The 57,330-nt window shown below is 68.6% G+C and carries 51 protein-coding genes, 4 tRNA genes and 1 other RNA gene (2 of these 56 cut by a window edge); 20 read left to right on the top strand and 36 right to left on the bottom strand.

Going from position 1 to position 57,330, the window contains the following annotated elements; genetic code table 11:
* Positions 1-149, top strand: partial view of a hypothetical protein gene (locus tag BM150_RS07660; RefSeq protein ID WP_139219470.1) — the final stretch only. 508 nt of this gene lie to the left of the window's left edge; 149 of the gene's 657 nt are visible here — the last part of the coding sequence; its start codon lies beyond the left edge, outside the window; the stop codon is at positions 147-149.
* A gap of 189 nt (positions 150-338) precedes the next feature.
* Here BM150_RS07660 and BM150_RS07655 read toward each other — a convergent pair whose 3' ends face one another.
* From BM150_RS07655 to BM150_RS07645, 3 genes are all read right to left on the bottom strand, one after another.
* Positions 339-542, bottom strand: coding sequence for a DUF1059 domain-containing protein (locus tag BM150_RS07655; protein WP_092925476.1), 204 nt, complete (start codon positions 540-542; stop codon positions 339-341).
* A gap of 28 nt (positions 543-570) precedes the next feature.
* Positions 571-1,056 carry a Dps family protein gene (locus BM150_RS07650; protein ID WP_092925474.1) on the bottom strand — a complete coding sequence of 162 codons (486 nt, stop codon included), beginning with the start codon at positions 1,054-1,056 and terminating at the stop codon, positions 571-573.
* 150 nt (positions 1,057-1,206) lie between these two features.
* Positions 1,207-1,761, bottom strand: coding sequence for an NADPH-dependent FMN reductase (locus tag BM150_RS07645; RefSeq protein WP_092925472.1), 555 nt, complete (start codon positions 1,759-1,761; stop codon positions 1,207-1,209).
* A gap of 257 nt (positions 1,762-2,018) precedes the next feature.
* Between BM150_RS07645 and BM150_RS07640 the strand changes: the two genes are divergently transcribed.
* Positions 2,019-3,101, top strand: a complete 1,083-nt coding sequence (locus tag BM150_RS07640) for an alpha/beta hydrolase (RefSeq protein WP_175496727.1) — start codon at positions 2,019-2,021, stop codon at positions 3,099-3,101.
* A gap of 515 nt (positions 3,102-3,616) precedes the next feature.
* Here the strand turns inward: BM150_RS07640 and BM150_RS07635 are convergent.
* Positions 3,617-6,187 (bottom strand): helix-turn-helix transcriptional regulator, encoded by a 2,571-nt coding sequence (locus tag BM150_RS07635; RefSeq protein ID WP_245755338.1) that lies wholly within the window; start codon positions 6,185-6,187, stop codon positions 3,617-3,619.
* A 78-nt stretch (positions 6,188-6,265) separates the two neighbouring features.
* Entirely contained in the window at positions 6,266-7,738 is a 1,473-nt protein-coding gene (locus BM150_RS07630; protein ID WP_139219469.1) for an Hsp70 family protein, read from the bottom strand.
* 315 nt (positions 7,739-8,053) lie between these two features.
* On the opposite strand from BM150_RS07630, the gene BM150_RS07625 reads away from it, so the two are divergent.
* The 3 genes from BM150_RS07625 to BM150_RS07615 all read left to right on the top strand — a co-directional run bounded on the left by BM150_RS07625 (position 8,054) and on the right by BM150_RS07615 (position 12,562).
* A complete protein-coding gene (locus BM150_RS07625) occupies positions 8,054-9,025 on the top strand; it encodes an IniB N-terminal domain-containing protein (RefSeq protein WP_092925468.1) in 972 nt (323 codons plus the stop codon).
* Positions 9,026-9,269: 244 nt separating this feature from the next.
* Positions 9,270-11,081 (top strand): dynamin family protein, encoded by a 1,812-nt coding sequence (locus tag BM150_RS07620; RefSeq protein WP_092925708.1) that lies wholly within the window; start codon positions 9,270-9,272, stop codon positions 11,079-11,081.
* Complete coding sequence (locus BM150_RS07615) at positions 11,078-12,562, top strand: dynamin family protein (protein WP_092925466.1); 1,485 nt, start codon at positions 11,078-11,080, stop codon at positions 12,560-12,562. Before BM150_RS07620 ends, BM150_RS07615 begins: the two co-directional genes overlap by 4 nt.
* A 79-nt stretch (positions 12,563-12,641) precedes the next feature.
* On the opposite strand, the gene BM150_RS07610 is transcribed toward BM150_RS07615, so the two are convergent.
* From BM150_RS07610 to BM150_RS07575, 8 genes are all read right to left on the bottom strand, one after another.
* The gene (locus tag BM150_RS07610) at positions 12,642-13,859 is read right to left on the bottom strand and encodes a glycosyltransferase family 87 protein (protein WP_245755337.1); all 1,218 of its coding nucleotides are present in this window, start codon (positions 13,857-13,859) and stop codon (positions 12,642-12,644) included.
* 297 nt (positions 13,860-14,156) lie between these two features.
* The gene (locus tag BM150_RS07605; protein WP_092925464.1) at positions 14,157-15,602 is read right to left on the bottom strand and encodes a catalase; all 1,446 of its coding nucleotides are present in this window, start codon (positions 15,600-15,602) and stop codon (positions 14,157-14,159) included.
* Between the two features lie 39 nt (positions 15,603-15,641).
* Positions 15,642-16,094, bottom strand: a complete 453-nt coding sequence (locus BM150_RS07600) for a Fur family transcriptional regulator (protein WP_092925462.1) — start codon at positions 16,092-16,094, stop codon at positions 15,642-15,644.
* 542 nt (positions 16,095-16,636) lie between these two features.
* On the bottom strand, positions 16,637-18,046 hold the full coding sequence (locus BM150_RS07595; RefSeq protein WP_092925460.1) for a GntP family permease: 1,410 nt from the start codon (positions 18,044-18,046) through the stop codon (positions 16,637-16,639).
* 361 nt (positions 18,047-18,407) lie between these two features.
* Positions 18,408-19,901 carry a gluconokinase gene (locus tag BM150_RS07590; protein ID WP_092925458.1) on the bottom strand — a complete coding sequence of 498 codons (1,494 nt, stop codon included), beginning with the start codon at positions 19,899-19,901 and terminating at the stop codon, positions 18,408-18,410.
* A 178-nt stretch (positions 19,902-20,079) separates the two neighbouring features.
* On the bottom strand, positions 20,080-20,658 hold the full coding sequence (locus BM150_RS07585; RefSeq protein ID WP_092925456.1) for a Uma2 family endonuclease: 579 nt from the start codon (positions 20,656-20,658) through the stop codon (positions 20,080-20,082).
* Between the two features lie 123 nt (positions 20,659-20,781).
* Positions 20,782-21,858: an aspartate-semialdehyde dehydrogenase gene (locus BM150_RS07580; RefSeq protein WP_092925454.1), complete on the bottom strand. Its 1,077-nt coding sequence runs from the start codon at positions 21,856-21,858 to the stop codon at positions 20,782-20,784.
* Complete coding sequence (locus BM150_RS07575; RefSeq protein WP_092925452.1) at positions 21,859-23,124, bottom strand: aspartate kinase; 1,266 nt, start codon at positions 23,122-23,124, stop codon at positions 21,859-21,861.
* Positions 23,125-23,614: 490 nt separating this feature from the next.
* On the opposite strand from BM150_RS07575, the gene BM150_RS07570 reads away from it, so the two are divergent.
* The 3 genes from BM150_RS07570 to BM150_RS07555 all read left to right on the top strand — a co-directional run bounded on the left by BM150_RS07570 (position 23,615) and on the right by BM150_RS07555 (position 26,966).
* Entirely contained in the window at positions 23,615-24,703 is a 1,089-nt protein-coding gene (locus BM150_RS07570) for a hypothetical protein (RefSeq protein WP_092925450.1), read from the top strand.
* 512 nt (positions 24,704-25,215) lie between these two features.
* Positions 25,216-25,803, top strand: coding sequence for a nitroreductase family protein (locus BM150_RS07560; RefSeq protein ID WP_092925446.1), 588 nt, complete (start codon positions 25,216-25,218; stop codon positions 25,801-25,803).
* Between the two features lie 197 nt (positions 25,804-26,000).
* Positions 26,001-26,966, top strand: a complete 966-nt coding sequence (locus BM150_RS07555; protein ID WP_092925444.1) for a LysR family transcriptional regulator — start codon at positions 26,001-26,003, stop codon at positions 26,964-26,966.
* Between the two features lie 75 nt (positions 26,967-27,041).
* On the opposite strand, the gene BM150_RS07550 is transcribed toward BM150_RS07555, so the two are convergent.
* Positions 27,042-27,422, bottom strand: a complete 381-nt coding sequence (locus tag BM150_RS07550; RefSeq protein WP_092925442.1) for a hypothetical protein — start codon at positions 27,420-27,422, stop codon at positions 27,042-27,044.
* A 156-nt stretch (positions 27,423-27,578) separates the two neighbouring features.
* Entirely contained in the window at positions 27,579-27,866 is a 288-nt protein-coding gene (locus BM150_RS07545) for a hypothetical protein (RefSeq protein ID WP_092925440.1), read from the bottom strand.
* A gap of 354 nt (positions 27,867-28,220) precedes the next feature.
* Between BM150_RS07545 and leuA the strand changes: the two genes are divergently transcribed.
* The gene (leuA, locus tag BM150_RS07540; RefSeq protein WP_092925438.1) at positions 28,221-30,050 is read left to right on the top strand and encodes a 2-isopropylmalate synthase; all 1,830 of its coding nucleotides are present in this window, start codon (positions 28,221-28,223) and stop codon (positions 30,048-30,050) included.
* Positions 30,051-30,149: 99 nt separating this feature from the next.
* Here the strand turns inward: leuA and BM150_RS07535 are convergent, their stop codons facing one another.
* The 11 genes from BM150_RS07535 to ffs all read right to left on the bottom strand — a co-directional run bounded on the left by BM150_RS07535 (position 30,150) and on the right by ffs (position 41,432).
* Positions 30,150-30,368 (bottom strand): hypothetical protein, encoded by a 219-nt coding sequence (locus tag BM150_RS07535; RefSeq protein WP_092925436.1) that lies wholly within the window; start codon positions 30,366-30,368, stop codon positions 30,150-30,152.
* 436 nt (positions 30,369-30,804) lie between these two features.
* Complete coding sequence (locus BM150_RS07530) at positions 30,805-31,896, bottom strand: ABC transporter ATP-binding protein (protein ID WP_092925435.1); 1,092 nt, start codon at positions 31,894-31,896, stop codon at positions 30,805-30,807.
* A complete protein-coding gene (locus BM150_RS07525) occupies positions 31,889-32,884 on the bottom strand; it encodes an ABC transporter ATP-binding protein (protein WP_092925704.1) in 996 nt (331 codons plus the stop codon). Before BM150_RS07525 ends, BM150_RS07530 begins: the two co-directional genes overlap by 8 nt.
* Before the next feature lie 8 nt (positions 32,885-32,892).
* The gene (locus BM150_RS07520) at positions 32,893-33,828 is read right to left on the bottom strand and encodes an ABC transporter permease (protein WP_175496725.1); all 936 of its coding nucleotides are present in this window, start codon (positions 33,826-33,828) and stop codon (positions 32,893-32,895) included.
* A 67-nt stretch (positions 33,829-33,895) separates the two neighbouring features.
* Entirely contained in the window at positions 33,896-34,906 is a 1,011-nt protein-coding gene (locus BM150_RS07515) for an ABC transporter permease (RefSeq protein WP_092925433.1), read from the bottom strand.
* Positions 34,907-34,955: 49 nt separating this feature from the next.
* Positions 34,956-36,641 (bottom strand): ABC transporter substrate-binding protein, encoded by a 1,686-nt coding sequence (locus BM150_RS07510; RefSeq protein ID WP_092925431.1) that lies wholly within the window; start codon positions 36,639-36,641, stop codon positions 34,956-34,958.
* A gap of 227 nt (positions 36,642-36,868) precedes the next feature.
* Positions 36,869-37,408 carry a uridine kinase family protein gene (locus BM150_RS07505; protein WP_175496735.1) on the bottom strand — a complete coding sequence of 180 codons (540 nt, stop codon included), beginning with the start codon at positions 37,406-37,408 and terminating at the stop codon, positions 36,869-36,871.
* Between the two features lie 190 nt (positions 37,409-37,598).
* Entirely contained in the window at positions 37,599-38,195 is a 597-nt protein-coding gene (gene recR / locus BM150_RS07500; RefSeq protein ID WP_092925429.1) for a recombination mediator RecR, read from the bottom strand.
* 10 nt (positions 38,196-38,205) lie between these two features.
* Positions 38,206-38,538: a YbaB/EbfC family nucleoid-associated protein gene (locus BM150_RS07495; protein ID WP_092925427.1), complete on the bottom strand. Its 333-nt coding sequence runs from the start codon at positions 38,536-38,538 to the stop codon at positions 38,206-38,208.
* Positions 38,539-38,684: 146 nt separating this feature from the next.
* Positions 38,685-41,225, bottom strand: coding sequence for a DNA polymerase III subunit gamma and tau (locus tag BM150_RS07490; RefSeq protein ID WP_092925698.1), 2,541 nt, complete (start codon positions 41,223-41,225; stop codon positions 38,685-38,687).
* Between the two features lie 113 nt (positions 41,226-41,338).
* An RNA gene (ffs, locus tag BM150_RS07485) (signal recognition particle sRNA small type) lies at positions 41,339-41,432 on the bottom strand.
* 215 nt (positions 41,433-41,647) lie between these two features.
* Between ffs and BM150_RS07480 the strand changes: the two genes are divergently transcribed.
* The 3 genes from BM150_RS07480 (at position 41,648) to BM150_RS07470 (ending at position 43,318) form a co-directional block, all read left to right on the top strand.
* A tRNA-Ser gene (locus BM150_RS07480) sits at positions 41,648-41,733 on the top strand.
* A gap of 474 nt (positions 41,734-42,207) precedes the next feature.
* Positions 42,208-42,711, top strand: coding sequence for a hypothetical protein (locus BM150_RS07475; RefSeq protein WP_245755334.1), 504 nt, complete (start codon positions 42,208-42,210; stop codon positions 42,709-42,711).
* 13 nt (positions 42,712-42,724) lie between these two features.
* Entirely contained in the window at positions 42,725-43,318 is a 594-nt protein-coding gene (locus BM150_RS07470) for a hypothetical protein (RefSeq protein WP_217641440.1), read from the top strand.
* 101 nt (positions 43,319-43,419) lie between these two features.
* On the opposite strand, the gene BM150_RS07465 is transcribed toward BM150_RS07470, so the two are convergent.
* From BM150_RS07465 to BM150_RS07450, 4 genes are all read right to left on the bottom strand, one after another.
* Positions 43,420-43,504, bottom strand: a tRNA-Ser gene (locus tag BM150_RS07465).
* A 184-nt stretch (positions 43,505-43,688) separates the two neighbouring features.
* Positions 43,689-43,958, bottom strand: a complete 270-nt coding sequence (locus tag BM150_RS07460) for a CsbD family protein (protein ID WP_092925425.1) — start codon at positions 43,956-43,958, stop codon at positions 43,689-43,691.
* Between the two features lie 73 nt (positions 43,959-44,031).
* Complete coding sequence (locus BM150_RS07455; RefSeq protein WP_092925423.1) at positions 44,032-44,499, bottom strand: nucleoside deaminase; 468 nt, start codon at positions 44,497-44,499, stop codon at positions 44,032-44,034.
* A gap of 97 nt (positions 44,500-44,596) precedes the next feature.
* On the bottom strand, positions 44,597-45,079 hold the full coding sequence (locus tag BM150_RS07450) for a tRNA adenosine deaminase-associated protein (protein WP_092925421.1): 483 nt from the start codon (positions 45,077-45,079) through the stop codon (positions 44,597-44,599).
* Positions 45,080-45,220: 141 nt separating this feature from the next.
* On the opposite strand from BM150_RS07450, the gene BM150_RS07445 reads away from it, so the two are divergent.
* The 4 genes from BM150_RS07445 to BM150_RS07430 all read left to right on the top strand — a co-directional run bounded on the left by BM150_RS07445 (position 45,221) and on the right by BM150_RS07430 (position 50,163).
* Positions 45,221-46,231, top strand: coding sequence for a prephenate dehydrogenase (locus tag BM150_RS07445; RefSeq protein ID WP_092925692.1), 1,011 nt, complete (start codon positions 45,221-45,223; stop codon positions 46,229-46,231).
* An 89-nt stretch (positions 46,232-46,320) separates the two neighbouring features.
* Positions 46,321-47,532, top strand: a complete 1,212-nt coding sequence (locus tag BM150_RS07440; protein WP_092925419.1) for a thiolase family protein — start codon at positions 46,321-46,323, stop codon at positions 47,530-47,532.
* A 260-nt stretch (positions 47,533-47,792) separates the two neighbouring features.
* A complete protein-coding gene (locus BM150_RS07435) occupies positions 47,793-48,011 on the top strand; it encodes a hypothetical protein (RefSeq protein WP_139219468.1) in 219 nt (72 codons plus the stop codon).
* A gap of 562 nt (positions 48,012-48,573) precedes the next feature.
* Positions 48,574-50,163 carry a GMC oxidoreductase gene (locus BM150_RS07430; protein ID WP_092925415.1) on the top strand — a complete coding sequence of 530 codons (1,590 nt, stop codon included), beginning with the start codon at positions 48,574-48,576 and terminating at the stop codon, positions 50,161-50,163.
* Positions 50,164-50,300: 137 nt separating this feature from the next.
* Here BM150_RS07430 and BM150_RS07425 read toward each other — a convergent pair whose 3' ends face one another.
* Positions 50,301-50,585, bottom strand: coding sequence for a DUF1540 domain-containing protein (locus BM150_RS07425; RefSeq protein ID WP_092925690.1), 285 nt, complete (start codon positions 50,583-50,585; stop codon positions 50,301-50,303).
* Between the two features lie 205 nt (positions 50,586-50,790).
* Complete coding sequence (locus tag BM150_RS07420) at positions 50,791-51,990, bottom strand: helix-turn-helix domain-containing protein (protein WP_175496724.1); 1,200 nt, start codon at positions 51,988-51,990, stop codon at positions 50,791-50,793.
* Between the two features lie 76 nt (positions 51,991-52,066).
* Between BM150_RS07420 and BM150_RS07415 the strand changes: the two genes are divergently transcribed.
* The 3 genes from BM150_RS07415 to BM150_RS07405 are packed head-to-tail and all read left to right on the top strand — an operon-like array spanning position 52,067 to position 52,744.
* Complete coding sequence (locus tag BM150_RS07415; protein WP_139219467.1) at positions 52,067-52,273, top strand: hypothetical protein; 207 nt, start codon at positions 52,067-52,069, stop codon at positions 52,271-52,273.
* Between the two features lie 37 nt (positions 52,274-52,310).
* On the top strand, positions 52,311-52,502 hold the full coding sequence (locus tag BM150_RS07410) for a hypothetical protein (RefSeq protein WP_139219466.1): 192 nt from the start codon (positions 52,311-52,313) through the stop codon (positions 52,500-52,502).
* Positions 52,499-52,744: a hypothetical protein gene (locus BM150_RS07405; RefSeq protein ID WP_092925409.1), complete on the top strand. Its 246-nt coding sequence runs from the start codon at positions 52,499-52,501 to the stop codon at positions 52,742-52,744. Before BM150_RS07410 ends, BM150_RS07405 begins: the two co-directional genes overlap by 4 nt.
* Before the next feature lie 390 nt (positions 52,745-53,134).
* Here BM150_RS07405 and BM150_RS07400 read toward each other — a convergent pair.
* From BM150_RS07400 to BM150_RS07385, 4 genes are all read right to left on the bottom strand, one after another.
* Positions 53,135-53,207: transfer RNA gene (locus tag BM150_RS07400), tRNA-Arg, on the bottom strand.
* A 36-nt stretch (positions 53,208-53,243) separates the two neighbouring features.
* Positions 53,244-53,336: transfer RNA gene (locus BM150_RS07395), tRNA-Ser, on the bottom strand.
* A 122-nt stretch (positions 53,337-53,458) separates the two neighbouring features.
* Positions 53,459-55,432, bottom strand: coding sequence for an acetoacetate--CoA ligase (locus tag BM150_RS07390; protein ID WP_092925407.1), 1,974 nt, complete (start codon positions 55,430-55,432; stop codon positions 53,459-53,461).
* A 110-nt stretch (positions 55,433-55,542) separates the two neighbouring features.
* The gene (locus BM150_RS07385; RefSeq protein WP_092925405.1) at positions 55,543-56,247 is read right to left on the bottom strand and encodes a dienelactone hydrolase family protein; all 705 of its coding nucleotides are present in this window, start codon (positions 56,245-56,247) and stop codon (positions 55,543-55,545) included.
* Between the two features lie 221 nt (positions 56,248-56,468).
* Between BM150_RS07385 and hisC the strand changes: the two genes are divergently transcribed.
* Positions 56,469-57,330: the 5' portion of a histidinol-phosphate transaminase gene (gene hisC, locus BM150_RS07380; RefSeq protein ID WP_092925403.1), read on the top strand. Its footprint extends 191 nt past the window's final position; the window shows 862 of its 1,053 coding nt (coding positions 1-862); the start codon lies at positions 56,469-56,471; its stop codon lies off the right edge, out of view.

The following is a 57,330-nucleotide window of genomic DNA, read 5'->3' as shown; positions in this document are numbered from 1 at the left end:
AACCATATCTTCCCCTGGCGATGTACCCGGCGCAGCACGGAAAGTGGGTTCCCGCCCTGTGTCTGGTGCCCACCGCGTTGGCTGTGCACTTCGTAACTCGAGGACTCAGCTCCTGGGCATACCGGCTCGAACGCAACAGCGGAACGTGAGCGGGCATCAGGAACAGCCGACGGGAAGGTACCGGACCGTTTCCTCCGCTCTCGAAATCGAGAACTGGGCGGTGGCGTCGCGTGTACGGGAGCTCCGCACAGCGACGCCACCGCCCGTCCCCTACCGGATCCGTGCGGGATTCCGGCCCCTCCCCAGGGGTGTTCGCGGGCTCGGCGCCGCTCCGGACGTCAGCCGGTGGCGGTGGAGCTCCGTTCGTCCTTGAGCGAACCGCGAATCATCTCGCGGAGGTCCTCGCTGTCCTCGTGGCCGTGCACCGAGACCGCGTGCTCGGCCGCGGCCCGCACCACCTCGTTCTCCTCACCGGTGATCGTCAGCGTGCAGTTCATGACGCTGGGGGTTTCCCTGCAATCGGCGATCTTTCGCACCGTCATCGCCTCCACACTCGATGTGTGACGGAAATCAGCTACCCGAGAGCTTGGCCTGCCACATCCAGTGCGCCTCCTCCAACTTGGCGGCGACCGAGATCAGCAGGTCCTGCGTTACCAGGTCGGTCTTGTCGGTCTCGTCGATCCGCGCGCGCAACCGCCTGATCAACTTCCCGAGGATCTCGACGATCGCCGCGATCACTTCGTGGTCCTGGCGCCAACCCGAGTCGAACTCCGGCACGCCCGAGCTCTCGGCCACGGTGCCCGCCCGCGCGTCGGGTGGGACGCCGATCGTCGCCGCACGTTCGGCGACGCTGTCGGCGAACTCCCTGGCGTTGCTGACCAGCTCGTCCAGCTGCAGATGAACACTGCGGAAATCGCCGCCCACCACGTTCCAATGCGCCTGTTTGGCAACCAGATGCAGGTCGACGAGGTCAACCAGGGTGGCCTGGAGAGACTTGGCGGTGATATCGCGCTCGGCTTCGGCCAACGGACTGGTGATCGGACCCTTCTCGGCCATTTCGTCGTACCTCCTCGTAGCCCCCGGTGCGACATTGGATATGGGGGGCTGCACGAGGCGTACCCGGAGGTTCCCGTACCGAAACGGTTCGTGGAGCTTTTCGTCGGGATCGACGAACGACAGCGAAACGGCGCGACGGGAAGAACCGCGTCAGTTTCCGAGAGCGAACTCCGCCACCTGCTCCCCGATGGTGTGCAGTGTCGAGGCGACCTTGGCATCGGCACACTCGCCGCCGGGACCGAGCCCGGTCTCGGCCGAGTTCACGGCCGCACCCAACGGGGTCGGCCACCCCCGCAGCGCGTGGGCCACCGAACGTAACGCCTGCAACGTGGTCACGGTCGCCTGCCAGCCGTACGCGATACCGACGCAGCCGACGGCACGTCCCTGCAGATACGGGCGCTCGTCCTCGCGCAGGTCCTCCGCGTAGTCGAGGGCGTTCTTCACCAGTCCGGAAACGGTGCCGTGGTAACCGGGCGAGGCGAGCACCACCCCGTCAGCACCGCGGAGAGCTCGCACCAGTGCCCGGGCGTTGGGGGTCCGCTCGGACACCGACGTGTCGAAGAACGGCATGATCAGCTCGTCACCGGTTATGGCCTGCACCTTGGCGCCGCTGTCCCTGGCGCCCGCCAACACGGCCTGCAGCGCACGTTCGGATTGCGAGTCGGCCCGGACCGAACCACCGATCCCCACTACGGTCACAGCCATCGACACAATCCTTCCTCACCCGCACGGGTGCACAGCCCGCCCCCGTGAACCACGCGATCGATTACCTGATGTCACCACATCGGCAAGCACCCTTACACGATCGGTCGCCCTCCCGGGAGCGACCAGCCCCGCAACGGTAAAAGTTGAAGTGCAGTCGAGGTCAATTGTCCACCGCGTGTCTCGCACCACGCACTACCCATCGGTAGCCTCCGCGTAGTGCACATCACACAGTAACTGTTCCGTGGAAAGGTCCAGCCGTGTCCAAGGTTCTCGATGCCATCCCCGCCTCGGTACAACAACGTGCCCAGTCAGCCGTACTGCTGAGCCTGCTCCGGCTCCCACGCCCGCTGCTGCGGCGTATCGCCGGACCGCCCACGCGGGTCGACGGCCAGGAGCTGGCGCTGGAAGTACAAGCACTGCTGCGGTTGCAGGCACTGGCAGGCCAGGAACGCATGGCCGCCGACACCCCGGAGAGGGCCCGCGCGGGCATGGCGCAGGGCATCGAGGTCGTCCGCGGTTCGGGAGTTTCCGGGGTCCAGGTGAGCAAGCGCACCGTGTCCGCGGGCTCGGGCGAACTGCCCGCCAGGCTGTATCGCCCGGAGGGACGCACCGAACCGAGCACGTTGCTCGTCTTCTACCACGGCGGTGGTTGGGTCGTGGGGGACCTCGACACCCACGACGAGCTGTGCCGGTTCCTCGCCAAGCACGCCGACATCAGGGTGCTCTCGGTGGACTACCGACTGGCGCCCGAGCACCCGTTCCCCGCGGCGGCCGAGGACGCGGTCGACGCGTACCAGTACGTGCTGGAGAACGCCGAGGACCTCGGTTCCAGCGCCGACTCGATCGCGGTGGGCGGGGACAGCGCGGGAGGCAACCTGGCGGCCGTGGTCTCGCAGCACGCCACCGCCAACGGGCTCAAGAGCCCCGTGCTGCAACTGCTGCTGTATCCGGCCACGGACGCCGGTACCCGGCGCCGCTCCCGTGAGCTGTTCGGGAACGGCTTCCTGCTCACCGACGGGGACATGGACTGGTTCATGGACATGTACCAGCCCGAGGTCTCCGCGCGGAACGACCAGCGGCTCTCGGTACTGCGCAACGAGGACCTCACCGGGCTGGCCCCCACGGTGCTGATCACGGCGGGCTTCGACCCGCTGCGGGACGAGGGCGAGGAGTACGGCAGGCGGCTGTCCGAGGCCGGTGTGCCGGTCATCTCCCGCAGGTTCCCCGACCTCATCCACGGTTTCGCGAACCTGTTCGGAGCCAGCCCCAGGCTGCGGGAGGCGATGTTCGAGATCGTCGGAGAACTGCGAGCCGGACTCTCCCTCCACTCCGGAGGTTAGAGCTCCCGGGCGCGGCGTGCGTAGCTGGTCGCTCGGCGGAACCTCTCGTACGGCTCTCGCTGCGTTACTGGTTCGGCCGCTCTGGCGCGGTGGTCGGTTAGCCGGCACGTGAGTCGGCGCCTTGCGGCGTTGGGCCGGCTCTTGAGTAGCGACCTACGCGGCGAGCGGCCCTGCCTCGCGATGCATCCGACTCACGCACCGGGGACGATCCCGCTGCGTCGCTCATGGTCACTTCCCGAGGGGTGATACTGGGGCGTCGATTTCTCGCGAAATTGACGCCCCAGTGCGGCGGTGTGGCCCCAGCTGGCGTCGATTTCTCGCGAAATCGCCGGGCCATCGACGCAGTCCGAACTCCGACCACCCTCGCAGTCGGCACCGCCGCGGGTTCTCGCGTGCGGCTCTCGCGAGGACGGCCCCGACGTTGTGTAGATCGCTACCCGATGTCGGGGCACCGCAGCGAGAGCCGTGCGAGAGGTTCCGCCACGCGACCAACTATGGAAAGCGAGCCGAACCAATCACCCCAGTAGCGAGCGGAGCTTCTCCAGGAGTTGCTGCCTGTCGGCGCAGTCCAGCCGCTGCTTGATCCGGCCGATGTGGTGCTCGACCGTCTTGGCCGAGATGAACAGCCGTTGGCCGACCTGCTTGTAGGTCATCCCGCCGAGCACCAGCTCGGCCACCTCCCGTTCCCTGTCGCTGAGCAGCTGCGCCTCACCGCCCGCCGCACCGATGTCCCCGCCGGTTCCGCCCGACTGCCGCTGCGAACGGTTCCCCTTCCCGCTCAGTCCACGCGCGCATTCCAGCAGGGCGGGCATCGCGTTCCGGTCGGTGGTGCGGATCGCCGCCTGTCCGGCCAGTCCGGCGCCGTCCCAGGCGAGTCCGACCGCGTGCAGCGTCCGTGCCGCGCTTTCCACCTCCGCCGGGTCCACCTCGTTCTCGAGCACGCGCGACCACACCGCCCCCGCCGCTGCCAGCGCGGCGGCGAGCTGGTTGTGCCGCGCCATCCGTTCGAGCACGGCGGCGTGTTCGAACGCCCGGTCGTACTCCTCGACCACGATGGCGGCCTGCATCTCGCGCCAGTGCAGCGGAGCCGCCCACAGCGGGGGTTCGCCGAGCGCCGCCAGCAGTTCGTGTGCCTGTCGCAGCTGCGGCAGCAGCCACTCGCCGTCCCGCAGCCTCGCGGTGGCCACGGCGAGTTCGCCCAGCGGAAGCAACGCGAACAGGTCCACCGGGTGTTCGGCCGTCGCCCGGCGTGCCCTGGTGCGTGCCTCCCCCAACGCCGCCATGTCGTTGTCGCGGCTCGCGATACCCGCCTCGATCGCCACCGCGTGCAGCCGATCACGCGGGCTGAGTTCGTCCACCTCGGACAGCAGTGCGGCGAGCTCCCGCTTGGCCACCGTGGTGTCACCCCGCAGCAGCGGTAACCAGGTGGCGAGCAACCGGTGCCTGGTGCGGAACAGCGGACCGCCGCTGTCGGCCGTGACGGCCCGCCGCAGCACCGAGTCGGCGACGTCGGGCTCCCCGCAGTGCAGCGCGACCGTGGCCGCGACAGCTGCCGGGGTGTCCGGGGTGAGCAGTGCCCCGCCGACGGGTTCGGCCAGCGAGGCGGCTCGGACCAGTGTGTTCAGCGCCTCCGAAGCCGCACCGCCGACCGACTCGTGCAGACCGGAGGCGAGCTGGGTGCTCGCCCCGGACACCGAGGTGGGGGCTTCTTCGGCTTCCGTACGCAGCAGTTCGACGGCTTCGCCGAGCCTGCCGGTGCAGATGAGTCCGAGCACGGCGCAGGAACTGTCCCCCGGCCAGCGGACGTGGCGGGCGGACCAGCGGCACAGCTCCGCGGCTCGTTCGGGCAGTCCGCGGTGTGTCAGCACCGCCGCAGCCACCTGGATGGCGGTGGCCCGCTCGGAAGCGGTCTCGTCGCCTATCACCCGGTCGGCGAGGCGCAGCGCCTCGTCGAACCGTCCGGTCAGCGCGACCGCCCACGCCTTGCGGGCGGTGACCGAGGACGCGGGCAGACCGGTGGTCACGGCCGCGTCGAACATCCGAGCCGCCACTTCCGGGGACTCGTTCAGTGCCTGGCCGCCCGCGGTGTCGAAGGCGGCTGCCAGCGTGTCGTCGCACGGCAGGACGGACTCGGTTCCCAGCAGCGGCCGCAGCAGCGGCAGCACGGGGCCGCCCCGGTCCAGCCGGACGCGCAGCAGCACGCGCAGCACCGCCAGTCGTTGTTGCCAGTCGGTCAGTTCCAGCACGGCACGGGCGACCATGGGCGGGGGCGTGTCGGTGTCGTCCAGCAGACCGGCGGAACGCAGTGCCGCCACGGCGGCGGTGATCTCGGGGGATTCCTCGTCGAGCACGGTGGCCAGCAGCGCGGGATGTGGTTCGGCGCCGACAGCGAGCGCGGTGAGGCAACCGCGCGCGATTCGGTCCAGTGCGGACAGTTCGTGGTCGAACCTGTCCAGTGCGGACCGCGGCAGGCGCTCCACTCCACCGGCGGCGAGCTCACGTGGCTCCAGCGTCTCGAACGCGCGTCCCACAAGGGCGGGAACTCCGCCGGTGAACATCCGCAGCCGCTGCGCCGCCTCGGCGTCGCCCGGCGCCCCGGGGACCGCGCGGAGCACTTCGGCGATCTCGGTGACGCCGAGTTCGGGCAGGTCCACGACCGGCCTGCCCGTGGCGAAGCGTGCGCAGAGCCGCGCCAGTTCCTCCGGGAACGGCCAGGGACGGCAGGCAAGGATCACGCGTACCGGACCGGCGGCGGCCAGGGCCTCCACCTCGCGCAACGTAGCGGGGTGCAGCAGGTGGGCGTCGTCGAGCAGCAGCGCGGCAGCGCCGGAACGGATCTCCGCCGGGTCGAAGTCGGCCGATTCACGCACCGTGGTGCCCGCTTCGCGGTAGGTGCGGGCGAGCAGGTTCAGCAGACTCGTCTTGCCGTACCCGCCGGGACCGCGCACCACCGCGGTGAGGGGTTTGTTCGGGTTGGCGGCTATCTCCTGCCGCAGGCGCGTGACCTCGCGGTGTTGTGCGACCTCCCACAGCCGGGCTGCTGAACCCGCGTCCGGCGCGGGCCGTGTGGCGCTGGGGTGATTCACGAGCGGTCCCAATCGGTGAGCGGTGTTCGGTGGGCGCGGCGGAACGGCTTCGCCCTGGAGAGGTCGGATCTCGACCTGTCACAGCAAGCCGGGTAACGCGGGCTGTTGCCCGCCGAATCCCTGTACGAAGGTCATTACCAACCCGAGAATGATCAAGATTGCCGCGAGCGACAATTTGACGATCTTAAACACTTTCCGTTTCCGTGGCGGTTCGATGTGCATCGGTTCGACTTCCACCGGCGGCCGGAGCGGCCGGGCCGAACGGTCCGGGACGGCCTCGGAGTCGGCCCCTCCCCGATCGTCCAGCGGGTCGTAGCCGTACTCGACGGCCTCGTGCTCGATGGAGTCCTCCACTCGCAGCAGCACACTGGTCTCGGCTCGCGCGGCGGCGCGGTCGGTGGCCGCGGCGAGCACCTCGGCCGCGCGGCACGCCGCTCCGCGTGCCGCCACCAGCTCGGGGAAGCCGTCGACGCGTACCGGTACCGCCTCGGCGTCCCTGCCCGGGAGTTGCTCGCGAAGGCGCTGCCGCACCAGCTCGCGCAGCAGCGGTGTGCGTGCCGGACCACCGGCCAGCACCACCGCTTCCAGCTCGCCCGGGCTGAGGGAGGCGGACTGCACCGCCTGCGAGAGCTTCTCGGGAAGCAGTTCCAGATGCGGCCGGGCGAGCTGCTCGTAGCGTATCCGCGCGAGCTGGACCTCCCGGGAGACCCCGGGAAGCACCACGTTCACCCCTGCTATGTCCCTGGTGGACAGTTCCTCCCTCGCACGGGTGCACTCCCCCCGTATCCGGGTGGCCGCCGCGCGGTTGCGGGGGTCGGTGGGATCCAGTCCGGACAGCGCTCCGCCCAGTTCGTCCCGCAGTTGTCCGAGGATCAGGTCGTCGAGATCACGGCCCGCCGGGCGCGGACCGTGCACCGTGACGCCGCGAAGTTCCAGGTCGGCACCGTGCTCACCCGCCCCGTCGTCCTGCCGGTGCGACTCGCGCCTGCGCAGCACGGTGGCATCGGCACCGCTGCCGCCCACGTTGCCGACGGCGATCGAGGCGCCCGCGGAGACCGGCTGTCTGGCGATGTAGTCGGTGGCCACCGCGAGCGGTTCCGGCAGCAGTGTCACATCGGTCAGGCCGAGTTCCGCCAGCGCGCGTCGCAGCAGGTGCGTCCGGTGCGTTCCCCAGGTGGCGCTGTGCGACACGGCGATGTGCTCGGCGGGACCACCGTGCCTGTTCGCCACCTGGTCGGACACCCACTCCACCATGCCGGCAGCCAGGCGGTGGGGGGCCACGAGTTCACCACCGAGCGGCAGCGGAGTGTCCTCGCCGAGTTCCGCGACGAAATCGGTACTCACCCATTCGGGAGATTCGGCTGCTCTGCTCGCGGCGGTCTCGCCCGCCAGGCGGGAGCCGTCCGGCAGCCGCCCCAGGGCAGTGGGGACCACCGCGCGGGAGCTGCCCAGCGGGAACGGCGCGGCGGGCGCCCACTGCCCGCCGTCACGCGCGACGACTGCCGCCGAAGTACTGGTCGCGCCCAGATGAACCCCGAGAACGTAAGGCATGCCATCCCTTCCGGCCTACCTGGTTGGACTTGCTTTGCCACAGGGCTTTGCCACAGGGCGATCGCGCGGGGTTCGTACGGTAAGCCCGCCAGTCCAACCTAGCGTGGACTCGATTACGCAAAGATGTGACCCGCTCCATTGATCCCCTAACGAGTGACACATCAAAGTCCCCCTAACAGGTTCATCAATAACTAGGAGTGGCTCCCGATGGGTGGGGGCCGCCAGCCACGTAGCTTCTTCAATCAGGAGCGGGGACACCGATTCCCTCGCCCGGCTTGAGAAGACCTACGGCTTGAGTTCAGGAGAACGCCAGCGATGCCGAACGCACAGCCGGAGCAGGCCGACGGGCGAGACGGTGCCCGGTTATCCACCTCGGGGACGGACACTCGAACAACGGCCACGCCGGAACAACCGACACTGCAGGAATTCCTGACACGTCTGGTCGGCAATCCGGAAGCGCGTTCGGCTTTCGACGCCGATCCACGTGGCGCGCTGGAGAGTGCCGGACTCGGAGAACTGAACGCGACACAGGTGCTGCACGCCTCGTCGCTGGTGCTGGACTACGCACCCGCCGAGCTCGTGACCGACTACGGACGCACGGTGCAACCCGGCATCGACACGTTCGCCGCGAGCACGCAGCACGTCGCGATCAACCAACTCGATCCCGCACAAGTTCCAGAGCCGCAGGAAGCGACGGATACGAACATGAGCCTGTTGGGCAACCTCTCCTCGACGCCGAACTACTCCTCCGACGGCGACGTCGACAGGGAGATGGAGCAGAACAACACGACCGAGACCAACGTCGACATCGACAACCAGGACTCGCAGAACCTGGTCAACGTGCACGACGTCGTCAGCGGCAACGACGTCGCCAGCGGCAACGAGGTCGCGGGCAACGCTGTCGGTGCCGTGGGCAACACCGTCGGCGCGGTCGGCAACACCGTCGGCGGCGTGGGCGACACCGTTGACAACACGGTGAACACGGTCGGTGGCACCGCCAACGGCGCGGTCGGCGAGGCCACCGACACGGTGGACGGCACCGTGGACACCGGTGTCGACGTGGCCGTGGGCGCCGCCGACACCGCGCTGGACACCGCGGGCGACCTCCCGGTCGACGACGTGACCAGCACGGTCGAGGGCGTGGCCGGTGACGCCACCGGCGGGATGGCCTCCGAGGGTGCCGCGGGCACTCTGGACGGCGCCACGGGCACTGTCGGCGACACCGTGGGCCAGGCCGAGGACGTCGTCGGGGGCGTCACCTCGGACCTGCCGCTCGACCTGCTGTGACGCGACGGCGCCGATGACCACGGCGCCCGTGCGACACGACGGCACTGCCGTCGAACGTGCTCTTACCTGAGCGGGCGGACACGCCGGGGATCCGTATGCCCCTCTCTCCACGGATCCCCGGTGGCTCGATCGCCGCCGCGTCCGCGCTTCGCGGCGGCGATTCCGCTCCCCGGGTAACGCACGGACCGACACGACTACGTTGTCCGCCTTCACCTCCGATCGTGTGCACGTGCACAATCCCATCGTGATCGAAACGGCACTCGTGGAACTCCTCGACAGCGCGGAAGCGGAATGCGCCGAAGCCGGACGAACGGATCTGGGAAACCGACTACGGCGGATCCGCAACCGGGTGCTCGATCCCGACCAGCTCGTCCTTGTGGTGGGCGAGCCCGACCAGGGCAAGAGCGAGCTGATCAACTCGCTGGTCAACGCCCCGGTGTGCGGCAGCGGTGAGAACGTCAGCACGAGCGTGCCCAGCCTGGTGAGGCACTCGGACGAACCCACGGCGCAGCTCGTCGAGCAGGAGACGACGCGGAGCCCGGTGGGCGGTAACCGCTCCCGAGTACCCATCGAGTCACTGGGCGAGGAACTGGAACGCGCGCTTGTGGCGGGCCACCGGGTGAACCGAACCGAGGTCGGAGTCCCCCGCGCCCTGCTGGAGAACGGACTCGCGCTGATGGACACGCCCGCCGTGGGTGGAGTCACCAACTCGTTGGGCTCGGTCACCGAGGAAGCGGTCGCCGAAGCCGACGCGCTGCTCATGGTCTCCGACGCCACCCAGGAACTGACCACCAACGAGTTGAACTTCCTGCGACGCGCGACCGCGTTGTGCCCCAACGTGGCGCTGGTCCAGCCCAAGACCGACGTGGTGCCGGAGTGGCGGCACATCGTCGAGCTCAACCGCAAGCACCTGTCCAACGCGGGCATCGCGGGCAGGATCTTCCCCGTGTCGGCCCGCATCCGCGCACTGGCAACCCGTGACAAGAGCAAGGACCTCAACACCGAGTCCGGGTTTCCCGCGCTGCTGGACTACCTGCGCAAGGAGATGGCCGGGGCGCACGAACAGCTGACCCGCAAGCTGGTCGCCCACAACGTCACGGACTCGATCGACACGATCACCGGCGAGCTGCGGGAGGAACTCGGCAACCAGAGCCCGCGCACCGCCACCGAGACGCTGCTGGAACTGGAAACGGCACAACGTCGTGCCGAGGACCTCAAACGACTGTCCGGGCGCTGGCAGAAAACCCTGTCCGACGGGGTGCAGGAGCTCTACTCCGACATCGAGTACGACTTCCGGGAACGAAGCTGGGCGGTACTGCACCAGGCGAACGAGACCCTGGACGAGGCCGACCCGAACACCAACTGGGACGAGTTCGAGGCATGGCTCCGTGACAGCCTGAACACGGCGATCGCCGAGACCTTCGACTGGCTGGACCGACGGCGGGAGCGGATCACCGAGCAGGTGGCCGACGAACTGCTGCGGGAGCAGGTGCGGACGCTGCCGAGCAGCGAAGCCATCCCCGTCCCGGACCCGCTGTCACGAGTGCCCGCCCCGAAGGCACCGAAGAACGCGGGCTACCCGCGCAGGGACCAGATGCTGACCGGACTGCGCGGTTCTTACGGCGGGGTGCTGATGTTCGGCCTGATGACGAGCATGGCCGGGCTGCCGCTGATGAACGTGATCTCCATCTCCGCGGGACTGCTGCTGGGCAGCAAGAGCCTCAACGAGGAGAAGGACACGCGGCTCAAACGCAGGCAGACCGAGGCGCGCGCAGCGGTGCAGCGCTATGTCGAGCACGTGGTCTTCCAGGTGAACAAGGAGGCCCGCGACGCCATCCGGAACACGCACCAGACGCTGCACGACCACTGCAACCGGATCACCGAACAGGCACAGATCCGGATCAGCCGCTCTATCCAGGAGACCAAACGGATGGCCGAACAGAGCGCGGTGGAGCGCGACGCCCGGGCCAGGGAGATCAAGAAGAAGCTGGAGGAGCTCGGCGCGCTGCGCAAACGGGCGGGATCGCTGACGTCCAACCGGATAGCGGCCGCATGACCACGGCACACGACACCGGCCCGACCACCGCGCTGCTCTCCCAGGCCAGGGAGCTGCTGCTGCGGACCATGACCTTCTACCGGGACGACCCCCGCACGGCGGGTTGGCTGCGGACCCGGCTGGAGCGGCTCTCCGAACCGCTGCGCATGGCGGTGACCGGGCGAGTGAAGTCCGGCAAGTCCACGCTGATCAACGCGCTGGTCGGGGCCGAACTCGCCCCCACCGACCCGGAGGAACGCACCCAGGTCAACACGGTGTTCCGCTACGGTCCCGAACCCAGGATCACGGTGCACACCCCGCACGGCGCGCAGCGGAACATGCCGGTGGACGAGCTCGACCCCGCCACCATCCGGGATCTGCAACGCTGGCGTCCGGACGAGGTGGCGCGCCTGGTCATCGAGTCACCCTCCCCCGGGCTGCAGGCGATCACCCTGATCGAGACGCCGGGAGTGGCCTCCACCGCGGTCAAGGAGACCGGCAGGTCGGCACTGGCGCAGATCCTCTCCGAGGCCGACTCGGTGCTCTACCTGACCAGACAACCGCAGCAGATCGACGTGCAGTTCCTCGAATCGGTGCACGAACTGCGGGTGGCGCGGCGCGCGCCGATCAACACGATCCTCGCGTTGTCGCGGGCGGACGAGGTGGCCGGCGGTGACCACGAATCCGTCGAAGCGGCCGGAAGAGTGGCGAACGCGTACCGGGACGACCCCAAGCTCCGCACTTTCGTGCAGTACGTGCTGCCGGTGTCCGGGCTGCTGGCGCAGGGCGGCAGCACTCTCGGACAGTCCGAGTTCGAGGCGCTGTCCCGACTGGCCGCGCTGCCCCGCGAGCAACTGGACGAGCTGCTGCTGTCCGCCGACCGGTTCGCGAGTTCCGCGACCCCGGAGTCCGTCGAGCCCGGCACGCGGCGGGAGCTGCTGCGCCGCTTCGGACTGTTCGGGGTGCACAGCGCGCTGACCGCTCTCGCCGCGGGTGGGATCGATCACGGCAGACTGCGGCGTCAGCTGCTCGCCGAGAGCAGGATCGGCGAGCTGCAGGAAGCGGTTCACCTGCAGTTCGTCGAACGTCAGGAGGCGCTGCGGGCGCGCTCGACCCTGCTCGCGGTGGACATGGCGTTGCGGGCCAATCCCCGCTCCGGGGACAGGCAGTTGCAGGGCGAGCTGGATCGCCTGCTGAGCAACGCGCACGAGTGGGACGAGCTGCGGGTGTTGTCCGGACTGTGGTCCGGGCAGTTGTCGCTGCCCGGCAGGCTCCGTGAGGAGGCGGAACGACTGCTCGGCGCGCACGGCGACCAGCCGGTGGCGAGGCTGGGAGCTCCGCCCCGGGCGGGGGCGCGGGATCTCGCCGAACGCGCGGGCGAGGCCGCACGGCGGTGGCGGGTGCTGGCCGCCGATCCGCTGCGCGACCGGGACCACCGGGAGGCGGTGTGGACGGTGTTGCGCAGTTGTGAGCGGTTGCTGGCCGCGAACGTCGGGCAGTAGCCCGGACCTCGCAGGAGTCAAGCGAGCGCGACGTCATCCGATCCGGCGGCAGCCGATCTCGGGGCCACCCGATCCGGCGTCAGCCGGCCCGTTCTCCGGTACGAACCAGCGAAGCGAGGTAACGAGCGCTCGGTTCGCGTCCCGGCACGCCACGGGAGGACCGCAGCAACGAGAACGTCGTCAGCACGACCAACGACACGCCCAGGATCACGAACGAGGCGGCGCGGACCTGGTCCACCGGTGGGAGATGCAGCATCAGGTGCCGGTTCAGCGGCAACTCCACGAACGGCGCCCAGTGGGTCACGCTGACCGAGACCACCGCCGTGGCCAACCAGAGCTTGCTACGGCTGCGCAACCCGTACAGCACCATGAACAGCAGTGCGGGGGCGAGCCACACCCAGTGGTTGGACCAGGAAGTGGGTGAGACCAACAACGCCACCAGCCCGATGATCGCCAAGGCCAGCGCGCCGGACGCGTTCCGGACACAGTAGACGGTCGCGGCCCCCAGCACCGCGCATATCAGTACCCACAGCGACACCTGCGCGAGCCCGGAGAGATCGGTCCGGCTCAGCACCGCCAGTACGGTCTGGTTGCTGCGCAGTGGTGAGCCGAAGGCCGCGGCGGCAGGCCCCTGGGTGAACCAGTACTTGACCGAGGCCTCGAAATCCACCAGAAAACCGAGCAGTGTCGCCAGGAACGCGGTAAGCACCACCGTGCCCGCCGCCCTGAAATTCTTGCGCAGCAGAAAGAACAACAAGAAAGCACCGGGGACGAGTTTGATCGCGGCGGCGATTCCCACCAGCATTCCTCGCGGCCAACGCGGATTAAGCACGAGACAATCCGCCGCTACAACCCCCATGAGCAGGATATTGATCTGCCCCTGCGCGAAACACCCGAAAACCGGTTCGAGAAAAAGTGAGATCCTTGCCAGCGCCACGGAAAAGGCGAAGCACAGCAGCGGATCACCGCGGGACCAGGTCCGCCGGAACACGAGGTAGAAGGTGGTGACCAGGGCGACCGCGTTCAGCGCGTAGAGCAGCGCGATGTCGACCTTGAGCGGAAGCACGGCCAGCGGAGTCAGGGGCAACAGCGCGAACGGGGGATACACCCAGGGCAGGGGATCCTCGTTGGTCACGGTGGCTCCGGAGGGCATCACGTCCCAGCCGTTGAGCCAGGACTCGACGGCCCAGCGATAGACCCCGTGATCCGGCCAGTAGTCCTGGGCCGAGACCCACGCCCAGAATTCCCAACCGAGGGCGATGACGGACAACGCGATGATCCCGAGCGAGACAATCACCCGAGAATTTCCCCGTTTCGTGTTCGTTCTCACATTTTCCGGAGAAGTTGGGACGCCCTGGGAGTCGCGCTCGACAACCGTACGATCACTCCGCATCGAGCGACAATCTACCCCAAACGCGGTCCGCGCCAGGGCCGCATCCGAGAGATCCCAGCGCGCCAACGGTTTCCAGACGAGAATCGGGCCCGGCGACGCGGTGGTCGCCGGGCCCGATTCGGTGGTGGTGGCCGCGGTCAGCGGTCGGGGTGGACGTCGCCCGGCGGACGGGCGACCGTCACCGGACTGCCGAGGAGCAGCTCAGCCCTGGACCTTCTCGGCGATCTTGTCGCCGGTGTCCTTGTCCACGTTGCGCCAGTACTGCAGCGCACGCTCGAGGATCGGCTGGCTGACGCCCTTGGACAGGTGGCCCGCCACGTTGTTCACGAAGCGCTGCCGCTCCTCGTCGCTGAAGACCTCGCGGACCATGGTCCCGGCCTGGCCGAAGTCGTCGTCCTCGGAGTGCAGCTGGTACGCCGAGCGGATGACCTCCTGCTCGATTCCGCTGGCGGTGTCCTCGCTGCCGTTGCGGGTGTCGGCGTGCGGGCCGCCGTAGGAGTTCGGCGCGTACACCGGGTCCTGCCCGTAGCCGAACCGCATCGGGCCGTCCTTGGAGTAGGAGTTCACCTCCGAGACCGGACGGTTGACCGGCAGCTCCATGTAGTTCGGGCCGATCCGGTACCGGTGGGCGTCCGGGTAGGCGAACGACCGGCCCTGCAGCATCTTGTCCGGGGAAAGCCCGATGCCCGGCACCGTGTTCGCCGGCTCGAAGGCGGACTGCTCGATCTGCGCGAAGTAGTTGTCCGGGTTGCGATCGAGCACGAACCGGCCGACCTTGATCAGCGGGTAGTCGCCGTGCGGCCACACCTTGGTGAGGTCGAACGGGTTGAACCGGTAGTCCGCGGCCTCCTCGTACGGCATGACCTGCACGTACAGCGTCCAGCTCGGGTTGTTGCCCGACTTGATGCTGGTCCACAGGTCACGGATGTGGGCGTCACCGTCCTCACCGGCCAGCCGGTCGGCCTCCTCCTGGGTGAGGAAGTCGTGACCCTGGTCGGTCTTGAAGTGGTACTTGACCCAGAACTTCTCGCCCCTGGCGTTCTCCCACAGGTAGGTGTGCGAACCGTAGAGGTTCATGTTCCGCCAGGTCTTCGGGATGCCCCGGTCGCCCATCAGCCAGGTCACCTGGTGTGCCGACTCGGGGCACTGGCTCCAGAAGTCCCACTGCATGTCGTGGTCACGCAGGTGGTTGTCGGCCCGGCGCTTCTGGGAGTGGATGAAGTCCGGGAACTTGATGGCGTCCCTGATGAAGAACACCGGGGTGTTGTTGCCGACGAGGTCGTAGTTGCCCTCGGAGGTGTAGAACTTGATCGCGGTACCGCGCGGGTCACGCCAGGTGTCGGGGGACCCCAGCTCGCCCGCGACCGAGGAGAACCGGATCAGGGTCTCGGTCTTCACGCCCGGCTGGAACAGCGCGGCCTTGGTGTACTGGCTGACGTCCTCGGTGGTCTCGAAGAAACCGAAGGCGCCGCCGCCCTTGGCGTGCACCACGCGCTCGGGCACCCGCTCGCGGTTGAACTGAGCGTTCTTCTCGATCAGGTAGTGGTCCTGCAGCAGCGTGGGACCGTTGGTGCCCGCCGTCAGCGAGTGGTCATCGCTTGCCACCGGGATACCGGCGTTGGTCGTCGTGGGCCGTGGCGAACTCACGAGCGTCCCTCCTTGTGTGGTGATTTCGATGTCCGTCGACTAATCGGTCGCGGACGCGCAGTCGGGGCACAGACCCCAGAAGACGATCTCCGCCTCGTCGATGCTGTAACCAGCCGTCGACGACGGGACCAGGCACGGAGCCGAACCGTGGACGCAGTCCACGTCCTCGGCGCGGCCGCATGCCCGACACACCAGATGATGATGGTTGTCGGCGGTACGGCATTCGAACCTGGCCGGATGCCCGGCGGGTTCGATCCTGCGTAACAGCCCGGCCGAAGTACACGCGTGCAGCACGTCGTAGACGGCTTGGGTGGAAACTGAGCCGAGAGTCCGCCGTACGGCACCCGCCACCTGGTCCGCGGTGGAGTGCGGATTGTCGGACAGCCAACCGAGCACGGCCACACGCGGGCCCGTCGCGCGCAGCCCCGCGGCGCGCAGCCGTTCCCGCGTACTGTCCGCCGCCTGACCGCCGGATGTCGTACTGGATGTCATAGCAACGTCAGTATGCCACGCACAGATTGGAATAAGTCAAGAAAACATTCGAAGAACGACCACCGATCGTGCGAAAACCGTGACGGACGCGACATCCGCCACGGTTCACGAGGCACCGGGGCAGGGCCGGTGTCGGTGCTGTGCCCGGTTTCGGCGCTGTGCCTGGTTTCGGCGCTTCCTCGGGGCCGGGCGCTCGCCCTTGGTCCCGGCTCCCCGGTGGTGGGGGCCTACCCCCCGATCGGGCGGCCTCGATTTCTCGCGAAATTGACACCCCGGTACGGCGGTCCGGCCTGGGGTGGCCGTCAATTTCTCGCGAAATCGCCGCGCCGCTTCGACGCAGGGCGAACTCCGACCACCCTCGCGAGCCGCACTCCGACCACGCACGCGGTCGGCACCACGGCGGGTTCTCCCGTGCGGCTCTCGCTGCGGGGAGGCCCGACATCGGGTAGTTACTACACGACGTCGGGCCTCCCCGCAGCGAGAGCCGCACGCGAGGTTCCGCCAAGCAACCACCCGAGCAAACCGGGTCACCACACTCACCATCAGAGGAAGATGGAGAGTGTCCACGCGATCAGGAACCCGACCACACCGATCAGCGTCTCCATCACCGTCCACGTCTTGAGCGTGGTCGGCACGTCCATGCCGAGCAGCCTGCCGACCAGCCAGAAGCCGGAGTCGTTGACGTGCGAGAGCACGGTCGCGCCCGAGGCGATGGCGATGACGATCAGGCACAGGTCTATGGAGGTCAGCCCGGAAGCGGCCGAGACCGCGGGAGCGATGAAGCCCGCGGAGGTGGTCAGCGCGACGGTCGCGGAGCCCTGCGCCACACGCATCACCACGGCGATGAGGAAGGCGGCGACGATCAGCGGGATCCCCGCGCTGTTGAGTCCTTCGGCCAACGCGTTACCGACCCCGGCCTTGGCGAGCACCGCACCGAACATGCCGCCTGCGCCCGTGATGAGGATGACCGCGGCGATAGTCGAGAGGCTGGCGGTGAGCTCGTTCTCGATCTCCTTGCCGCGCATACCGCGCTTGAGGCCGAGCACGACCGAGGCCACCAGCACCGCCACTGCCAGGGCGACCGGGCTCTGTCCGATGAGGATGGCGGCCTGCACCACCTGCGACCCGGAGTCGACCACGTCCTCGGAGACCAGCGTGTTCAGACCGGTGCGCAGGAAGATCAGCACCAGCGGCAGCAGCAGGAGGCCGATGACGGCCCCCATGCTCGGCCTCGGCCTGTCCGGAGCGGTGTCCTGCCCCGAGGCGGTGGAGTTCTCCGGGACGGGCAGGAAGACCCGGCTGCCGTTCCAGAGCCCGAACGCGTAACCGGAGATGAGCCAGGTCGGGATGCCGACCACGAGCCCGATCAGCAGCAGCAGGCCGGTGTTGGCCCCGATGAGTCCGGCGGCCGAGACCGGACCGGGGTGCGGTGGGACGAAGGCGTGCATGACGGCGAAAGCACCGACCACCGGCAGCGCGTATCGCAGTACAGAGCCACCGAGCCTGCGGGCGACCGTGAACACGATGGGCAGGAAGATGACCACACCGGCGTCGAGGAAGATCGGGAACCCGAACAGCAGTGCGGCTATACCGAGCGCGAGCGGTGCCCGGCGCTCACCGAACCGACGTACCAGCGCTTCGGCCAGCACCGAGGCACCGCCGGATATCTCCAGCATCCGCCCGAGCATCGCGCCGAAGCCGACTATCAGGGCCACTTCGGCGAGCGTCCCCCCGAGACCGTCGTTGAGGGTGCTCATCACCTCGTCGAGCGGTATGCCCAACACCAGCGCTGTCGCGATGCTGACGGCCAGCAGCGCGATCATCGGCTGCAACTTGAGGAAGACGATCAGCAACAGCAAAACCGCGACAGCGCCCGCGGCCACGGTCAGCGTGAGCCCCGGCCCCAGTGCGGAGTGGGCGACGGGCTCGGCCGCCGCGATTACTCCTCGCAAGAATCTGCCCCTTTGTCGATACCGGGCATCACCCGAACGGATGCCGAACGGGCAGAATCCTCACAAGGCGAATGCCCCGACCGCTAGTGCTCTGTATCGCTTCAGTCATACTTTTTTTCAATGGCGTTCACATTGTTGACACAAAGCTCTGACAGCTGATAACAGCACGTATTCGATCAAGGGAGCTGTTCGCTCAGCGGCCACTGGCGCGACTCGCACGGCTGAGCACCGAACACGCGAACTTCCCCGCGCTGAACAGCGAAACGCTCCGCCGGAGCTCCCCGGTGGGGACTCCGGCGGAGCGCTCACGAAAAACTGTTCGAGCTCTACCGAGTGAACAAAGTCCTACGATCCGGTAGTTCTACGAGTCGATCGGGGTCAGATCGGCTATCGCACGGTGCAACAGCTCCAGCCCGGGACGCTGGGCACGCATCATTCGGGCCGCTTCGGGAGCGGGCGGAACGGTTCGGGCGGGTCGTATCAGATCGGCGGCCTCGTCCAGCGAGTCCAGCTCACCCAACGCGCGCCAGGCCAGCAGCACCGCACCCACCGCCGAACCACCGCTTTCCTCCGCCAATTCCAGCTCGATACCGAGTGCCGCCGCTATCGCCTCGGCCCAGATCCGGCTGCGGAAACCGCCGCCGGTGGCGCGCACGGCGTGCACCCGCGCGCCGGTGTCGACCACGGCGTCCCGAACGAGCGCGAGCTGCTGGGCGACTCCCTCCACCAGGGCGCGGGTCATCTCGGCGCGCCCGTGGATACGCCGCAACCCGACCAGCGATCCGGTCAGTCCGGGTTCCCACCAGGGAGCCCGTTCACCCATCAGGTAGGGCAACGCGACCAGGCCGCGCGCTCCGGTCGGCACCTCGGATGCCTCGTCGAGCAGCCGCGCCACCTCCGTGTCGAACGACTCGGCAGCCCACTGGCCGACCACCGCCCCGTTGCTGACGGCACCACCCGCCACCCACAGACCATCGGCCAGGTAGTAGCAGAACGTGCGGCAGCGCTCGTCCACGCCGGGTTCGTCGCGCACCACGCGCAACGCCCCGCTGGTGCCGAGTGAGAGGCCGGCGACTCCGGTGTTGATCGCGCCGACCCCGAGATTGCCCAGCGGGCCGTCGCCCGCACCGAGCACCACGGGAAGCCCTTCGGGCAGCCCCGTGTCACGTGCCACCCGCGCTCCCAGCGGGAACGCGTCGGTCGGCGCGGCGATGCGGGGAAGCTGCGTCACCTCGACCCCGGCCGTGCGCAACGCGGAGTCGTGCCAGTCCAGCGTCGCCATGTCCTGCAGCCCGGTTCCCGAGGCCAGCGACTGATCGGTGACGAACTCCTCGGTGAACGCGGTGAAGACGAAATCCTTCAGCGCGCACCAGTAAGCCACTCCTTCGGTCAGGTCGCGACGCTGCGTGGTCAGCCAGGCCAGTTTGACCATCACCGACTGCGGGTGCACCGGTGTTCCGGTGGCGCGGTGCAACTCGGCCGCCGTGGACCACTCACCGCGGAACTTCTCCGCGATGTCGGCACAACGACTGTCGGCCCAGTTGAACGCGGGAGTGACGGGATCACCCGCGGTATCCAGGCCGACCAGGGTGTGCATCGCCGTGCTGAACGAGAGCGCGCGCACAGGGCGTCCCGCCTCGCGCACCCGGGCCACGCACTCGGCCAGTGCCGCGATCGCGGAATCACGTACTGCCGTGGCGTCCTGGACGGCCTCACCCGGCTGCTCGGTGCGCATCTCGTTCGCACGTTCGGCGTGATGCAGCACCGTGCCGTCGCGGTCGGCGGCGACGACCTTGGTGGTCGTCGTACCGAGATCGAGGCCGAGGACGACCGCATCCTTCTCGGCTGCGCTCATACCCCCAACCTATCCGCACGAACGAGTTGGTTCCGACGAGCGAGACACACGGCACAACGACGACGGAGCGGATTCGATTCCGGCACGCGGCTGTCGGGGTGAGCACCCGTTCGGAGGAACGGCCGGTGGCGACCCCGCGTGAATCTCGCGCGAAATCGCCACTCGCAGGGTCGGTCGGCTACTCGATACCCGCGCCGCCCCGCCGCACGAGGGACTCCAGCTCCACCTCGAACTCGAACGGCTCCCCGGTTCGGAACACACCACCCTCGGTGAAGTGCGATTTGTAACCACCGTCGTGCAGCCGGTTCTCGGCGATGGTGACCGGCTCGTCGAGATCGAGCACCCAGTAGCCGGGTATACCGGCCTTGGCGTACTCGTGACGCTTGACCACCCGATCGGTCTGCGACGAGCCGGGGGAGATCACCTCGACGGCGAGCAGGAGGTCCTGGGCGTACAACCGATTCGGGTTCTCGTCGATCCGGGCGGCGGTGGCCACGACCACGTCCGGGACCCGAACCACCGGGGGCCAGGAGGAGACGATCACCACTTCCACGTCCGGTATCGCCTCCCACTCCAGAGGTAGCTGCCGATCGAGCACCGAGGTGAGGCGCTTGACGACGCGCTGATGGATACCGGCGGCCTTGGGAGTCACGTGGAGGACGCCCTCCTGGAGCTCGTAACGACGCGAATCGTCTTCCGGCAACCGCTCGAACTCTTCCAGGCTCAGCAGGTGATCGGGCCAGGACATCGCGGTCATGCCTCCAGTGTCGACATCTACCGACCGGCTCAATACCCCTGTGGCGGGACTACCATCCGTTCGGGTGGCGACCTCGCGTGAATCTCGCGCGAAATCGCCACCGCCCGGCTCAGTGTGAAGCGGTCACGCCTTGGACGCCAGCGTCTCGGCGATCTCGTAGGTGTTCAGGGCAGCACCCTTGCGCAGGTTGTCCCCGCAGACGAAGAAGTCCAGCGTGTTCGGGAAGTCGACGGCCTGGCGCACGCGCCCCACGTAGGTCGGCTCGCCCCCCACGACACCGGCGGGAGTCGGGAAGTCCGGCCCGTCGGGGTCGTCCTGGAGCACCACCGAGGACGCCCGCTCGAAAACCCGGTGCGCGTCCGACACGCCGACCTCGCGATCGAACGTGGCGTGCACCGCCAACGAGTGCGTGGTCACCACCGGCACCCGGACGCAGGTCGCCGAGACCTTCAGCTCCGGGATCCCGAGGATCTTGCGCGACTCGTTGCGGACCTTGAGCTCCTCCGAGGTCCAGCCGTCCTCCTTGCGGGAGCCGCACCACGGCACGACGTTCAACGCCAGCGGAGCCTTGAACGGCGTCTCCTCGGAGAGACCGGCCGCCACCAGCGCCTCGGCCACGTCACCGGCACGGTCCCCGAGCTGCTTGCCCGCGACGGCGTCGATCTCGGCACGCAGCCGGTCGATGGCGTCCTGACCGGAGCCCGAGGCGGCCTGGTACGAGGAGACCACCAGCTCGCGCAGCCCGAACTCGCGGTTCAGCTCCCCGAGGGCGGCCATCATGGACAGTGTCGTGCAGTTGGGGTTGGCGATGATCCCCTTCGGTCGCTCGTTCACCTCGTGCGCGTTGACCTCCGGAACCACCAGCGGCACCTCGGGGTCCATCCGAAAGGCCCCCGAGTTGTCGACCGCGACCGCACCCCGTTCGACGGCCACCGGAGCCCAGGCCGCGGACAGCTCGTCGGGCACGTCGAACATCGCGATGTCCACGCCGTCGAACGCCTCCGGGGAGAGCGCGACCACGGTGTGCTCGACACCCCGGACGTCGATCTTCTTACCGGCGGAACGCGGCGAGGCGATCAGCCGCACCTCGCCCCACGGCACGGTCTCGCGCGAGTTCATGATCTCGATCATGACCGAGCCCACCGCGCCGGTGGCTCCCACGATCGCGACAGTGGGTGCCTGGAAACGTCCGGAACTCATTCAGCGACCACTCCCCGCATAGACAACGGCCTCTTCATCTCCGCCCAGTTCGAAGGCGGCGTGCAGCGCGCTCACCGCGTCGTCGAGCTGCGCGTCCCGGACCAGCACCGAAATGCGGATCTCGGAAGTATTGATGATCTCGATGTTCACGCCCGCCTCGGCCAGCGCCTCGCAGAAGGAGGCGGTCACCCCGGGGTGCGAACGCATACCCGCACCGACCAGCGATACCTTGCCGACGTCGTCGTCGTAGACGACCTCCTGGAAGCCGAGCTCGTCCCTGATCTTCTCCAGCTCGGCGACGGCCACGGCACCGTTGCTCTTGGCCACGGTGAAGGTGAGGTCGGTGAGGCCGGAAGCCACACCCGAGACGTTCTGCAGCACCATGTCGATGTCGATCTCGGCATCGGCGACGGCGCGGAAGATCCTCCCCGCCACGCCGCGAGTGTCCGGAACACCGCGCACGGTGACCTTCGCTTCCGACCGGTCGTGCGCCACGCCGGTGATCATGGCCTGTTCCATGGGGAGGTCCTCCACTGATCCGGACACGATCGTTCCGGGGTTGGCCGAGTAGGACGAGCGGACGTGCAGCGGCACACCGTACCTGCGCGCGTACTCCACCGCGCGCAGATGCAGCACCTTGGCACCGGTGGCCGCGAGTTCGAGCATTTCCTCGTAGGTGACGCGGTCGAGGTGTTCGGCGTCGCCCGCGATCCGGGGGTCGGCGGTGTAGACGCCGTCCACGTCGGTGTAGATCTCGCAGACATCGGCGTGCATCGCCGCCGCCACCGCGACGGCCGTGGTGTCCGAACCGCCGCGCCCCAGCGTGGTGATGTCCTTGCTGTCCTGGCTGACCCCCTGGAATCCCGCGACCATCACGATCCGGCCCTCGTCCAGGGCCTGCCGAACCCGATCGGGGGTGACGTCCATGATCCGGGCGTTCTGGTGTGCCGAAGTGGTGATGACCCCGGCCTGCGAACCGGAGAACGAACGAGCCTGCTCGCCGAGAGATTCGATCGCCATGGCCACGAGCGCGTTGGAGATGCGCTCACCCGCGGTGAGCAGCATGTCGAGCTCCCGCTCCGGGGGAGCAGGGTTGACCTGGTTGGCCAGATCCAGCAACTCGTCGGTGGTGTCCCCCATCGCGGAGCACACCACGACGACATCGTTGCCCGCCTTACGGGTCTCCACGATGCGCTCGGCGACCCGTTTGATTCGATCGGCACTCTCGAGCGAGGAACCGCCGTACTTCTGGACGACGAGTGCCACCTGAACAAACCTCCTCGAGCCGCGCGGACGCCCCGGGTGCGAGAGGCCCCGCACTGACACCGGGTGGACGGCCGGGCAGCCGGCAGCGTGACGCCGTCCGCGTCCCCGGGCAGTGATCACTCGATCGTGCCGTGTGTTAGGGATCCGAACACCTCGCCGCGCCCCGAGGTCCGAAGAACTGGTCACGAACCTTCGTCGGGTGCCTTCACCAGGCCGTTCCGCTGCCTGCCCAGCCTACAGAACCAGCCCCCCGCGGCCCGATAGCCGTTTGGCGTGACTAGCCTGGCTACGACGCGGCACCCGCGCCGATCCAGGCTCGACGAAGAAGGTGCACCACTTGTCCGCGACCGACGAAACGATCGGGACAGTGCCGCGGGGAAGCAGTGAATTTTCCGCCGCGCGAAGAGTGAAAGATCTCGTTCGCATTCGCCCACGAGCGCTCGTGGGCGGCGACGAAGGCCCTTCTCCGGCACGAATAGCCGGGCCTGCTGTGGTATATGTCATAGTCAGGCTGGTCGGATTGCTGGTGCTGGGCGTGTTGTCCGGGATTCACGACCGGTCGCCGAGCGAGCACCTCTTCTCCTGGGACTCGGACTGGTACCTGCGGATCGCCGAGAGCGGGTACGCCCCCACCGGGCAGCGGATACTCAACGGCAGCGGCGAAGCCGACCCCCAATCCGTGCTGGCGTTCTTCCCCGGCTTCCCGATGCTCACCCGCGGAGTGGCGTTCCTGCCCGGTGTCGACCCGCCCACCGCGGCGATGCTGGTGAACCTCGCGGCGGGACTCGCGTGCGCCTACGGGCTGGCCAGGCTGGGGCGAATCGTGAGCGGCTCGCAACGGACCGGTCTGGTGCTGGTCGCGCTGTTCGCGGCAGCCCCGATGTCGATCGTGCTGTCCATGCCCTACAGCGAGTCGCTGTTCTGCGCGCTGGCGGTCTGGACGCTGCTGGGAGTACTGGAACGGCGGTGGATCCAAGTCGGCGTGGCCTGCGCCCTGGCCGGGACGGTGCGGCACACGGGGGCGGCGCTGATCGCGGTGGTGATGCTGGCCGCCGTCGTGGCGCTGCTGTACCGACGCGAGGGCAACCGCCCGCTGGTCGCGTTGCTGGCGGCTCCGTGCGGGCTGCTCGGTTACCTGGGTTGGGTGGGCCTGCGCACCGGCGAGTTCGACGGCTACTTCGAAGTGCGGCAGGACGGCTGGTCCTCCTCGCCCGACGGCGGGATCGCCACCGCGCGCTTCATAGGAAAGGCCCTGTCCACCGACGAGTCGACGTTCGTGACCTTCGCCGCGTGGATCCTGCTGGGCGCGGTGGCGCTGCTGATCTGCTGTCTGGATCGGCGGATCGCCTGGCCGTTGGGCTTGTACGCGCTGCTGACAGTGGTGTTCGTGCTGGGGACCGACGGGCTGATGTTCGCCAAACCACGGGCGTTGCTGCCCGCCTTCCCGTTGCTGCTCCCGCTGGCCATGGGACTCGCGGCGCGGCGTCGACCGGTGATGCTCGCCGGGGTGGGGATCTTCGTGTGCTTCGGGAGTTGGTTCAGCGCGTACGCACTCACCGTCTGGCCCTACGCGTTTTAGCTATTGCCGGCACTTCGGTAGTGGGCCGGTTAGCCGGTGCGTGAGTCGGCGCCTTGCCGCGTTGGGCCGGCTCTTGAGTAGCGACCTACGCGGCGAGCGGCCCTGCCTTGCAATGCATCCGACTCACGCACCGGGGACTCGTGCGCTGCTTACCCGGATAGTCGCTTCGTTATCGACAGTGCCGGGTAGCGACCTACACAACGTCTGCGGCTTCCTCGCGAGAGCCGCACGGGAGAACCCGCGGCGGTGCCGATCGCGAGGGTGGCCGGAGTGCGGCATCGCGGTGCCAAGGGCGCGGCGATTTCGCGAGAAATCGACGGCCACCCGGGCCGGACCGCCTCACGCACCGGGTCCCTCGCCCAGCGGCGCGGCGATTTCGCGAGAAATCGACGCCGCTCCGAAGCCGGGACGGAACCACTCGACATCTCGTGAGCGGGTGCCCGACGTCGGGTAGCGACGAGTTCGGGAGAATCGAGGGCGGTACGTGAGCGCCGAGAGGCCACGGAGGAACCTTGAAACCCGCCGACTCGTCAGTCCCGCTCCACCCGCTGCTGGCCGAGCGATGGAGCCCGCGCGCACTGGATCCCGAGGTCGAACTGACCGACAAGCAGTTCACCGCACTGTTCGAAGCCGCACGCTGGGCCCCGTCCTGGGGCAACACGCAACCCGCCCGCTACATCGCGGGCCGTCGAGGGGAGTCGACCTTCGACAAACTGCGCGGCACGCTCTCCAGGGGCAATCACGGTTGGGCCGGTAACGCGTCGGCCCTCGTTCTCGGCGTGACCAAACTGACCAACGACGACGGCGAGACGCTTCCCTACGGGGAGTACGGTCTCGGGCTCGCCACCGAGAACCTGGTGCTGCAGGCGGTCGGCGAGGGACTGGTGGCGCACCAGATGGCCGGGTTCGACCGGGACGCCGCCCGGGAGGCGTTCGGTATTCCCGCCGATTACGAACCGATGGTCGTGATAGCCGTCGGCGCCCCCGGCGACGCCGAACAGCTGCCCGAGCGACTCCGCGAGAAGGAGTCAGCACCCCGCAGTCGCATCCCGCTCACCGAGTTCGTGTTCAGCGACTCGTGGCAGGAACCAACTTTCTGATCGGTCTCCGATCGGTGCCGCGCACTCGCGGTACCGATCGGCCCGCCGCCGGTCGAAACCGCTGTTCCCACCGGACGCGCCGGAGCGCACCGGCACCGGACTCCACTTTCGAGGCATGACACCGCATCCCAAATCGTGGTACGCCTGTCCCCGAAAGGCGTTAGTAATTCCTCCGATCGCGCAATAGTCTCTGCGCCATGTTCCACCACTCGGGTAGCGATTCGTCCCGGCGGCTCGACGTGACCCGGAAACCGGGCGATGCGCCGCTCGAGCTGTCCCAGCTGCGGACGTTCCTGGCCGTCCACCGGGCCGGGTCACTCACGGCGGCGGCCAGGGCGCTGGGACTGTCGCAGTCCACAGTGACCACCCGGATCCGGGCGCTGGAACAGCAGCTCGGCACGCCCCTGTTCGAACGACTGCCACGGGGTGTCGCCTCGACCACCGCGGCAGCGGAGCTGGCCTCAGAAGTGGCCGGTCCGCTCGACGAACTGGCCTCGGTGGCCGAACCGGACCGGAACGAACCGCCCGCACCGATCGAACCGGTGCACGTGGCGGGTCCCGCCGAACTGCTGAGTGTTCGAGTGCTGCCCTCATTGGCACCGGTGCTGGGGAGCGGAGTCCGGATCAGGGCCACCTTCGGCCTGGCCGAGGACCTGTTGGGCGGCCTGCGCAGCGGCAGGTTCGACCTGGTGCTCTCGGTCGCCCGTCCCCGGGGGAGGGCCGTCAACGCGGTCCCGCTGGCGGACGAGGAGCTGGTACTGGTCTGCGCACCGGCGATCGCGGCACACGTCGACCGCACGCGGCTGCGGGGCGGCGACCCCACGCCACTGCACGGCATTCCCCTGGTCGCCTACGCGGAGGACCTGGCCCTCACGCGGCACTACTGGCGCCACGTCTTCGGCACCCGGCCCACCGAGCGGGCCGGGATCGTCGTACCCGATCTGCGGGCGATGCTCGCGACGGTTGCGGCCGGGACAGGACTCACGGTGCTGCCCCGCTACCTGTGCGAGTCCGAACTCTCCGCCGGGGAGTTGGTGGATCTCCCGGAACCGACGGCTCCTCCCGTCAACACCCTGTTTCTCGCCCAGCGGGCGGACGCGACGGAGAACCACCACGTGACGTTGGTGCGGCAGGAACTGCTCCGGGTGGCAGGATCCTGGTGAGCGGCCCGGACTCCCGTTCGGGAACGCACTACTCCCCGAACGTCGCCGTGGATCCCGCGAGGAATCACCCGCGGCTCAGCGGGAGGCTCCCAGCGCGCGCAGCAGGCGCACCACAAGTACCGAGACGAGCAACCAGCAGATCGCCGCGATGCCGTAGTTGAGCAGCACTTCGAGCTTCGGTTGCTCGGGTTTGAGGAACAGGTCGCGGAATCCGAACGCCAAGGCCCGCGCCCATTCCGCCACGAAACGCGTCAGCGCGTTCTCCGGGTTGGCGCCCCCGACCGTCAGCACCACGTGCGCGGTCAGCAGCGCGGCCGCCAACGAGCAGCCCCAGCGCACCACGGTGGCGAGCGAACCGCACGTGCGAGACCACAACCGCGCGAAGTCGAAGGACTTCCGGCGACGGTGCCCACTGGTCGCGGAGGTGCGCGTCGGATCCGCCACGTCTTCGGACATGACGGCAGTGTGACACGAAACACGATCAAATTACCAGCGGGTAGCCGAACATCGGCGCGACGGAACGCGGGAGGCCACGCACCCGACCTCCGCTTCCGAAAAGCCGGTTCCCCACCGCTTTTCCGGCGTTCGCCCACGGCTCCCGCACCCTGGTTCTCACCCGAAGATCCGCCCCAGCAGACCTCCCGCCAGCATCCAGAACATCGCGGCCAGCCCGTAGTCCAGTAACACCTGCAGCACGTGACTCGGCGCGTCGATCAGTCCAGGGAAGAACAACGCGAGCGGTTCGGCGGCGCGCGCGACCGATTGCGCGAGCTGCCCATCCGCTTGGAAGTCGAACAACACGAACACGGTGTGGGCGATCAGCACCACGGCGAGCAGGAAACCGATCCCCTGCAGCAGGGTCGCCAGGGCCGACCCGGAACTGGTCTTCTTCGCAGCCATGGCACCAGCCTGCCGCATCGGAACAGCCGGCCCGCGATCAGTTCAGCGAGATTCCCCGGATCGGCTGCCGTGCTCGGCCCGTCGCGGCACCGTTCGCGGACCGGGCGAGGCTCCCGCCCGAATCGGGCCACCGGGAACGCGGAGCGACGATCCGGCGGCAGGGCAACGTGGTGTCCAGCATTCGGAACAGGCGGTTGCGTTCTGGACACCGGGTGCGGTTAGGCTGTCCTCGTGACTTTCAGCCTCCTGCTTTGCCGCCGCGACGGGGTCAGTTAGACCGGCCCCTCGTCGCGGAGGTAAAGCGTGCCGGTCGATGAGTTCCCGAACCGAGCACGAGCAGGAGAGTCCAGCAGGATGAGTAACGGTTCCGCTTCCGATTCCCGTTCCAACACGGACGACGTCCCCGCGGCGGGCTCCGGACCGCGTCGCCCCTCGCGTCCCGCTCCGCCCGACCAGAAGCCCTGGAATCCGCAGCGCGGCAGCTCGATGGCGTTCCACCGTTACCGGCCGTTCGACGAGCTGGTGGAGAACGTGTCGCTGCCGGACCGCACCTGGCCGGACCAGCGCATCACCCGAGCGCCGCTGTGGTCCGCGGTCGACCTGCGGGACGGCAACCAGGCGCTGATCGACCCGATGTCACCCGCGCGCAAACGCCGGATGTTCGACCTGCTGATCGGGATGGGCTTCAAGGAGCTCGAAGTCGGTTTCCCCGCCGCCAGTCAGACGGACTTCGACTTCGTACGGGAGATCATCGAGGACGGGGCGATCCCGGAGGACGTACGCATCCAGGTGCTGACCCAGGCGCGCCCGGACCTGATCGAGCGCACCTTCAAGGCGCTGGAGGGTGTGCACTCCGCGATCATCCACCTGTACAACTCCACCTCGATCCTGCAGCGGCGCGTGGTCTTCGGCGAGGAGCGCCTGGGAATCAGCAAGATCGCCACGCAGGGCGCGGAGCTGGTGCGCGAGTACGCGGCCAAGTACCCGGACACCGACTTCCGGTTCCAGTACTCCCCCGAGTCGTTCACGGGCACCGAACTCTCCTACGCCGCCGAGGTCTGCGACGCGGTCACCGAGATCTGGCAGCCCACACCGGAACGCCCGGTCATCCTCAATCTGCCCGCCACCGTCGAGATGGCGACCCCGAACCTCTACGCCGACTCGATCGAGTGGATGCACCGCAATCTGTCCAGGCGTGATTCGGTGATCCTCTCGCTGCACCCGCACAACGACCGGGGCAGCGCCATCGCCGCCGCCGAGCTCGGGTACCAGGCGGGAGCCGACCGCGTCGAGGGCTGCCTGTTCGGCAACGGCGAGCGCACCGGCAACGTGGATCTGGTGGCGCTGGGGATGAACCTGTTCAGCCAGGGGGTCGACCCACAGCTGGATCTGTCCGACATCGACTACATCAAGCGCACCGTGGAGCACTGCAACCAGCTGCCGGTTCCCGAACGGCAGCCGTGGGGCGGGGAGCTGGTCTACACGGCCTTCTCCGGGAGCCACCAGGACGCGATCAACAAGGGGCTGCGGGCGCACCGCGAGGCCGCGGAACGCGCCGGGGTCGCCGAGAGCGAGTACCCCTGGGAAGTCCCGTACCTGCCGATCGACCCGAAGGACGTGGGACGCAGCTACGAGGCGGTGATCCGGGTCAACTCGCAGTCCGGCAAGGGCGGCGTGGCCTACGTGATGACGACCGAGTACCAGCTCGACCTGCCCCGCAAGATGCAGATCGAGCTGTCCAAGCTGATCCAGCAGCGCACCGACTCGGACGGCGGCGAGGTGGAGCCGAAAGAGATATGGCGCGTGTTCGCCGACGAGTACCTGGACTCGACCGCACCACTGGAACTGGTGCGGCAACGCCTCAGCGGTGAGGCCGGTGCCGAGACCATCGATGCCACCGTTCGGGTGGAGGGCACCGAACACGAGATCAGCGGTTCCGGCAACGGTCCCATCGCCGCGTTCGTCGACGCGCTGAGCACCGTGGGCTACCACGTGCGCGTGCTCGACTACCACGAGCACGCGATGACGGCCGGGGACGACGCCAAGGCCGCCGCCTACCTGGAGTGCTCGGTGGACGGCGAGACCGACGGCCCGACCGTGCTGTGGGGTGCCGCCATCGACACCTCCACCGTCACCGCGTCGCTGCGCGCGGTGGTGTCGGCGGTGAACCGGGCGAACCGCTGAGCGGACCGTCCCGTTCAGGAGGTCGGGGTGCTCGGTCGGCGGGACGTTCCGCCGACTCGCACTCCGGCCGTCCGGCTCGGCGATCCGGTGGAAGGTGGCTCACTGCCCGGTCGAGGTGCCCAGCAGCTTGGCGAACTCACCGGCTTCGTCCGGTGTGAACACCAGGGTCTCGCCCGGTGGCAGCACCAGGGCGACCCGGTCACCGAGCACCAGCACCTTCACCTCCCCGGCGGCGTCGTCGTCTTCGGAGTCCAGGCACGGCACGCTCCAACTCAACCGCTCCGGATCGAGCCGGTCGCTTTCCGAGAGCTCGGACACCACACACCTCCGTTCGGGTCGATCGGCACCAGCACAGTCAATCCGGTACGAGACGTCCGAGCAACGTACGTCATCCCAACGGGGACATGATCGATACCGTTCCGATCCCGAACCCCCACCACGAAGGGGTGGTCCGGCCCGGGTAGGTGTCAATTTCTCGCGAAATCGCCGGGCCAGTGCGGCAGCGCGGCCCCGGCCTCCGTCGATTTCTCGCGAAATCGCCGCGCCATCGACGCAGGGCCGAGCTCCCACCACGCCCGCAGGGGGAACTCCCACCACTCACGCGGTCGGCACCGCCGCGGGTTCTCCGGTGCGGCTCTCGCGAGGAAGGCCCGACGTCGTGTAGGTCGCCACCCGATGTCGGGCCTCCCCGCAGCGAGAGCCGTGCGAGAGGTTCCGCCACAGCACCAGCTACGAGAACCGAGCCGAGATACCCCTACTCTCCCGAGTTCGGGGTGATGATTCCGTCGCGGATTTCCTCGGCGTAGTGACAGGCCACCCGGTGCCCACCTCCGACGTCGCGCAGCTCGGGGCGTTCGGAGTCGCAGCGCGTGGGCTGCCGCCACGGGCACCTGGTGTGGAACCGGCACCCGGTGGGCGGCGAGGCGGGTGACGGCAGGTCCCCGGACAGCAGTATCCGCTCCCGCCGATCCTCGACCTCCGGTTCCGGAACGGGCACCGCGGAGAGCAGCGCCCTGGTGTAGGGGTGCAGCGGTTGTTCGTACAGCACGTCCGAGTCGGACTCCTCGACCAGACCCCCCAGGTACATCACCCCGATACGCCGTGCCACGTGCCGCACCACGGCGAGATCGTGCGCGATCACCAGGTAGGTGAGGCCGAACTCCTCCTGCAGGTCCTCCAGCAGGTTCAGCACCTGGGCCTGCACCGAGACGTCCAGCGCGGAGACCGGCTCGTCCGCGACCACGAGGTCCGGGCGCACGGCCAGCGCCCGGGCGATACCGATGCGCTGCCGCTGACCGCCCGAGAACTCGTGCGGGTACTTGCGCAGCGCCGAGGACGGCAGCCCGACGGATGAGAGCAGCTCGCGCAGTTCGCGTTCGGTGCTCTCCCCTCCCTTGTCGAGTCCGTGCGCCCGCATCCCCTCCACGAGCAGCGATTCGACGGACTGCCTCGGGTCCAGCGAGGACAGCGTGTCCTGGAAGACCATCTGCATTCGCCGCCGCATCCGCCGCAGCGGTTCACCCGACATCCCGGCCATGTCCGTACCGTCGAAGCGGATCGAACCGCCGGTGGGCCGTTCCAGCCGGAGCACCGCCTTGCCCAGGGTGGACTTGCCGCAACCGGACTCCCCCACCAGTCCGTAGGTCTCGCCGCGACCGACGCGCAGCGATACCCCGTCCACCGCGTAGACGTGGCCCACGGTGCGATCCAGCACGATTCCCCGCTTGATCGGGAAGTGCACCCGCAGGTCGTCGATCTCCAGCAGGGAGTCCGCCGCCGGGTCCGACGGGTCCGTACCGACGGGCGAGGTCTCGGAACCCGTGATGGTGCGGCTCGAATCAGTCATGGGCACGCTCCAGTTCCGCGGCACCGATCGGGTTGTGGCAGCGCAGCAGCCTGCCCTGCTCGATGGTTTCGAGTTCGGGCGCGCGTTCGCCGCACACCGCGAGGGCGTTGCCGCAGCGCGGGCTGAAGGCGCATCCCCCTTCCCAGGGAATGTTGTCGGCCACCGACCCCTCGATCGGAGCCAGTCGCTGCCCTCGCGGGGAGTCCAGCCGCGGCACCGAGGCCATCAACCCGGCGGTGTAGGGGTGCCGCGGCCGGGAGAACAGCTCGTGCCGCTGGGCGCGTTCCACGATCCGCCCGGCGTAGAGCACGTTGACCTCGTCGCACATCCCCGCGACCACTCCCAGGTCGTGGGTGATCATGATCAACGCTGTCCCGGTCTCGGCGACGAGCTCCTTGAGCAGGGTCAGGATCTGCGCCTGGATGGTCACGTCGAGGGCGGTGGTGGGCTCGTCGGCTATCAGCAGCCTCGGTTCGCAGGCCAGCGCCATGGCTATCAGGGCGCGCTGCCGCATTCCGCCGGAGAGCTGGTGCGAGTACTCCTTGAGCCTGCGGTCCGGGTCCGGGATGCCGACCCGGTCCAGCAGCCTAGCGGCCTCGCGGGACGCGTCGCGGCGCGAGAGCCCGCGGTGGCGTTCGATGACCTCGGAAACCTGCAGCCCGATGGGCACCACGGGATTGAGTGAGGTCAGCGGATCCTGGAAGACCATGCCGAGGTCCTTGCCCCTGCGCCGGTCGAACTCCCGCTGGGAGAGCCGCAGCAGTTCGCTGCCTTCCAGGTTCACCGAGCCGGACACCTCGGTTCCGCGCCCGGGGAGCAGTCCCATGATCGCGAGCGAGGTGACGGACTTGCCGCATCCGGACTCGCCAACGAGCCCCACGGTGCTTCCGGGGTGCACGTCGAACGAGACGCCGTCCACCGCCGAGACCGTCGGTTCGCTCTTGCGGACGAACCGCACGGACAGGTCGCGCACTTCCAGCAATGCCATGTCGCCGTTCACCGCCGCTTCTTCGGGTCGAGGGCGTCCCGCATCGACTCACCGACGAGCGTGAAACCGAGCGCGACGACGATGATGCAGCCGGCGGGCCAGAAGGCCAGGTGCGGGTGGGTGTCGAAGAAGTTCTGCGCCGAGCCGAGCATCTGCCCCCATTCGGGTGTCGAGGTATCGGCCGCTCCCAGGCCGAGGAAGGACAGCGCCGCGGCGTCGATGATGGCCACCGCGAGCATCAGCGTGGCCTGCACGATCACCGGGCCGAGCGCGTTGGGAAGCATGTGTCGGAAGACGATGGAGCGCTGGCGCACCCCCAGCGCGCGGGCGGCCAGCACGTGATCGCTCGCCCGCTGGGCGAGCATGGTGCCGCGCAGCAGCCTGCCGAATATCGGTATCTGCACCGTCGCGACCGCGATGATCACGGTGAACTGGGACTGCTGCTGGAACAGCGCTCCGATGGAGACGGCCAGCAGCAGCGAGGGCACCGAGAGCATCACGTCGACCACGCGCATCACCAGGGTGTCGACCCAGCCGCCGAAGGCGCCCGCCAGGATGCCCAGGGTCAGGCCGCCGCCCAGGCCGATCACCGTGGCCAGCAGCGCGACCAGCAGTGTCTGCTGTGAGCCGAGCAGCACCCGGGACAGCAGCGGCCGCCCGTACTGGTCGCCACCCAGCGGGAAGCCGGGCTGTGGGGCGGGTATTCGGTTGTCCGCGCGGGAGACCTGCTCCTCCAGCAGCCGCAGGGCGGGATCGTGTTGCGCCAGTATCGGCGACACCAGGGCGAGCAGCACGAAGGCGCAGATGATCCCCGCGCCCACGAGAAACGTCGGGCTGCGACGCAACCGTCGCCATGCCGAGGCCGCCAGGCTGACACCCGCGGTGGTGTCCCCACCGGACTCGGCCAGCCCGTCGATGCGCTCCTTGCGTTGTGTACCCAGCACTGTGCGCGACCTCTCACTGATACTTTCCGTCGTGTTGGCAGGCCCGGTGGCGAGCACCACGCTTCGATCAGCGTGTCCGGAGTCTCGGGTCGATCGCCGCGTAGGCGAGGTCGACGAGCAGGTTGACCAGCACGTAGACCATCGCGGTGGCCAGGATCACCACTTGCAGCACGGCGTAGTCCTGCCGTTGGAAACCCAGCGAGAGTGCCTGTCCGATCCCGGGAATGTTGAAGACCTGCTCGGTCAGCACCGCACCGGAGAGCAGCGCGCCGGTCTGCAACCCGATGGTGGTGACCACGGGGAGCATCGCGTTGCGCAGGATGTGCCTGCCGCGCACCACCATCGCCCCGAGCCCCTTGGAGCGGGCGGTGCGCACGTAGTCCTCCTCGACCACGTCGAGCACCGATGCCCGGGTGAGCCGGAAGATCACCGCGAACGGGATCGTGGACAGCGCGACCGCGGGCAGCAGCAGGTGGACCAGGGCGTTCCACGCCGCGTCCCACTCCGTGGTGAGCAGCCCGTCGAGGACGAAGAAGCCGGTGGCGTGGGTGGCGTCGATTCCGGCCGCCTGTCTTCCCGAGGCGGGCAGTACGCCGAACTCTATGGCGAAGACGTACTTGAGCAGGAAGGCGAGGAAGAACACCGGCACAGCCACGCCGATCAGCGACCAGGTGATGCTGAGGTTGTCCAGCCAGCCGCCCTGCCTGCGGGCCGCGAAGTAGCCCAGCGGGATGCCCACGGCGACCGCGAGCAGCAGCGCCAGCACCGAGAGTTCGAGCGTGGCAGGCATGCGCTGCAGGAACACCTCCATGGCCGGGGTGCCCGGCTGCACCCCGGTGGAGACGCCGAAATCGCCCGTGATCGCCCGCTGCACGAACTTCCAGTACTGCACGTACAGCGGTTGGTCGAGCCCGAGCTGCTGTACCAGTCGGGCTCGGGACTCCTCGGTGGCACGCTCACCGAGGAGTGCGGAGACCGGGCCACCCGGCAGCGCCCGCAGCCATCCGAACAGCAGGACCGACAGCACGACCGTGACGATCAACAGCTGGCCGAGTCGCCGGACCGTGTAACGAAGCAAACCGGGATCCTTACGTTCTCGACGGAAAAACCTGGGCGCTGCCCTGGAACTACTTCTCGATGCTCACCGAGGCGAACTCCTCGGCGGTCAGCGGCGAGGTGACCAGTCCCTCGACGTGCGGGGCGGTCACGATCGCGGGCGGCGAGTGCGACAGCGGCACGGCGGGCAGGTACTTCGACTTCAGGTCGCGGTTGATCTCGGTGTACATCCGCTCCCGCTTGGTCGGATCCGGTTCCTTGTCCGCGGCGTCCAACCGGTTGGCCAGCTTCTCGCCCCAGGGTGCGGGCTTGGTGTAGAACTGGTTCTCCGTCGAGCCGAAGAAGGTGCCGATGAAGTTGTCCGGGGAGTTGTAGTCACCGGTCCAGCCGAGCAGGAAGACCTCGGCGTCGCCCTTGTTCACGTCGGAGATGTAACCGCCGTTCCAGGGTTTGCTGACCGGCTTGACGGTGATGCCGGCCTTGCGCATGTCCCCGGCCAGCGAGTTGAAGATGCCGCGCGGGTCGGGCATGTAGGGCCGCGTCACCTGGGTGGGCCACCAGAATTCGATGGTGAGGTCGGAGTGTCCCGCCTCGTTCAGGAGTCGCTTGGCCTTCTCCGGGTCGTAGGAGTACTTCGCCACGTCCTCGGTGTATCCGTCCACGCTGGACGGGTAGAACAGGTTGGCGACCTCGGCGCCGTCCGGCAGGTTGGCGTTGACCAGGTTCTCGCGGTTGACCGCGTAGGCCAGCGCCTTGCGGACCTTCAGCTTGCGCAGCGCCGGGTTCTTCTTCTGCGACATGCCCAGGTACAGCACGTTGAACGGCTCGCGGACCTGCACGTTGAAGTCCTGCTGCCGCAGCGAGTCCAGGTCGGCCGGGTTCGGGAAGTCGTAGCCGTCGATCCCGCCGGAGAGCAGCTCCTGCTTGCGAACCGACTCGTCGGAGATCACCTTGAAGATGAGCCGATCGAGCTTGGCCTTGTCACCCCAGTAGTCGTCGTTGCGACGCAACACCACGGACTGGTTGTTCTGGTCGTAGGAGTCGAACTGGAACGGCCCCGTACCGGTGGGGTGTTTCCTGGCGTACTCGGAGTACTCGAAACCGGACCCCTTGGCCACGACCTTGTCGGCCTCGTACTTCTCCATCGCCGTGGGCGACTGCATGCTGAACGAGTCCAGCCCGAGCGCGGCGGGGAACTTGGAGGTCGCGCGGGTCAGGTTGATCACCGCGGTGGTGGGGTCCTGCGCCTCGCAGGAGGAGAACAGCGAGGGCTCGTCGTCACCGGCGAATCCACCGAAGGTCTCGATCCAGTAGTACGACAGCGCGGAGCTCTGCCCGGTGCCGGTCTGGTTGTACCAGCGTTCGAAGTTGGCGCAGACGGCCTCGGCGTTGAAGTCGGTGCCGTCGTGGAACTTCACGCCCTCGCGGAGCTGGAAGGTCCACTTCGTACCGTCCTCCGAGGACTTCCAGTCGGTGGCCAGTTCGGGCTCGACCTTGACTCCCCCCGCCTCGAACCCGACGAGCCCCTCCATCATCTGTCGGGTGACCCGGAAGGTCTCGCCGTCGGAGGCGTAGAACGGGTCGAACAGGGCCGGAGCTCCCGGCGCTCCGAAAACCATGGTCTGCCCGCTGTCCTCACCGCGCTGCGACTGCACGCACGCGGACAGGGACGTGGCAAGCACGGCGGTCAGCCCGACCGTCACAAGCCTGCGCCCCACTCTCGATAACCGGAACCCCGGCCCGGCGGCTGCACCCATCACTCACCTCGGCAACTCACGTCTCGCAAAGTGAGAGAGACGGTAACCCGAGGAATGTATCCGGATCAGGGTCACAGGATTACGATTCGGCTACAACGTTCGGCCTAACATTCGGCAAATCTGGGAAAAATTTGTGAAAATCCTGGTCAAAGCCGGAGATAATACGTAACACGGCTCACTCGAACGAGTGGATTTTCGAAGATCATCAGGAGTCGCGGGGCGGTTCGTCAGCCCCGCAGCACGAAGTCGGCACGCTGTCCGGTGCGATCCGAGCGGAACCACACCCGTTCGAACCGCTGCCAGCGGAGTAGTTCGGGACGGGTCTCCGCACCGTCCCGCAGCACCGCGCGCTCCAGCCGGGTGGCCGAGTCGGGCGGCTCCATCCAGATCAGCGCCGAAAGGCGACTCGCGACCGAACGTCTGCCCGACGAGACCCCTTCGAGCAGCAGCACCTCCGGAACCGGGACGTCGATCAGCGCCCCGGGCACCGGCACTCCGCCGGGCCACTCGGTGCGCCGGTAGCGACCGGCACGCCCCCGCGACAACGGATCCAGCACACCCTCGCGCAACCGGGGCCACCAGCCCACCGGTTCCCGCCAGGTGGCGAAGTCGTCGGTGCCGAGCAGCGCAGCGTCGATCCCCGCCGTGGACAGGGCGGACAGCAGCACGCGGGCGAACGTCGACTTCCCCGCACCGGAAGGACCGTCCACCGCGACCAACCGCACCGGACCGAGACGGGACGCGCTGCGCCCCACCCGGTGCACCAACGAGGCCGCTGTTTCGGAGTCAGCCGCGCGCGGCGGCCGCACGACCGGTGAACCGGGGGCCACGGGGCGGGAGCGGCCGGCAGGGCGCCCCCGACCGCCGTGGCCTCGTTCCGGTCGAACGGCGGCTCCCGCCACCGAGCGGCTCACCGGAGGACCGCTCCGGTGGCAGCGACCAAACGACTCAACCGGCTCAAACCGAGCGCCTTCCGGACAACGCCCTGCCGAGGGTGAGCTCGTCCGCGAACTCGAGATCGCCTCCCATCGGCAGACCGGACGCGAGCCGTGTCACGCTCAGCCCCGGAAAGTCCTGCAACAGCCGGACGAGGTAGGTGGCCGTCGCCTCCCCCTCGGTGTTGGGGTCCGTGGCGATGATGATCTCGGTCACCTCGTCGGTCCCGATCCGACTGACCAGATCGCGGATCCGCAACTGGTCCGGCCCGACCCCGGAGAGCGGATCCAGCGCACCACCGAGCACGTGGTAACGCCCCCGGAACTCGCGGGTGCGCTCGACGGCCAGCACGTCCTTGGGCTCCTCGACCACGCACACCAACCGCGGGTCACGCCTGGTGTCCTGGCAGATCCTGCAGCGCGTCCGCTCGGAGACGTTGCCACAGACCTCGCAGAACACCACGCCTTCCTTCACCCGCTGCAGCGCGTCCTGCAGCCGGGTGACGTCGGCGGGCTCGGCGGAGAGCAGGTGAAAGGCGATGCGCTGCGCACCCTTCGGACCGATCCCCGGCAACCTGCCGAGCTCGTCGATCAGATCCTGTACTGGCCCCTCGTACACGCGGCTACCGTCACATCCCCGGCAGACCGAGTCCGCCCATGTCCGTGCCGCCCTGGCCACCCAGCGCGTTGGTCAACGGCCCCATCTTGTCCGCCTGCATCTGTTGCGCGGCGCGGTTGGCGTCCCGGACGGCCGCGACGACCATGTCCGACAGCGTCTCGGTGTCCGTGGGATCGACGACCTTGGGGTCGATGCTCATGGACTGCAACTCTCCCGCGCCGGTAACCGTGGCGGTGACCATGCCGCCCCCGGCGGTGCCGGTCACCTCCGTCTCGGCGAGTTCCTGCTGCGCATTCATGAGCTGCTGCTGCATCTCCTGCGCCTGCTTCATGATTTCCTGCATGTCGGGTTGCTGACCGCCTGGTTGCACCGTGGCTCCTCTCCCGGTTCCGGCTGAGCTCACCTGTTCGAGCGAGGCATCTCCTGCCGTCCAGCGTAGTCGTCGATCCGCGACGGTGGCGGGCGCCCGGCCGGGCGGACCGGATCCCACTAGTCGAGTCTGCGCGCGCCGAGCTCGCTGACCAGTAACTCGACCGCCTCGTCGTCGGGATCGCGTTCGACCGAGCCCTCACGCGGTGCGGCTTCGGCAGCGCTCGCGGCGGTCGATCCGGCCGGAGCGGCGTACTTCCCAGCCGGCGGCCCCGCCGCCCCCGAACCGGCACTGCCCGGTCGGGAGGTTTCGGAATCCGCCGAACCGGCCCGGTGCCCCGGGGCAGCCGAGGATTCGGGGGATGGTCGGGAGGACGCGGGGCGGGAATCCGGCGGTCCGGAGCCGGGGGGTTCGTTCCCCGCGGACTCGGACCCCGGTGGTTCGGAACGGGACGAAGCCGCGAAGTCCGGCTCCGGTGGCGGACCGGGCTCGACGTCCTCCCACTCGGGCGGTTCGGGATCCGATTCGGGAGGCGGTTCCGGCGGCAGGGGCGGTTCCGGCGATTCCGATGACGCGGGAACGCCCGGCCTCCCGAGTGCGGCGGGTGGCTCGGCTGCCGTGGGAGGTTCGGCCGCCACGCTTGACTCGGCGGCTGCTGGGGGCTCGGGCGCTACGGGGGATTCGGAAGTGCCCGGGGAGCCCGACACGGCCGGAGCCGCGGCGGTGGGAGCAGCCGCGGGCGGAGTGTCCTCCGGTTCCTCCGAAGGGGTCTCCGGCTCGGGAGCCCGTTCCGTCGCCGCGCTCGGGGCGGCCGGTTGTGCGTTCGGGGCGGCGGACCGCTCCGAAGCGGGAGCCGCCTCGGTCCGCCCGGGTCGCGGTTGCGGCGTCGCGGCCGGTGCGCGAGTGGACCGCTCCTCACCCTCGACGAGGCACTCCAGCTCCCAATCGCCCCCGACGACCGCGCGCATCGCCTCCCGCACGTAGTCGATGCGGCGAGCCTGCATGAACTGCTTGCGCAGTCCGGCGGTCGGCATCGACAGCACCAGCGTGTTGTCCCGCAGATCCACCAGCGAGGCGTTCAGCAGCAGCGCCTGGGTCGGTCGGTTGCGCTCCGCCACGGCGCGCAGCAGGTCGTTCCACACCTGGCGCAGCTCGGCGGCGGGCCTGCCGCCTCCCGCACGCGAGTCGTCCTCCACCGGTTCGGGAGAGCTCTGCCGCGCCGGCTGCTCCCGTTGGACGTGTCCCCCGGGAGGTGGCGCGGCACGATCGCCGCCCGCCGGCCGCTCGGCAGGCTGCCCCGCGTCGGCGGCGCCGTCCCGCACGGCCTCGGCCTCCCGTTCGGACCCGGAATCCCGGACCGGGGGTGCCGTCTCGGCACGCTCCGGCGCCGCGACCGGCGAGGGCGAACCGCCGTCCGGTTCACTCGGAGCGGCACTCCGCGCGGCCGGTGCGGGCGTCGCCGGGGCGGTTTCCGCACCGCCACCGGAAGTCGGCGGGGCCACCGTCATGCGTCGCTCGACCCGCTCGATGCGCTGCAGCACCGCCGCCTCGTCCCCGGAAGCGGCGGGCAGCATCATGCGGGCGCACAACAACTCCAGCAACAAGCGGGGCGCGGTGGCACCGCGCATCTCGGACAGCCCGGCGTGCACGATCTCGGCGAACCGGGTCAGCGTGGCCGTCCCGAGTTTCTCGGCCTGCTCGCGCATCCTGCCGATCCCGTCACCGGCGTTCTGGATGAGACCGCGCTCCGCCGCGTCCGGCACCGACTGCAGCAACACGAGGTCGCGCAACCGCTCCAGCAGGTCGGAGGCGAACCTGCGGGGATCGTGACCGGCCTCCACGACCCGATCCACCGTGCCGTAGACGGTGGCCGGATCGTTCGCGGCCAGCGCGTCCACCATCGCGTCTATCAGGGCGACGTCGGTGACCCCGAGCAGCGCCACGGCGCGCTCGTAGGTGATCCCCTCCGCACCGGCACCGGCTACCAGTTGGTCCAGCACGCTCAGCGCGTCACGGGCGGAGCCTCCCCCGGCGCTGATCGCCAGCGGATACACCGCCGGGTCCACGCTGACGCCTTCCTCGGCGCAGATCCGCTCCAGCAGCTCGCGGAGTTCACCCGGTGGGATCAACCGGAACGGGTAGTGGTGGGTGCGGGACCTGATGGTGGTCAGCACCTTGTCCGGCTCGGTGGTGGCGAACACGAAGACGAGGTGGTCGGGCGGCTCCTCCACGATCTTGAGCAGGGCGTTGAACCCCTGCTGAGTGACCATGTGGGCCTCGTCGATGACGAAGATCCGGTAACGCGACTGCGCCGGGGCGAACACCGCCCGATCGCGCAGTTCACGCGCGTCGTCCACGCCACCGTGACTGGCGGCGTCCATCTCGACGACGTCGACGCTGCCCGAACCGTCCGGAGCCAGCGCGACGCAGGAGTCGCATTCGCCGCACGGCTCGTCCGTGGGGCCCTGGGCGCAGTTCAGCGAACGCGCGAGGATCCGCGCACTGGAGGTCTTGCCGCAGCCACGGGGCCCGGAGAACAGGTAGGCGTGGTTGATCCGCTGTGCGGCCAGCGCGGTTCGCAGCGGTTGCGTAACGTGTGACTGTCCCACGACCTCGCCGAAGGTCGCCGGTCGATACTTGCGATAGAGCGCGAGCGCCACACCGGCAACGATACGTGCCACCACCGACGAGTTCGGCATCGGGAGCGACGACGGCGGGGAGGTGGTCTGGATCGCCGGTCGAGGCGCGCCGCAGCGTTACGGGACCCGGAGACAAAAGGGGACCCCGCGCACCCGCCAGAGCCCGCTTACCCTTGCTGCCTTCCGGCCCTGGGGGAGTTCACAGGATGACGCCGCGCGGAGTCCGCGTTCAGTGTAACGGGCCGCCGCCGCGGTGAACCGACCCCCCGCCATCGTCCGGGAGACAGCGCGGAGGTCTCGAAGAACAAGCGCGGGGCGGCCCGGGGAGCGGTGGGGCGCCCCGACTCAGCGCGGGACCGAAACAACGCGGGGCAGCCCACCCGCCGAGCGGTTCCGGAGGGGGGCCGCGAGATCGGCGGAAACCGTCACGTACACTTTTTCGCGGAGGATTGGCCGAGCGGCCTAAGGCGCACGACTGGAATTCGTGTTGGGTTAACAGCCCTCGCGGGTTCGAATCCCGCATCCTCCGCCGGTGACGGGCCGGGCGTGGACTCCACGCCCGGCCCGTTCTCGTTCGCCCGGCCTTCCCGTCCACGGCCCCGTCAGCCCCGCGGCGGCCCGCCGCCTCGGTGTTCGCGGTTACCCGTTCGACGGCCCTTCGGCGCGTTCGCAGCGGGCTCGCGCCCGCCCCCACCGACAGCGGTACCGCTCCGCCCCGGATCGCGCCGCCACCTCGTCCTCACTGGCCCCTCAGGTCACTGGCCCCTCAGGTCGCTGGCCCCCTCAGGTCGCTGGGCCGATCGGGGGTGTTTGGCCCCATCGGGGGGACGACACGAGCACGAAAGCAGTAACGCGTTGCTCCCGGCACTTCCGCATTCGTAGGCAATCGCGTCGCGACCCTGGATCTCACCTTCCGGCTCCCCCGATAGTGCGCGTGCAATCCGCTAAACCGATTCCGCCGAGGCGGCGAACCCGCCCGCCGGAAGAGGAGAGGAGAACGGAATTGGCAAGAGCCAAGACCGGAACCGGACGGCTCCGCACCAGGACCGCCGCGGTGGCTCTGGCGAGCTGCGCGATGGCCGCGGGACTGACGGCGACCACCACGCAGGCGGCCCAGGCGTCCGAAACGGACGAACACTGCGTGCTGGACGCCTCCACCCGGGACCACACCTGCTACGAGACGTTGGCCGAGGCCCGACAGCAGGGGCGGCGAATCGCCGACACCACCGGTGAGCTCATCGGCGCCACCGTCTTCGAGGACGTCGAGTACGGCGGCTCCTCACTGACGATCACTGTACCGGAACCGTGCCCCAAGAACGACGAAGTGGACTTCTGGCTCGATCTGGACGACTACTGGCAGAACCGGATCTCCTCGGTACAGGCCTGGTCCACCTGCTGGGTCTGGCTCTACCCGGACTCGGGTGACCGCGCGGGCCCCTACAAGGAGAACCACCCCGACGTGGGCGGCTACATCAACGACCGAACAGTGACCGTCGGACTGAGCTGAGCGAGGACGAAGAATGAAGTCGCGCAATCGACTGGCCGTCGGCCTGAGCGCCGCCGCGCTGGCAATGACCGGACTGGCCGCGCCCGCGAGCGCCACGACCGACGCCGACCCCACGGTGCGGCAGCTGCTGCAGCAGTGCGAGAACGGCAACACCGATCTCTGCGAGTTTCACCCCTCCGGGCCGCCGGAAACGCACCGCGGCTCCTACGAGCTGGTCGGCGGGGCCACGAACTGCTCCGAGGGAACCTCCACCCGAATCATCAGCTGGCAGTCTTCCAGGAGCACCACCACCAACGTGAGCGTGACCATCAGTGCGGGCGTCACGCTGGGCGAGGTGTTCGAGGCGGGTTTCGAGACCAGTTACGAACGGCAGTGGAGCTGGAGCACCACCAAGTCCGACGAGATCCGGCACGAGCTGGGACCGAACCAGGCCGTGAACATCTACGCCGCGCCGATGCGGCAGAAGGTCACCGGAACCTACGAACTGCACTTCGGTGATCCGTACTACGGGCACTACTACTGGTACGTGCACGACGTGACGGTCGACGGCCCGCAGGACAACCCCGCGTGGCAGACCAGGGTGGAGTCGAAGCCCGCCAACTGCTGACCCGGCCGAGACCGACATGGGCAGCCCGGTGCCGACCTGGCCCGACACGAAAGAGCGGCGCCGGTTCCCCTCGGGGATCCGGCGCCGCTCTCGTCCACGCGCGGTAGCGGTGGGATTCGAACCCACGGAGGCTCTCACCTCACGCGATTTCGAGTCGCGCTCCTTAGGCCGCTCGGACACGCTACCGCGAACAAGCCTAACGAACGGCCCTCACGAATGGAGCACGGGGGTCGAGGGAATCGATTTCTCCCGCGCAGCGCGCCGCTGACGTCCTGCCGCGGAGCACCGGAGCGCTCGGGGCGGGCGCGACCCCGCGCCACTCCCGGGACGCCCCGATCGACCGAAACCGACGTTCCGACCCGAGGGCCCCTCAGCGCCGGTCCTCGCCGCCTTCCCGGTTTCCGCCCTGGTCGCTGCGCTGGTCACCGCTCTGGTCGCCGCGCAGCTTGTCCTTGATGTCCTCGGCCGCCCCCGCGGCGCGGTCCTTCATGTCCTGGCCGGACTCCTTGGCCTCGCCCTCGAGGCGGTCCCGCTTGCCCGCATCCTTCATCTCCCGGTTACCGGTCGCGCGGCCGGTCGCCTCCTTGGCCTTGCCCGCGAGCTGCTGCGCCTGGTGCTTGACCTTGTCGAACGTACTCATCGCGACCTCCTGTTGCCGATTGCTCCCGCTGCATACCCGGCAACTCCACCGAATCACGCGATAGTGACTCAAGTCACATCCGATGCTCGCCGAAGAACTCCGCCAGCAACGCGGCGCACTCGCGGTCGAGCACACCGCCGACCACCTCGGGCCGATGATTGAGCCTGTCGTCCCGGACGACGTCCCACAGCGAACCGACCGCCCCGGTACGGGGCTCCCAGCTGCCGAAGACCAGTCTGGAGATCCGCGACAGCACCAGTGCCCCGGCGCACATCGTGCACGGCTCGACGGTCACGGCCAGGGTGCATCCCCCCAGCCGCCAACCGTCGCCGTAGGCGGCCGCCGCCGCACGCAACGCCAGCGTCTCGGCATGGGCCGTGGGATCGGACAGCTCCTCACGACGGTTGTGCGCCCGTGCCAGTATCCGACCGTCCGGGCCGGCCACCACCGCTCCGATCGGCACGTCCCCCGCCGCCGTGGCGTCCGGTGCCACGGCGAGCGCGGAACGGACCAGCTCCCGATCCCCGGAGTCCTCGATCATCCCGACCCGTCCGGTCGCCGTCGCTTCCCGACACCGCGTTCGGCACCGGGCACCACGACCGCTCCGAGCCCCGCGACCACTCCGACCCCTACAGCCACTACAACCGCTCCAGCACCGCGGTGAACTGCTCACCGAAGCCGCAGCGCTGCGCGATCATCTCGAGCTGCTCGTCCGGGTACAGGTCGACCTCCTCGGTGATCAGCAGCAGTTCCTCCTCCGGCAGCCCCAGGTCGGAGAGCAACGCGAGGTTGCCCTCCGGCCAGATCTCCTCGTCCTCCTCATCGGGTGGCTCCGTACGCAGCAGGTCCAGCACGTCGGCGGCTACGTCGTAGTCCAGCGCGGCGGCCGCGTCGGACAGCGCCAGCTCCACACCACCGGGCACCGGACGCACCAGCACGAAGAACTCGTCATCCACGTTGCACATGCCGATCGCGGCTCCGCTGGAGCGCAGTTCGCGTAATGCGGTGATGATCGCGTCGAGTCCGGTCAGTACCGAACCGTCCAACATGTCGCATCGCCATCGGCCGTCCTCACGAACAGCGGCAACCGCGAACCCCGCGACCGGCTCCTGGAGCGTCATGAGGCCACGGTAAAGCGTGCGAACGCCACCCGAAAGCACGATTGCGAACAGCTCACCGACCGAGTCAATGATTCACGTTCGGCGTGTTCACGCCGTCACCACTCCGGTACGAGTTGTTGAGGGTAGGGCAGGATGATCCCCATGCGAGCCGTGTGTGTGATCGGGCTGGGACTGATCGGCGGATCCGTGCTCCGGGCGGCGGTGCGTTCGGGCAGACCGGCATGGGGAGCGACCACTTCGGCGGAGGACGCCGCCGCCGCTCGCGCGGCGGGTTACGAGGTGCTGTCGAGTACCGAGCGGGCGTTGGAGCGCGCCCGGGAGCGGGACGCGCTGGTGGTGCTCGCGACACCGCTGCCCGCTGTCGGCACGGTACTGCGGGAGGTGAACCGACACGCGCCCACGACCTTGCTGACCGACGTGGTCAGCGTGCAGGAACCGGTGCACGACTCGGTGCGGGAATCCGCCCCGGCGGCACGTTACGCGGGCGGGCACCCGATGGCGGGGACCGACCGCTCCGGCTGGGAAGCGGGCAGCGCGGAACTGTTCGACGGGGCGCTCTGGGCGGTGACGATCGACGGCGACACCGCCCTCGACGCCTGGCGGGAAGCGGCGCTGCTGGCCCTGGACTGCGGCGCGCGGGTGGTGCCCGCCTCCCCCGCCGAGCACGACGCCGCCGTGGCACGGGTATCGCACCTGCCCCACCTGCTGGCGGCCGTGCTCGCCTCCGTGGGCGGTGACGGTGGGCCACTGGCCGAATCGCTGGCGGCGGGCTCGTTCCGGGACGGGACGCGAGTGATCGCCACCGACCCGGATCTGGTGCGGGCCATGACGGAGGGGAACCGGGCGGCGCTGCTGGACGCGCTGGACGACACCCTGGGGCGACTCGGAGCCGCGCGGGGAGCACTGGCCTCGACGGGTTCGCTCAACGCCACGCTGCGCTCCGGTCACCAGGCACGTGCCGGGTTCTATCCCGCCGAACCGGCCGAACCGGTGCGGACGACCGTGCGGCTCGACGCCGGGCACGCCTTGCGCAGGCTGCGCGAGCTCGGGGAGAGCGGGGCTCGCGTGGTTTCGCTGGCCGAGGACGCGGCGGTGGCCGAGCATCGCCCGGCGCCCGCCGCGAACGACGAGAATCCCCCTTCGGGAGAGTGAGCGAGCGACACCGGCGGTTGCCGCGGATATTCGTCGAACTCACCCGAAAGAACCAAAGTACTCACCCCCGATTGCGGCATCATGGCCCCATGGCCCGTGCGATGCTGCTCGACGCCACCCGAACTCCGTTCGGCAGGTACCGGGGCGAACTCTCCGGGATCCGGGTGGACGACCTCGCCGCCATGCCGTTGGCCGAGCTGGTGCACCGACACACCGACCGGGACGAGCGTCCGCTGGTTCCCGGAGCGATCGACGAGGTGATCTACGGCAACACCAACGGAGCGGGCGAGGAGAACCGCGACGTGGCGCGCATGGCCGTGCTGCTGGCCGGACTACCGGAGAGCGTACCCGGCGTGACCGTCAACCGGTTGTGCGGCTCGGGGTGCGAGGCATTCGTGCAGGCGGGGCGCGCGGTGCGCACCGGGGACGCCGAGCTGGTCGTCGCGGGCGGTGTGGAGGGCATGAGCCGGGCACCGTTCGTCGTCCCCCGTCCGGAACGCGCGCTGCCCGACCGGTTGGAGGCCGTCTCGACGGCGGCCGGTTGGCGGCTGATCAATCCGCGCATGGATCCCGAGTGGACGGCTCCGCTGGGGCTGATCGCCGAACGCATCGCCGCGGAACTGGGTGTGGGCCGAGCCGAGATGGACGAGTACGCGCTGCGCTCGCACCGCCGCGCGGCGGCGGCCTGGGACGCCGGGATGCACGACGGCTTCGTCTTCCCGGTGCGCGGCGTGGGCGGCATCCCGATGCGCAGCGACGAACCGCTGAGCTCGGAGACCGGCGCGGCCAAGCTCGCCGGACTTCCCCCCGCCTTCTCGCCCGACGGGACCGTGACGGTGGGCAACTCCGCTCCGCTCGGTGACGGCGCGGTGGCGGCGCTCGTCGGCTCCCAGCGACAGGCCGAGCGGTTGGCCGTCACGCCCCTCGGTGAGCTGGTCGGCACGACGACGGTGGCCTGCGCGCCCCAGCGGTTCGTCCTCGCGACCGTGACGGCGATACGCGAATTGCTGGACAAGCTGGAACTGCACGCCGAGGAAGTCGACCTGTGGGAGATCAACGAGGCGTTCGCCGCACTGGTGCTCGCGGTGCTGCGGCAGCTTCCGGAAGCCCCACACGATCGAGTGAATGTGCACGGTGGCGCACTGGCGTACGGACATCCGCTCGGCGCGTCCATGTCGCGGGTGGTCGTCGACCTTTGTCGCCACCTGAACCATCGCGGCGGTGGATTCGGCATCGCGGCCACGGGGGTGGGTGTCGGGCAGGCGACCGCTGTCGCCGTGCGAGCACGACCGGAAACGTGAAAAACCATCGATCCGCCGATTTTCGCGGATCCTCCCGAAACTTGATTCACGAGAAAACCAATAACACTCAATACGGTGAACGCCGCGCGTGTCGTCCGGCAACGGTAAAACCACTGGGGTAAAAACGAGTTGTCGGCGAACCGCTGGGACCGAATACCAGAGGATCGACCCCAACGGGATCGACCGATGAGAATTCCTATAATCCGAAATGAAAGGGCGCGAGCATGCGTTCGTTCACGCGGGCAGTAGTTGTCGGTGCCATGGCCCTGCCACTTGCCATCGGCGGCGCCGGTGTCGCTTCGGCCGATGACTGGAAGCCGGAGCACAACCACGGCCACAAGGACAAGCACAAGGCCGAGAAGTGCGTGTACCAGTCCTGCAAGATCAATTCGCACAAGAAGAAGAACCTCTGGCTCTGGGGCTGGAAGCACTACAAGGTGGACAGCGAGACGAGCTTCGTGAACGTCGGCATCATGTGAGCTGGCTAACGCCTGCGTCGGGCTCCGTTTCCGGGGCCCGACACAGGGAATGCTCGAAACATCGTGGCCGCACTTCACCGAATTCGCGGGATAACATCGTTTCCGTCACGCGTACCGGTTCACGAAAACAAGCGGCCGAACAATTCTCCCGGAGATCATCCGACGGAAACGAGCCGGTTGATCGCCTCCGGCGCACCGGTGCGAGCATCACGAAACGCCCGGAACGTCCCGGGCTTCGTTCTCAACGAGGCTGCGTGACGCGTCTGCGGTTCGTCCAGTAGGAACGGACCTTGCGCAACACCAGCACCGCGATCACGAGCGAAACCAACTCTCCCCCACGCCGAGACTGTTCCCGCCGGCCGCGCCGGAACGAAGGACGCGCCCGACGACAGGACGGTACAGCCACCGCTTCGCACCGCATCCGTCGGGTGTGGACCGATCGGCACGACGAAGCGCGCACCGGGACGAACCTCACGCTTCCCTCACACGATCGAATGAGCACTACTCCACGAGTTCGAACGAATTCATATGATCATCATTCGGATTCGTGAGAGGAGAGGTCATGCGTGGTTCGCTGGGGCGCCGGGAACTGCTCAAGGGCACGGCAGCCACCGCCGCGCTGGGGATGACCACGGGCGTAACGGGCCCGGCTGCCGCCGCGCCGGTGGAGGAGCACCGCCGGGCGGTGGTGATCGGCTCCGGTTTCGGCGGCTCGATCACCGCCTCGCGACTGGCCCGTGCCGGGGTGCCGGTGCTGGTGCTGGAACGCGGCATCCGGTGGCCCACCGGGCCGAACGCGGAAACGTTCCCGCACATGTTCAGCCCCGACCGTCGCGCCTCCTGGTTGACTCCGGGGCCGGTGCTGACCGGATCACCACCGAGCGTTTGGCGGCCCTACACCGGGGTGCTGGAACGGGTGCGCGGCGTCGGCATGGACATCCTGTGCGGTTCCGGGGTGGGCGGTGGCTCGCTGGTCTACCACGGGATGACGATCCAGCCGAGTGCCGAGCACTTCACGCGCTCGATGCCCGCGGGACTGGACTACGAACGGTTCGATCGGGACTACTACCGCCGGGTCGAGTCGATGCTGCGGCCCGACGGCATTCCCGACGACCTGCTGCACGCCCCGGAGTACCGGGCGGTCAAGCAGTTCCACGACCACGTCGCGCGGGCGGGCATGGTGCCCTACCGGGTTCCACTGCCGATCGACTGGGACTTCGCCCGCCGCGAGCTGCGCGGGGAGATGAAACCCTCCTACACCACCGGAGACGTGCTCTACGGCGTCAACAACGGTGGCAAGCGAACCGTGGATGTCACCTATCTCGCCGAGGCGGAAGCGACCGGGCGCGTGGAGGTGGCCACGCTGCACCTGGTTCGCGACATCGCGCGCGACTCCGCCGGGCGCTGGGTGGTGCGGGTCGATCACATCACCACCGACGGCACGGTGCGGGAACGCAAGCGGATCGTCACCGACGCGCTGTTCCTCGGTGCCGGATCGGCGGGTACGACACGACTGCTCGTGAAGGCGAAAGCAAAGGAGCTGATCCCGGACCTGCCCGAGGCGGTCGGCTCGAACTGGGGCAACAACGGGGACCGGATCTTCTCCTGGACCCCACTGGGTGACAGTCCCGGTGCCCTGCAGGGCGGCCCGGCCTGCATGGGCGTGCGGGACTGGGACAACCCGGACGGTCCGGTCACCGTCGTGCACGGGCCGGTGCCGTTCCCGGTGGACCTGGGCACCACCAGCGTCATCGGTTTCGGGATCGTGCGGCCGCGCGGCGAGTTCCGCTACGACCCGTATCGCGACGACGCCGTGCTGCACTGGAGCCGGTCGTACGACGCGGAGCTCACCGGTCGGATCCGCGAGCGGATCCGGAGCATCGTCGGCGGGAGCCTGGCGGACTACCTGACGAACATCACGCTGGACACCAGCGCCTTCGACACCACCACGTTCCACCCGCTCGGGGGCGCCACCATCGGCGAGGTGTGCGACACCCACGGCAGGGTGCTCGGGCAGCGCGGGCTCTACGTCACCGACGGTGCGCTCATTCCCGGTTCCACGGGTGCCTGCAATCCGTCCATGACCATCGCGGCACTCGCGGAACGCAACATGGACGAGATCGTGGCCCGGGAGGTGGGCAAGGTCTTCTGAGCCGCTCCCGGCTCGCCGAACCCACCGTCCCGTCCCTAGCGCCCGTCCGTCGGAGCATCGCGGTCCCGGCGATTTCGCGGGAAATCGCCGCCCCGCCGGGTCCGGTCCCCCAACACCCCGTCGATTTCGCGAGAAATCTACGCGGGTGCGTAGGTCAGGCAGTCGACGATGTTCTCCTGGTAGCCGACCGTGATGCCGGGGGCCTGGCATTCGAGGTTGACGTTGTGCCCGCAGTCGGACATCTTGCAGGCCCCGACGTGGCCGACCGCCCCGGGATCGCCCGCGGGGGAAGTGGCGGTGGTGAAGGTGTCGCACCGTGGGTTGGCCGGCTCTCCCACGGTGATCGCGAGGGCGTGGCAGGCTTGGTGCTGGTTGTAAGCGCAGTCCGTGGCGTCGCACTCGTTCACGATGGGCATTTCCATGCTGTCCACCTCCGTCTCGGAGAGCTTTCCGGACCGCACGGTCCCACCGGACCGACCGCTCTACCAGTCGAAATGCCGAACGCTTCACCCGATGGTGGCGCAGCGATGCGGTTGCTCGGAGGCGCGCGACCGCACTTCCCGTGCGAGTGCCGAAACGCTGAACTCAGCCAATCCTGAAGCTTCGCGGCACGAGGCTCACCCGCTGTCAGAGTCGTATTCCGGCCCAGCGGGCGAATCCAGCGAGGGTGTCGGTGGCACGTCGGTCGGTTTCGGCGAGTGTCCGGACGGTTTCTCGCACGGTCGGGTGACGCCTGGTGTGGTGCGGTGAGATGTGTCGAGCCGCGTTGAGTTCCACCATGACTTTCTCGCGGTCGCCGTGCAACAACCACGCACGGGCCATGTCGATGTGGTGGTGTCCCACCCGTTCGGGGCGGTCCCGATCGACGATGTGGACCTGTTCGGCCCTGATCACCGCTCCGGTTCCGTCGTAGTTCTCGACGGGAACCGCACACCAGTGGACGTCGATGTTCAGGGCGCTGGAATCGGTGTTGTAGTACGGCGATACGGGCGGATCGTAGCGCTGCCGCGCTGCCCGAGCCTCGGAGATGTGGGTATCGGCTCGTTCGGTGTCACCAGCCCGGGCTGCCAGCACAGCCGCTCGCAGGTGCAGTTGAATGGCCACCGAGTCCCGCTGGGGAACCCGACTCTCGCGCACGGATTCGTGTCCTCGCTCGATCACCCGCAGCCCGCGAGCGAACTGACCGTGCCGCAGAAAATGGGTGGGCCGGTGATAGGCCGACAGGGCGACACGCAACGGATCACCCGTCCGAGGGGCGAGCGCGACGTGGCGCTCCGAAGCCATCGCACCGATATCGGGTTGGTGGAAACGCCCCCCGAGGGTCGCGACCAGCCGATAGGCGTCGTGCAACATGCTCCGGGCATGTTCTCCGGTGGAGGTATCCGCCGGGTCGAAGGCAGTGCGGGCGTAGAGCTGGTTCAGCAGCTCGGGCATACGACGGCACAACTCGTGATAGCGGAACGAATGCCGCAGCTTCTCGGCCGCATTCAACTGCCGCTGAAGTTCGGGTGCGCTGTGAAGCGGATTCACGAGTTCGGGGTCGTCATAGGCGTGCAGCGCGGCTCGGAGTTCTTCGACACCGGCCCGTTCGAGGTGCTGTTCGGTGATCTGTTCCTCGGGATCGGTTCCGTAGAGCACGGAGGCATCGACCCCGAGAGCACGCGCACAGCACGACACCAGCGACGGACTCGCCGGAGTACGCCCCTGCTCCACCTTCTTGATCAGGCTGGTCGACACGAAGGCACGAGCGGCGAGCTGATGCTGGCTCCACCCGGCCAGCTCGCGGAAGCGGGCGATCCGTTCCGCCACTCCGTTGTCCGCACTCATGGCCGTATTGTCCCGCAATTGTCCCTCCAAGCCTGCAAACACTCTTAGTTTCGATTCGACTACTGGAGGTGACGCCATGCGGGAACCCGTATCGGTGCGGTGTAGCACTGTCGAGCACGACGGCACCGAATCACTGCGATTGTCGGTCGAGGGTGGTCGGCTGACGATCATCACTCCCACTGTCTACAACCGCACTCGGTGGAGTGCCGAGCAGGCGCGCACCCTGCGGGAGACGCTGACCAGGTTGCTGTGTCAGTTGCCGGGCGGGGGCGGTGTCCGGTGAGCCGGCCGCACACGCAGCTGGCCGTATCGCTGCGGCGTTGTCAGTGGATGGTGGACGAGGCGAGGCGGCCCACAAGCTCGGCGGCAAGCGGCTTCCGGCCACCGATCGGCAGGGGCTGGCCGAGGCGTTGGACGAGCTCTCGGCCGCGCTGCGCGAGTACCGCGACGCTCCCACCGACACGGACGCGGACGAAGGGGAGCCGCCCACGATCGTGGCCCCGGACTCGTGACCGCCCGGAAGAACCGGCCCTACCTCGGCCGACACGGGTTCCGCCCCTACCGACTACCGGGACACGTGCCCGCACTGTCCGGTGACCTCGCGGTACCGGCTCCGCACCCGGTGCGGAGCCCTGGCGGTTACCACCATGACGGAGGCACCTATCCGGCGAGCAACGACGGAGCGACACCCCGCGGGTGGCCCCGCGACCCGACCACCCTCGCCCGCCTGCTCGCCGGACTCCGCGCCCTGTGAACCACGGCCCGGCACCGTCGAGCCCCGGCCTCCGGTGCCGGGCCGGTCCCGGTAGGCCCCGCGCACGCGGGGATGGACCACCCGATGACATCGTCATCGCAGTACCCGACCCAGTAGGCCCCACGCGCGGGTGTTCACCCCCGCGCGGTTCGGGAAGCCAAGCTCGATCACCTGGAGGGGCTGAGTCTGCGCACCTTGCGACACATGGCGGTGACGCTGATGCTCGCCTCGGGCGTTCCGATGTCGGTGGTATCCAAGACGCTCCGTCACGCTCAAGTTGGGATCACCGCGGAAGCGAACTCGGGGGAGCACACGAGCGAGGTGGTCAACTTGCCCCGAACAGCAAAAACCCCCGGCGCACCGGGGGTTTCAAGCTGTCTCGACCATGAGTGCGCCCGTAGGGATTCGAACCCCAAACCTTCTGATCCGTAGTCAGATGCTCTATCCGTTGAGCTACGGGCGCGTGTTCAGTTGTGAACTCCCACCGGAGTGGGAGTCCTGGCGGAGGCTCCGGGATTCGAACCCGGGAAGGGGGGTTGCCCCTTACCGCATTAGCAGTGCGGCGCCATAGACCAGACTAGGCGAAGCCTCCGGGTAGTTCCTCTCGGCCACTGATGTAAACCATACACACTCCCTCGTGCCGAATCACAACGGGGGGTCGTCATTGACCATCGTCGGCACCGACCCCCCGCCGCCGCACGGCACGCGATCAGCTCAACCGCTGGTCATCTCGATGAAGGGTCGCAGTGAACCGGGGTTCCGCAAGGCGTCCATGCTGACCGCGCTCTCCGGCGCGGCCCCCGCCAGGATCTTCTTGACGGGCACTTCGAGCTTCTTGCCGTTGAGGGTGTGCGGTACCTCACCGATCACGAGGAAGCGATTCGGCACGTGCCGGGGCGAGAGTTCGTCGCGCAACCGCTCCCGCAGCGCCGGTTCCAGCGTCTCCAGCTCGACCCCTTCCGACAGCACCAGGAAGCACAGCAGCTCCCCGTCGGTTTCCCCCGCACCGGAAGTGTCGATGACCAGCGAGTCGGAAACCTCGTCGAACCCCTCGACCACGCGGTAGAACTCCGCCGTGCCCATCCGGATGCCACCGCGGTTGAGGGTGGAGTCGCTGCGCCCGTAGATGACCAGTGAGCCCCGCTCGGTGATCCGCACCCAGTCCCCGTGCCGCCAGATGCCGGGATAGGTGTCGAAGTAGGCCTCCAGCAGCCTGCTGCCGTCCGGGTCGTTCCAGAAGTACACCGGCATGCTCGGCATCGGTTTGGTCAGCACCAGCTCGCCGACCTCGTCGTGCGTCTCGTCCCCGTGCTCGTCGTAGGCGGCGACCGAGGCGCCCAGCATGGGGCAGGAGATCTCGCCCAGCCACACCGGGACGTCGGGTGAGGCCCCGACGAACGCGGTACACAGATCGGTGCCGCCGGAGACGCTGGCGATCTGCACGTCGTGCCCGACCTCCTCGGCGATCCAGCCGAACCCGTCGGCGGTCAACGGAGCCCCGGTGGAACCGACGGTCCGCAGCCGGGAGAGGTCGTGGTCCGTGGCCGGACGCAGCCCCCGCTTGCGGCAGGTCTGGATGAAGGGGGCGGAGGTCCCGAAGTAGCTCACGCCGTGTCGCGCGGACAGTTCCCACAACGTGTCCGTCCCGGGATGCACGGGACTGCCGTCGAACAGCACGACGGCCGAGCCGGTCAGCAGCCCGCCGACCAGGAAGTTCCACATCATCCACCCGGTGGTGGTGAACCAGCAGAACCTGTCCCCCGGCCCCAGGTCGCAGTGCAGCCCGATCGCCTTGAGGTGCTCCAGGACGATCCCGCCGTGCCCGTGCACGATGCCCTTGGGCAGCCCGGTGGTCCCGGAGGAGTAGAGCACCCACAGCGGATGATCGAACGGCACCGACTCGAAGGAGAGCTCCGCGTCGGCGTGTCGTTCCACCATGTCCCGCCAACCGACGGTGTCCGACAGCGACGCCGCACCCGTCACGTAGTCGATCGAGACCGTGGCACCGAGGCCGGGCAGCTGTCGCCGGAGCTGCTCGACGGTCCCGGTGATGTCGAACTCCCTGCCGCCGTAGGGGTACCCGTTGACGGTCAGCAGCACCTTGGGTTCGATCTGCACGAAGCGGTCCGCCACCGCGCGCAGCCCGAAGTCCGGGGAGCAGGAGGACCAGACAGCGCCCAGGCTGGCGGTCGCGAGGAACGCCACCAGGGTCTCGGGGCTGTTCGGCACCAGCGCCGCCACCCGGTCACCGCTGCGGACTCCCAGCTCGACCAGTCCCGCCCTGGCCGCGGCCACTCGCGAGCGCAGCTCGCCGAAAGTGATCGTCTCGCCGTGGCCGTCCTCGCGTTCGAAGATCACGGCGGTGCGCGCGTCGTCCTTGCCCGGTCCCACGCACAACGCGTGTTCCGCGTAGTTCAACCGTGCGCCGGGAAACCACTCGGCTCCCGGCATGGTCTCGGCACTCAGCACCCGCTCGGGGGATTCGTGGAAGGAGACCCCGAAGAACTCGGCCACGGCCGACCAGAACCCGGTCAGGTCCTCGACCGACCAGCGCCAGAGCGCGCGGTAGTCGGGCAGGTCCAGCTCCCGGTGCTGCCGCAGCCAGTCGCGGAACCCGCCGATGCGGGTCTGCCGAACCCACTCGGGTGAGGGTTGCCAGAGCAGCTCGGGTGTGGTGCTTGAAGTCATAACAGCTTCCTAACCCACCACCGCCTCCCGGGGCCACAGGTGACACCCGCGCGGTTCGAGCGGAAATTTCCCGCGAATTCACCGCCCGCGCCGGACGAGTGGAGCTCCGATCAGCGCAGGTGCAGATCGAGCCAGTTGCGGGCACGTTGCCACGCCTCCTCGGCGGCCTCCGGGTCGGTGTCGAAGCGGTGATCGGCGTTCGGGTAGCGCACCACGTCGGTGGCGGTCTCGGCGGCGGTCGCGGCGGCACGCAGCTTGTCGATCTCTCCGGCTGGCGTTCGGCCGTCCTGTTCGCCGTACAGTCCGAGCCAGGGGCAGCTCAGCTCTCCCACGATGTCGACCAGCGGCGAGAAGCCATCCGCGAGCGGTGTGACGATGCCGTCACCACCCACGGTGACAGCCGCTCCCAGCCGCCTGCTGGCGGCCACCATGAGAGCGGCACTCCCACCGGTGTCGAATCCGATGATGCCCTGTCGGTCGATGGAAACGCCCCGATCGGCCAGCCAGACGAAGGCGGCGTCGGTGTCGGCGAGCACGGACTCGCCGGAGAGCTTGCTCACCTGTTCCGCCACCCGGTGCGGGGTTTCCTCAGTGGGGAGTTCGTCGGTGCCGTCCCGGTGGTACAGGTGCGGCGCCACCGTGAGCCACCCCTCCTCGGCGAGCGCTGCCACCAGGACTCTCGTGTAGTCCGTCACTCCTCGTGCCTCGTGCAGGACCACGACGCCACCTCGAACCACGTTGTCCGGTTCGGCGACCGTCAGTCTGAGTCGGGTGTCATTGGTGAGCGCGATCGTCTCGGTCCTGGTTTGGATCATACGCGCAGATAACCACGCGAGGGTGAACTCCCGTCAACGTGCTGTGACGGAAAAGAGCCGTGGGAATGTCGACATTGCTTCGGAGGAGTCATCCCATCATTGCTCTTTCCGGAGTAGAAACGAAGGGACGAATCGACCGAAGATCCTACCGCGAGCACCCGGCGGGATACTGTCGCACCGCGGCCAGTACGAGTCGCCACGAGCAGAGCAAGGAGTGGTCCATGAGCGTGCGCATCCGTTCCGACCTCGAGAAACTGCCCGCCTACGTCGCGGGCAGGACGGTGCCGGGTTCGGTCAAGTTGGCGAGCAACGAGGTCTCCGCCGGACCACTGCCGAGTGTGGTGGAGGCCATCACACGAGCGGCGCACGACGTGCACCGCTACCCCGACATGGCCGCGACCGAACTCGTGGAAACGTTGGCCGACCGGCTGGAGGTCACCACCGACCGCATCGCGGTGGGCTGTGGTTCGGTGGCGCTGTGCCAGCAGATCGTGCAGGCCACCTGCGAACCCGGGGACGAGGTCGTCTTCCCGTGGCGTTCGTTCGAGGCCTACCCGATCCTGGCCCGCGTGGCGGGCGCCGAGGAGGTTCGCGTTCCGCTCACCCCTGGACACGAGCTGGACCTGGAAGGGCTGCTGGCCGCGATCACTCCCGCCACCCGGGTGATCTTCGTCTGCACTCCCAACAACCCGACGGGGACCTCGCTGCGCCGGGAGGACCTGGATAACTTCCTGCGGCGCGTTCCCCCGGAAGTGGTGGTGGTGCTGGACGAGGCGTACCGGGAGTTCGTGACCGACCCCGAAGCGCCGGACGGCGTGGAACTCACTCGGCAGCGGGACAACGTGGTGTCGCTGCGGACCTTCTCCAAGGCGTACGGCCTGGCGGGGCTGCGCGTGGGCTACGCGGTGGGCTCCCCAGAGATCATCACGGCGCTGCGCAAGGTCTACATCCCGTTCAGCGTGAGCGCGGTAGCCCAGCGGGCGGCGGTGGCCTCGCTGAGCGCGACCGCGGAACTGGAGCGGCGCTGCGCCGAGATCGCCACCGAGCGAACCCGCGTACGCGAAGCGCTGCTCGAACTCGGCT

Origin of the sequence: Actinopolyspora alba (assembly GCF_900112765.1) — a bacterium.
Lineage (GTDB): Bacteria > Actinomycetota > Actinomycetes > Mycobacteriales > Pseudonocardiaceae > Actinopolyspora > Actinopolyspora alba.
This window is presented reverse-complemented; position numbering and strand designations above follow the sequence as displayed.

Bases quoted from the DNA above. Each gene is read 5' to 3' on its own strand.
- BM150_RS07655 (WP_092925476.1), bottom strand. From the start codon at position 542: ATGACGGTGCGAAAGATCGCCGATTGCAGGGAAACCCCCAGCGTCATG.
- BM150_RS07650 (WP_092925474.1), bottom strand. From the start codon at position 1,056: ATGGCCGAGAAGGGTCCGATCACCAGTCCGTTGGCCGAAGCCGAGCGC.
- BM150_RS07645 (WP_092925472.1), bottom strand. From the start codon at position 1,761: ATGGCTGTGACCGTAGTGGGGATCGGTGGTTCGGTCCGGGCCGACTCG.
- BM150_RS07630 (WP_139219469.1), bottom strand. From the start codon at position 7,738: ATGCCTTACGTTCTCGGGGTTCATCTGGGCGCGACCAGTACTTCGGCG.
- BM150_RS07625 (WP_092925468.1), top strand. From the start codon at position 8,054: ATGCCGAACGCACAGCCGGAGCAGGCCGACGGGCGAGACGGTGCCCGG.
- BM150_RS07615 (WP_092925466.1), top strand. From the start codon at position 11,078: ATGACCACGGCACACGACACCGGCCCGACCACCGCGCTGCTCTCCCAG.
- BM150_RS07600 (WP_092925462.1), bottom strand. From the start codon at position 16,094: ATGACATCCAGTACGACATCCGGCGGTCAGGCGGCGGACAGTACGCGG.
- BM150_RS07590 (WP_092925458.1), bottom strand. From the start codon at position 19,901: ATGAGCGCAGCCGAGAAGGATGCGGTCGTCCTCGGCCTCGATCTCGGT.
- BM150_RS07585 (WP_092925456.1), bottom strand. From the start codon at position 20,658: ATGACCGCGATGTCCTGGCCCGATCACCTGCTGAGCCTGGAAGAGTTC.
- BM150_RS07580 (WP_092925454.1), bottom strand. From the start codon at position 21,858: ATGAGTTCCGGACGTTTCCAGGCACCCACTGTCGCGATCGTGGGAGCC.
- BM150_RS07555 (WP_092925444.1), top strand. From the start codon at position 26,001: ATGTTCCACCACTCGGGTAGCGATTCGTCCCGGCGGCTCGACGTGACC.
- BM150_RS07550 (WP_092925442.1), bottom strand. From the start codon at position 27,422: ATGTCCGAAGACGTGGCGGATCCGACGCGCACCTCCGCGACCAGTGGG.
- BM150_RS07545 (WP_092925440.1), bottom strand. From the start codon at position 27,866: ATGGCTGCGAAGAAGACCAGTTCCGGGTCGGCCCTGGCGACCCTGCTG.
- leuA (WP_092925438.1), top strand. From the start codon at position 28,221: ATGAGTAACGGTTCCGCTTCCGATTCCCGTTCCAACACGGACGACGTC.
- BM150_RS07530 (WP_092925435.1), bottom strand. From the start codon at position 31,896: ATGACTGATTCGAGCCGCACCATCACGGGTTCCGAGACCTCGCCCGTC.
- BM150_RS07525 (WP_092925704.1), bottom strand. From the start codon at position 32,884: ATGGCATTGCTGGAAGTGCGCGACCTGTCCGTGCGGTTCGTCCGCAAG.
- BM150_RS07510 (WP_092925431.1), bottom strand. From the start codon at position 36,641: ATGGGTGCAGCCGCCGGGCCGGGGTTCCGGTTATCGAGAGTGGGGCGC.
- BM150_RS07495 (WP_092925427.1), bottom strand. From the start codon at position 38,538: ATGCAGGAAATCATGAAGCAGGCGCAGGAGATGCAGCAGCAGCTCATG.
- BM150_RS07470 (WP_217641440.1), top strand. From the start codon at position 42,725: ATGAAGTCGCGCAATCGACTGGCCGTCGGCCTGAGCGCCGCCGCGCTG.
- BM150_RS07460 (WP_092925425.1), bottom strand. From the start codon at position 43,958: ATGAGTACGTTCGACAAGGTCAAGCACCAGGCGCAGCAGCTCGCGGGC.
- BM150_RS07455 (WP_092925423.1), bottom strand. From the start codon at position 44,499: ATGATCGAGGACTCCGGGGATCGGGAGCTGGTCCGTTCCGCGCTCGCC.
- BM150_RS07450 (WP_092925421.1), bottom strand. From the start codon at position 45,079: ATGACGCTCCAGGAGCCGGTCGCGGGGTTCGCGGTTGCCGCTGTTCGT.
- BM150_RS07445 (WP_092925692.1), top strand. From the start codon at position 45,221: ATGCGAGCCGTGTGTGTGATCGGGCTGGGACTGATCGGCGGATCCGTG.
- BM150_RS07440 (WP_092925419.1), top strand. From the start codon at position 46,321: ATGGCCCGTGCGATGCTGCTCGACGCCACCCGAACTCCGTTCGGCAGG.
- BM150_RS07435 (WP_139219468.1), top strand. From the start codon at position 47,793: ATGGCCCTGCCACTTGCCATCGGCGGCGCCGGTGTCGCTTCGGCCGAT.
- BM150_RS07430 (WP_092925415.1), top strand. From the start codon at position 48,574: ATGCGTGGTTCGCTGGGGCGCCGGGAACTGCTCAAGGGCACGGCAGCC.
- BM150_RS07425 (WP_092925690.1), bottom strand. From the start codon at position 50,585: ATGGAAATGCCCATCGTGAACGAGTGCGACGCCACGGACTGCGCTTAC.
- BM150_RS07420 (WP_175496724.1), bottom strand. From the start codon at position 51,990: ATGAGTGCGGACAACGGAGTGGCGGAACGGATCGCCCGCTTCCGCGAG.
- BM150_RS07415 (WP_139219467.1), top strand. From the start codon at position 52,067: ATGCGGGAACCCGTATCGGTGCGGTGTAGCACTGTCGAGCACGACGGC.
- BM150_RS07390 (WP_092925407.1), bottom strand. From the start codon at position 55,432: ATGACTTCAAGCACCACACCCGAGCTGCTCTGGCAACCCTCACCCGAG.
- BM150_RS07385 (WP_092925405.1), bottom strand. From the start codon at position 56,247: ATGATCCAAACCAGGACCGAGACGATCGCGCTCACCAATGACACCCGA.